A 57671-nucleotide genomic window follows, 5' to 3' on the forward strand; every position below is an offset into this window, starting at 1 on the left:
ATCTGACAAGCACGATTCACATATATTCTTAAGATACTAATTTTACTAGTGGAGGGAATATAGATGCTGCAACACTTCGGACAACAAATACGCGATCTACGAAAACGTAGAGGAATTGGGTTAAATGAATTTGCCAAAGAGCTTCAAGTTTCATCAGGCTATTTAAGTAATTTAGAGACAGGAAAATCAGAAACCATAAAGTTCAATGTTTTAGAAAAAATCCAGGATGAATTACAGGTTTTACCACTTGAAACGTCTTCCTCCTATTCAGTTAGATTACAAAGAATTGAACAACAGATTGCTGAATTAGAAAAAGAAGATCCACTCTATACAGAGTTCTTAATTCAAAACCTAGAGCACAGTATAGAGTGGTATAAAAACCAGAAAAAATAATATTGTACAACTAGTATATGTAAGTTTGTACCATTTATTCATTTTAGTGAAACGTTATTTATTAAAATGAATAAATGGTTTTATTTTTGTCTACACTGTTCCTACAAACTAACATGGAGGGACATTATGAAACGCTTATCACTAAACGATTTATTAAAAAAACTGGATACTGATTCTCCTTTATCCATCAAAGCAAAGCTGCTTCGATATAAACAAGAAGGATTACTCTTTTTCCAAGGATCAATCTGCAATAAAGAGTGGGACAAGCCTTTTGAACTTTATTATGCGGAAACTGCTGGCAAGATTCGTTATCGAAATGCTTTTCCTATCACCACTTCTGATTATTGGAAAATAATCACACATCAAAATCCTATACAACTAATGGCTGATTACTATCACGAGTATTTCAATACTAATAAAATATCAAAGAGATGGAGTGGTCCTATATACATGTATCGAGGAAGACAATATATTTGGTTATATGTCAAAGTTTAATAAGAAATGTTAATTGACAGTTTACAGTGTGTATTCCGATTAGTCTTCAACTAATTCCTCGCCCATTTCAAATCGAACGTCCGTTGGCAATGTTTCTTTTCCAGAGGGTTGCTGTGTATCCTTAGAAGATTGATCCATTTGAGGTTGCTCTCCCTCTTGACTTAACACAGAAATGCCATCAATTCCTTCCTTGATACTTTCTTTTTCTTCCATAGATTGTTGTGGCTCTCTAGAAGATTGATTTGTTTGAGAATTCCCTTCTATATTTACTATGGAAGCATCACCTGTATCTGTTGGTTTCACATCTGAAGTTTGAGTAGAAATAATTGGTTGTGTGCTGGGATTTGAAGTCTTACTAAAGGAAGATTTAAACGTTGTAATAAGTTGTGGGACGGTTCTTTTCAATAAATATTTGAATTGTTGATTTTTCTCTTTCGTTTCTGGACAATTAAACTTATTTGATTCTTTATGATAAATATTTGATTTTAATTTCCCATTTTCTTCAAAATAAACATGATAAATTTTTTCTCTAATATTCATAGGATTGTCCATTTCATTTAACGCTTCAATTTCCAAACTCTTAAGCATTTCCTCGAATTCAAGAATACTCATTTGATCATACTTACCATTATTTTTTCTTTTATCATTCCTTTTCCTACCATCCTCACCTTCTACATTTCCTCTTTTCAATGGAAACTGTGACGATAGGGCAACCGCTATTTTATCAACAGCAGTAGCATCCAGTGGTAGTCCTTTTTGAGAGATGCTTTTAATAAAATCTTTAATATCACATATAGCCTCTTTTAAGTCATCAACAGATGAATTATCAGTAGTCACAGTTTGAACATTTTCCTTCTCACTAACAATCTTCAATGATGGCAATAAGTTTTTGAGAAGTTCGGTGACTTTTCCTTGATGTAATTCAGATTTAAACTTTAAATATTCTTCAGCACTACTATTAACGGATAAATTATTTAGATATTGATCATATACATGCATAACCTCAACTATCCCTGGCTTCTCATTATCTATAAAATCATATAAATCGACTTCTTTAATCCGCCAACCATCTTTTCTTGTATCTCTTTCTCCGATCAACCTTCCATTACGAATAAACCGTGATACCATCTGGATTTCTTCTGTTATATAATGTTTTCTCAAGATTTTTAATGCCTCGTGAGCATTCAAGATTCTATCCATTAAAGCCACCAGCCTTTGTATTATTAGATTGTACAAGCTGCTATAAAAACAAGCTCTTTCTTCTTACCAAAATATCTTTATAAGATTAATATTGCTTATCATAAATTAGTTATATATTTTTACTTGATTATCCTTATGCGTGCATTATTACTTAGATAATATAGAAGCCACTGATTCTGGTATCTTTACAGCAGTAATAATACATTTTCTTTATTACTCCTTTATTTTTATCCCTAAAATGAGACAAGCTCCTTTATCTTTTCAATAGTATCATTACATGAGTAATATTCTTCTCTTCATATTATCTATATATTTTTACTTGTTTATCTTTATGCAAGCAATATTACTAAGATAATATAAAAGCCACTGATTCTGATATCTTTACAACAGTAATAATACGTTTTCTTTATTACTCCTTTATTTTTATCCCTAAAATGGGACAAGCTCTTTTACCTTTACACTAGTATCATTACATGAGTAATATTCTTCTCTTCATATTATCTATATATTTTTACATGATTATCTTTATGCAAGTATTATTACTAAGGTAATATAAAAGCCACTGATTCTAGTATCTTTACAGCAGTAATAATACGTTTTCTTTATTACTAAACTATTTTTCTCCCGATAATGTTACTCCTTTATTGTTAAAGTAATAAAGAACCGAGTAATTTTGTTGTCAAAAAAACAAGAACCGAGAATTAATTTATCATGATTTGTAAACACCTATATAAAATTGTCGAAAAACGTATAAACCCTTACTGCTTGTACATCCCTACTATATGCACCTCGGTAAAAGAAAATCAAGGGATCCCTTGATTCTCTTTTACCGAGAATTGGGACAACCCTCTTCTAAATACCGATAAAACAATAAAAAGAAAAATTAAATTAAGAAAACAAACAAAGAAAACAATCATTTTATTAACCTACTCAAAGAAAATTCATTCGATATAAATACACTAGCCTAAGAGAGAAATAGAAAACCACAAATAAAAAAGCAGACCTTAAAAGATCTGCCTTTACTTTACATAACTTTTCACATGTAAATAATTAGGTGGTAATCCATGAACTTTTAACGAGATGGTTCTTGTTGCTGCTAACGAGCACTCTTTAACAGTGAAAAGTACCAGGCTACGTAGAACTGGATGAGTTAACCTTGCCCAATTATGTGAGAGAAAAAAGCTCTTTAACATGTCTTTTAATATCTGATTATCTTCCTCAACTTCTTTTAGTTTTTTTAGGTCATCAGATAAGCGTTTTATCTCAGTTCGATAAGCTTTAATCTTATTAAGGCTATCTGACTTTGAGATATAGTAAGCTAGTGCTTCAAAGTTCTCCGACTCTTGAATAAATAATTCACTTGAATTTACTTCTTGCTCAAACCCCTTCAATAATGACAAGTTATTCTCTTCCATCTCCTGCTTAATCTTTAAACGTTTGAGCTCTCCTTGTTTTAGAGCCATTTCCTTACCCAATTTCTCCGTTACTTCTTGCATGATTAAATCATCTGGGTGCTTCAATCCATATAAAAGCTCAAAAAACTGAAAATGAAGTTCGTCAGCCAATATTTTCTCTCTACAATTTGGGCAAATATAATAACAGTAACCATAACATTTACCTTTACTTTTATTAACATTTGTACGCTGATCTTTACCTATTAAAAAAGTGGTATTATCACAGTAACAGGTAATCAAACCATTAAAGTAAAAAGACGTATTCATATGTCTAGGTGGTTTATCTTTTAATTGCTGATGCTTTTGCCAACAATACCACCATTCCTCTATCGAAATAATCGGGTCTATATCTAACGGAAAAGGATAGGAAATCCATTCATTTACTGGACGAAAAGAACGTTTTTTCCCTTCATAAATATATCGATTATAAAAGAGATATCCAGTATATATAGGGTTTAAAATAATACTTCTGACTTTTGTAGATGTCCATTTACCTTCAGTATCTTTTTTCTTTAAATGATTAGCTATCGAAGTAGTAGTTTCACCTTTTCTGTACAAATAAAAGATATCTCGAATGTTTTCAAATTCTCCATCTTTTGCTTTAAAAGCAATTACTTTTTCTTTTCTACCTTCTGATAATCTCCTTGATAGTAAATCATATCCATAAGGGGGATGACCTCCTATATAAAGCTCTTGAGCAACCAGACTATTTAAGGTTGCCTTAGTACGTGTAGATATGTTGTCAGATTCCATCTTTGTTAAAGCATCTTCCACTATATTACGAATGATGTCCTCTTTATCATATAACTCATTTTGCGAAGCAATAATAACAGGGATACCCAACTGATCGAATAATGACCTTAATTCAAAATGTTCTTCCGTTTGGCGGGATAAACGGTCTCTGTCAGATACAATGATTGCGTCGATTTCCTTACTTTCCACAGACGTTAATAATTCCATTAATTTTTGACGTTTTTTATACGGCTTTGAATAAGCTGACGTTTCTTCTGTGTACATCTCTTTCATTACTTCTTTGTTATACTTGTTTAATAACGCTTCAACCGCTCCAACTTGTTGACTCTCTGTGTTTTGTTCTTTTGTCGATACTCTTCCATAAAATGCAATATTATTAGCATTCTTAATGACTTCTTCTACTGTTCTCCGCTTCTTTTCACTCATTCAGTACTCCTTCCTTCATCGTATAAATTCTTATCTGTACATCTTTTTTTTTATAATGAACACTTTTTACTAAAGACAATAAGTTTTCTTTTTGAAAAATACTTAAGTCTCCTTCTAATAAAAAAGATAGTACTTCATCTTTTGACAGCTCATTAATAAACTCTTGCAAATAAAAATACTTCCTTTGCATATCATCCAATGTCTGCAAAAGAGTTTTATAGTTTCCCATTAAGTACGATAAACGTATTCTACTCTCATCCGTTTTGTTGATGATACGTAATTGTAATTGTTCTTTCATTACTTCTTTTTTTGCTATTAATGCTTTTTCAACATTCTTAATATGCTTCGCAATAGGGGTAAGTGTTTTAATTTCGAGCTGTTCCTTTACCTTATTCCAGTCTTCATTAGCCTTTTTATATAGATGTTTCAATAGTTTTGTGAATACTACATCATGAACTGTTTTCATTCTAGGGCTATTTTTACACTCTTTCTGGGGACATCGATACATCTTTTCTTTCGTTTCTAATAGGCTGTTACAATAACCACAATAAATTTTATTTCTAAAGAGGGGAAAAACCACATCTGTGGATTCATCATCTAAGTCTTCAATTCCCATGTCCATCTTCTCTTGGGAGGATAATGGAAGGTTAGGAATTCCTTTCAAAATCTCATTTACTCGATTCCATTTCCAAATATCATCCTGCTCAAACATAGATAAATATGAGCAATCGTATTCCGCCTCTATGGGTTTACCATTCAAAAACTGAACCATCTTCCCCTTATAAAGAGGTTGCTTTAAAATTTTCCAAATCACCACATTTTGCAAATCCTGCAACTCCGAGTCCCTTCTCAATTCATTACATATTGCAGCTGGGCTATGATTCAATATCCAATCTGGACTCAATGCCAAAAAATCATTGAACAATAACAAAATGATTCTTTGTTTCTTAGAATCAATTTCAAGATTTTTAGTATCTGATTTGTCTTCAGGTTTAAATCGTATATAACCAAATGGAGGCGTACCTGCTACCCATTTCCCCTGTTTAGCAAGAGGTATCATTGAGTTTTGGATTCTTCTTACAATGTTCTCTGCTTCATAATGAGAAACTCCAGCTAAAATGGATTCGATGAACTCACCTGCTACTCCCTCAAAAAGAGGTGCTTCATTTTCAGCAGTAAAATGAATTTCTACTTTATATTCTTTAATCTCACGAAGAATTGTAAGATATTGTTCTACATTTCTAGCTAACCGATCACGCTTAAAAACCAGGATTCGACCAATACGCCCTAATTTAATATCCTGCAATAACCGTTGTAATTCAGGACGTTCCTGTAATGTTGTTTTCCTAGCAGAACGATTCCCTTCGTTATAAATATCATCAATAACCCATCCATTCTGTTGAGCATATTCCAAACAGGTAACCTTTTGAGTATTTATTGAATGAGGTTGTTTACCTTTATCCAATGATTGACGCATATAAATAACATTCTTCTTCACGAATTCCATGTTCCTCCTTTTTCAATCTGTTCTTTAATTTGATAAAAAAGAATATCCGCAACAACTTTTGACCAGTCTTTTTCAAAACCTGGCTGATAACTAATTTCTAAATTACTTATTCTTAATTGATCATCAGTGTCTTTTCGTTTCCTTCCCATGTTGTAATCCTCCATTCACCATTTCATAATCCTATTATTACCAACTGAATAAATATTATTCATTTTGGTGAACATATCATTTATAAAAATGAATTTTATTCTTCATTTTTAACAACAGTTACAGAAGGTTCCCATTTACACTCAACCTCTATTCCAGGAGTAGCTGTTTTCAAGTAATGCATAATCACTTCTTGGGTGTAAATGTCAACATAAATATGTACACTTTCGCTTGGATAAGGATGTACAGAATTACTCGTTCTCTTTTGCTAAATGATCCTTTAATCGGTATGAATCACCTATCATAGGCACAACTGTCGCATGATGTAAAATGCGGTCTAATATGGCATTGGCCAGTTTAGGTTCCTGAAATATTTCATCCCACGCTTTGAAATTCACATTGGTTGTTAAGATGGTACTTCTTTTTTCATATCTTCGATCAATCAGCTGGAAAAACAACTTAGCGTCTTCGTGATCAATCGGTAAATAACCGATTTCATCGATGATTAACAGTCTGTATTTGCTGTAATGCTTCAAACGGCTCTCTAACCGATTTTCTAATCGAGCTTTCCTCAAATTTTGAATCAAGTCATGGCACTTAATAAAATAGGTACTCGTCCGTTTCTTTGCTGCCGCAATCCCTATTGCTGTGGCCAAATGGGTTTTACCGACACCACTTGGTCCTAAAAACACAATATTTTCATTCTCCTCGATAAAACGCAATGTAAGGAAGTCTAGAATCTGCTGTTGGTTAATCGATGTTTGAAAGGTAAAATCGAAATCTTTCACCTCCTTAAAATGAGGGAAAGCTGCGACCTTCACCATCGATTGCGTCATGTTTTTCTCCCGTATGTCTATTTCATACGCAGTCAACTTGATTAATGTGTCGATAAATGACATCTGATGCTTTACGCTGAAGTCTACGATTTCATTTAAATGTAAGCTCATTTGCTTTAACTTTAGATAGTCAAGATTCCATAATAATTGTTGATAGTTTGTAGTTGGATTCATTATTTATACACTTCTCCAATCGTTGCTAAATTCCGTTTTGCTAAATCGTCGATTTCAGGATAATGAGGGGTGGAAACAAGTAAGCTTGCCTTATAATGTTCCTCTTGATAATTAAGTTTAGCGTTACTAATTGGATGTTGGGCGATCAGTTTCATGTTATAATAAATCCACAAGTAGTCATCATACACCTGTAAGCCTACTTTTTTTCCTTGATATTCTGGTGGTACAGAGTATTGATTCGATTTGTAGGAAATCATGTTTGATGCATTGACTTTTACATGTGTATGTTTGATGCGATAGGAATCTCTTACTTTGTCAGTTGGTAGCTGGAGTAAGTGGTTCCTTTCTTTTTTGAATTCCATAATCGGTATTTTCCCCGTTCCTTGATGGATCTGGTGATTCATTCTATTCCCTAAATCCTGTATGAATAGATGAAGTTCCTCCATTGTCAGTTGACCTTGGTACGCATGAATTTCATCAAGGAGTTTCATTGTGGATTCAATTTTCCCCTTGGTTCTCGGTCGTCCTGCAATACATGGTTTGACTTTAAAATCAAAGTCCCTCGCAAACTGATCAAATTTCGCATTCACTTTCCCAGGTTGATAATCAGTCCTCGCTTCATCCATTACCGTTTTCATATTATCCGTAAGGATTTCAGCTGGAACTCCGCCAATTGCTTCAAAAGTATCTGTTAAAAAAGAAAGTAAGGTACTCTGTGACTTAGAAAGACTTAATTGAAATGTTCGGAATCTGGAATTTGATAAAATGAAAGCCGCCACATTGACTTCTATCTTTTCTCCCTCTTTGGTTTCGAATAAAATGTTTTCCTTCCAATCTAATTGGGCCTGCTTACCTGGTGGCGTTTCAAATCGGACTGTCCCTTTGGGTGAAGAAATACGTTTATCCTCTTCAAAGTAGGCATTAAATTCAGGTGTACGAGCTATATACGCACGGAAGGTTGAAGCTCCACATTCCAATCCATGATTGTCTTTTAGGTACTGCCAAAGCATACGACGGTAATAAAATACCTGTTTTGAATCTTCTGATAACAATGCGGCTATTATTTCATAATAAGGATCAATCTTTGAGGGCTTTTCCCTTTTTCTTTTTGGGATAAAGCCATTTAGATATTTATCAATTGTCCGCCGATCCACACCCAATTCCTTTGCTAGCTTACTTTTATTGATTTTCATTTTCATATGCTCCATAATCTGTTTGAATTTCGGTAAGTCTGAAAGACTTTTAATCTCAAAATCGATATCAATATTCATTGTTATGTACATACTAATCCCCCCAAGATTAGTATGTAGATTCATATCAAATTTGTACATATTTATTCGAGCAATACTGTACATATTTAAATTAGCATTTCTACTTGGGACACTTTTCTTTTCCATCGAATTAAAGATTCGAGTAATTCTTCATAATCTTGTACAGGTAAATCTTTAATTGATTGCACTTCGTTACCTTTATAAGAAAACTTAAATAAGCCTTGATCACTATTCATGGACAATCCCCCTTTTTACACTGTATGAGCAAAAGAGATTGGGACAACCCTTGAAATTCATATTCAGATTCAGTCATTCATACATTTAAAGTAGGAATGGGACGGAGGTAACAAAATGCTTGGATCATCAAATGATTTTGATTACCGAGATATAGCCATTTATTGTCGTGTTTCTACGGATGAACAAGCACGGGAAGGCCTCTCACTCGATGAACAACAACATCGTATGAGGGCCTATTGTGAAGCAATGGATTGGAAACACCACATTCAATATTTTATTGATGATGGATATTCAGCTAAGGATATTGAACGCCCTCATTTATCAGAATTACTAGAGGAAATCAAAAAAAATAACATATCTAAAGTCATTGTTACAAAGCTAGATCGCTTGAGTAGAAATCTCTACAACTTACTAGAACTAATCAAAATTTTCAAAGAACATAATGTGTCCTTCATCTCAATAAGTGAAAGCTTTGATACTAATACTCCCTCAGGACGTCTTACACTTCAAGTATTAGGAGCAGTATCTGAGTTTGAGCGAGAACGAATCCGTGAACGTGTTATAGACAATATGTTTCATGCAGCTAATAAAGGACAATGGTTAACTTCTGCTCCCTATGGGTATGACTTAAAGGATAAACAGCTTCATATTAACCCAATAACATCTAAAGTTGTGAAACGCATATATACAATGTATTTAGAAGAAAATAAAGGCTTTTTAGCCATTGCGAAGATATTAAATGAAGAAGGCATTCCTTCATCAACAGGCAAGGAATGGTGGAATAGAACAATAAAATTGATATTAATGAATCCAGCTTATAAAGGGACAACCATATGGAATAGAAGAGAAGGCAACAATAAAAAACGTCCTGAAAAGGATATGGAGGATTGGATTATTCAAGAAAATACACATGAAGCTATTATTGATTCATCAATGTGGAATACAGTTCAAAAGAAAATAGAACAAAGAACACTCCCTTCTCGTGCACAATCAAGTCCTCATCTGCTAAGTGGATTATTAAAATGTCCAAAATGTGGTTCGGGAATGAGTGTCAGTACTTCTGGTTCCAGAACAAACCCATATAAAGCTTATCGTTGTTCAGCTTATAAAAATAAAGGTAGCTGTAATGGAAAGCAATATCGAGTTGAGGAAATGCATACTTTATTCAAGGAAGGTTTAAAGGATTTATTGGATCATTTACCAATGGAGGAGTTGGCTATTAGAGCTGTTAGTATAACTTCTCATAATCAGGCTTCTAATCGACAGAAGATTCATAATGCTAAGAAGAGATATGAAAGGAAAGTAGAGGCTTATACGGTTGGGCTTATTTCAATAGATAATTTGAAGAAAGAGAAAGAACAATTAGATGCTATTACTAAATCTTTAGATATCAAAAATACACATATTAATGATATTAACAAAATTGAAAAAGAAATTAAAAATCTACTTAGTTCATTGCTAATTGCTCTAGATACATTACCTCCTGAAAAGATAAAAGCTTATCTATCGAGTATATTCGAAAAGATAAGCTTAACAGAAAGAAAAAAGATTATTTTTTTCTTCAAAGATGTGTTCTAATAACATAAAGGCTTATCAAACTATAACCACAGTTTGTAAGCCCTTATAAGCTTAACTATGATAATTAATTTCTACTTTGTTTTCTCAAATTTTCCACTGCATCAATAATGCTATAACCCTCTTTAGCTTCAGTCCATCTATCCCAAAAGTCTATTGTTGCACTTTTTGGAGGAGTGTTTGGTTTATTTAATACAATTCTGGTTGGAAGCAATGTAGAATCTCCTACAACAACAGCTTCACCAATTTCTAAACCCGATAATACACTAAGCAATCCTTCAAGAGTATCTGGCAACAGCGATTTAACTACGGATTTATCTTTATCATTCGTTAGCCTCAAAGAAATTATGTTATTACATTGACTTAAAATCGTCGTACTAACGTCTGACGGCCTTTGGCTGACAATGAATAAACCTACTCCATATTTTCTACCTTCTTTAGCAATTCTTTCAAAAGTTTGCACTGATTTTTTTTGAATCACATTGATACTCTCTGAAGAACTTGGGAGATAGAGATGTGCCTCATCACAAATTAATAAAACAGGATGGCGTAAATCGTTATTTTCTCCTGCATCCGCCCAAAATTGAATTTGATATATTAATCTAGCTACTAAACTAATAATAATCGGCAGCACATCAGAAGGCACTTCTGAGAAATCAATTACTTTTATACCTGATTTTCGATAATTTTCAATCGCTCCATGACCTAGTAAACTTTCAGCTATCTGATGTAATGATTCGTAAGAAGAGTATTCTTGTGGATACTGAAATAAAAAACCATAACGTCTATCTTCTACCTTAGACTTAAGTCTAATAATTAAACGTGTAAGTTTATCATATAACGGACCTTGTTTATATTTTGGATTTCCTTTAGTATCGGTACCTGTCTCGATTTTATAATTATTTTTTTCTTCTAACTTTTCAATCAACTCCCCAACTGTAAATGGTATTGGACTATCAATAGTAAAACGCTCAAGTACATCACTTTTGTTATCCTTTATTAAGGACTCCTTCTTCAACTCAGTTAAAGCCTCTAAAATAGCGGCAAGTTGGTTCGGTGCAGTTTGCTCTGAATGATCGATAATTAATGATTGTAATTCTTCAAAAGTTAATAACCAAAAAGGTAAGAATAATGTATTTTCGCTACCATTAATTAAATCTCCAGGACCTGCCACTCTATATTGTTCCATGTTTGGCAACTCGTTATATTCCCCATGTAAATCAAACAAAAGTATATTAGCCTTCTCTAGTCTTTGAGCTTGCTCTAATAAACTAGCGACAGTCCATGACTTTCCAGAACCTGTACTCCCTAACAAGGCAGCATGTCTTTGAAAAAGTTTATTTGCATCCAAAAATGCCTTAGCTTTTTTATCTAAGGCGTAATGACCAATTTCTAACGGATTATGTAATTGTTTTAGTCCTGAGTTTGCAATAATGCTCATGAATTTCTCAAGGTTTTTTTGATCTAACGAAAAAACTTCTCTATTAATATCTGGAAGACTTAGAATAGCACGAGTGAAATAGTTTTTTTTCAAACCATACTTTTCTAAAAATGTACCAACTAATGTAATTTTAACCGAATTATTTTCAAAATCTTCTTGAGTTATCTCTTCAATATCTTCCGTTTCAATAAAGCTACTAACTACTGCATCTCTCCATACCCTATTAATCATTCCTATTAGCCATTCATTAGAATCCTGTCCTTGTACAGCCACTAGGTGACCAACCTTCGCTAATAGCAACTTCTTTGAGGAAGATACATTTATTACGATTTGATTTGTATCAACTCCTCTGACTTCACCTATACTTTTTTCTTCATTAAAATCAAAAAAGCTCATCATCATTCCCCTTTTATATTATTCTATTCACAAAGTGATTTAAATCCCAAATGGGTTCATCCCAAATACCTTCTTGACCATTATAGTACCATCTAGTATTTAATTCGGACTCTCTTTCTAAGGCGATGACTTGATTACAAGACCTAATAATAGATTTAGCATTTGCAGTCAAAGATCTAGTTAAAATTAAACACTCTAATCCATCTTTTAGGCGTTCAGCCAGTACTGTTTGTAAATGGCTATCATTAAATCCATACCCTAATACAATGACTGATTCAGCACGATTGATAGCATCATTAGCTGTTTCTCGATGAGTATTCATTACAAAGTCTGTCAAACTAGCTTCAAATTTTGTGCTACCTGGAGTAATAATTACTCGCTCAGATTCAATATGTATTTTATTTGATTGGAAAAATACATCTCCACTTTTTTGCCATTTTAATGACCCATGTGGTTTTAATAACCTGACTTTAGGTATAGCTCTATATTCTAAATTTTGCTTACCTTTTATTGTTGTTAAAGCTCTACGGTAGAAATTATCCTTAAGATATTCATTCTTAAAATATTTTATATTTGATCCTTTAAACCCTGTACAACATTCAACTTGTATTAAATCACATGCATATTCAACTAGATGATCATAGTTAGTGGTAACTATATCGAGCACTGGCTTTGATGGTGGTAAACTAAGTATTAAGTGGTTAATCAGTTTTGCAAAAGGATAATCACTTATCTTCATTTTGTAAACCTTTTCACAAAATTCTTCATCGTAAGAATCTATAAATTTAGCAGTTTCATTAATAATATGTTTTAACAAACTACCACTGACTTTTTTCTTTAATAGACCCGCTTCAAAGCCTAACTGTTGAATATACTTATAACACGCTTTCCATTCTGAAAGTTCTGTTGTATTTAAAGTGTTAGTAAATGTATCATTTAATTGCTTTAACAAACCATCCATTCCTGGTATCCCCATCGAAACAGAAAGTCCTGAGCCTACTAGTAAAGATGGTCGCTTTCTAATAAACTCTTGAAGTAATATTAGACCATTTTCATATTCCAAAATACTCATCTCTTTTCTACATTTATCCATATCCTTCTTTTAATTATACTTTAAAAATTGTTGGGAGTAATCAAGAACTGAATCTTATTATGATGAAAAAGGGAGAATTATTATTAAAACTATAAATACTAGCTCATAACGACAATGTACGTGATGAAACAACAGGCTGTCTATCAGCTCCAAAAAGATTAATCAGACAGCCATGAATGTAACTTTTACTAAATTGTAATCTCAGCTCAATCTATATCACAAACCAAGCAAGATTGAATATATGAACATTTAAAAACTTCACAATAGTATACTTGGATTAAACTTATACACAATCCTACTCATACAATATTAGTGGCTTCGCTATATATCTTAAACGCAAATTTTTTTACCTTTTTCTCTAAATAATCAAGTTCCTCATACCATATACCTTTTTTGATCATTTCATCCCTCAAATACTCATAATTAGGATTAGAGATTATTATTGTTGCAACTGTTGCACTATACGCTGCCTTCGGTTGACCATTTTCTAAAATATTTTTAAATTTATTTCTCAACTCAATTTTTTCTTCAATACTATATTTTTGTGGACTATATTTCATCAACATATTTTTAAATTCTTCTATCTCATCAATCAATGCTTGGATAATCAAAAACCTTGTAACTGCATGACCTCTTCCCGCTTTGTAATCATTTAATCCAATAAGTTTTTCAGTTAATTTTCCTTTATCATCAATACCTATAATTCTGAATTTTTCAGTACAAAATTCTAGATGAAGATTTGGAGTATCAATTGATGGATTAACTAATGGATATAATTTTGTGTCATGATTACTTTTAGCTATATTACATCTATTACAAGAGGGTAATAAATTATCCCAGTTAACAACTTCATCTTCATACAATGATTTAGGATGATAATGTTCCACTTGCATGTATTTTCCTTCTACTCCTATGTAACATTCACAATAAGCACACTTATTATTAGACATTTCATACAATGCTTCTGTAATATAAGGTACCTTCCATACACTTTTCTTTTTGTCAGCTTTAAATCTCTCTGTTAATTCTATAATAGTTTCATCTGTTAGTTGCGAGGGTTTAGGTGGTCTAGTTAGTGGTATCATACTTTGGCTCCCCCCATATACTAACTTCTCCCGATTGAATACTTAATATTTTTAAAAGAGGATTATTAGGATGTATCATTTTTTGTAAAATTGTATATGTTTCCTTCATTCCCTGAACATTATCTTTATCTCTATAATTTTCAAATTTCTCTAGATGATATCTTAATTTTTTCGATATCGTACTTTCAAGCCCCATTACATCTGTTAATATTTCCTCAATAGTCCAACCAAGATATCCGTACTCTGAATTAATAGGATTTTTTCTAACATATGGATTTCTTATATATTCGTCCTGCTCTAGGGGAATAATCTCATCTGCTCCAGCTTCTTGTATTATATGAGGACTATGAGTAGTTGCTATAATTTGTGCCCTAGGTAATAACCACTTTATTATCCTTAAAAGTTTTCTTTGCCACTCAGGATGTAAATGTAAATCTATTTCATCAATTAAAAGAACTCCATTAAAATCTTGAATAAATTCAATTTTCTTATTTTCCACATTCTTAATTATTCCTAAAAGCATCATGAGTGAAGATAAATATCCTGAAGAAAGACTTTGTAAAGGTATCTCTCCTAGTGGGGTATTAACCATAATTTCGATTTGACTATTTAATTTATTATTTAAAGAGTTTTTATATCGTAATTTCAAATCATCTTTTAAAACAATTCTACTAAATGATACTTCAGGATCTATATGATAAAAACATTTCTTAATAAGATCATGATTATAGTATTTCTCTTCAGAAATACTATTATAATAATAATTTTTATAAAACCATTCCTTTAAACTTCTTAATTGAATTCCCTGATTTGAAACAGTACTTCTATTATTAACATCAAAGTATATCAACTCATTTGAATTAAGATATTTAGTCCTTCTATTAGGATGATAATATTCCATCATTTCATCGGCGTAAATTTCAAATAGTTTAAAATCTGTACTGTAATTATTATCCACAACTACTTCCCACATACCTACCCTACTACCGACACTGACATTTATCCCCCTTATATTTCTTTTTGAAAACGATTCTCTTAAACACTTAATGATAGTTGTTTTCCCAATGCCGTTTGGCCCAGTAATAATATTAAGGCCTGGATTAAAGTTTAATACTAATTCTTTAATTCCATTTATACTTTCTATTTTTAAATGTTCTATCCTTAACATAGTAGCCCCCTAAAATAGAATATTGTTTTATAGAGATTAAGACACTAAAAAGAAATAGACTAAGAATAGTTTCTTCTTAGTCTATAATTCAATTAATCTATAAAAATATTTTAAATTTTATTACAAAAATCATATAACCATGTGAATTCTATCATATTTTGTATGGTAATCAAAGATTTTATTTTCCAAGATTATACTGGAGTTTAATGTGACTAACGTCTTCATTAATTTAAATTTGAAATAGATACAAATCTTCATGTTTAACCAGTTTCTTCATTATTCTTTATCCTTATTCCATAAGGACTATCATGCATAAAGACAATTACTACTATTCTTAGATTGTCATAGTTTTAAGGAGTTTCATCTTATCCAGTGACGAGATTAATTATAATAACATATAATAAAAGTTATTTTCGACCAGTGCTTATTACGCTTACATCACCATCTTCTGAAATTACAATTATCAGACCTTCGATATTTTGGCTTATTAAGTAGTTTTTATATCTTAACGCAGAATTATAGCGAGCTCCTCTACCTGAGTTCCCCTCTAGGGAGACCACTCCATCTAAAATAGTTCCAAATGCATGACACTTCCCATTTGTATCTAGGATTATAGCTCCGTCTATTTTTGTTAAACCCCAAAATGACTGTTTTGAAATATTATTAGGTCTCATTAAAGTACTAGAAATTTTTAATCTGTCAGCCTCTTGCACTGCAAATTTTTCCTTTAATATAACCAACATTGTTCCATGTTTTTGTGTTGTTGCTGTTTTAACTAAACTATATAACAATTTAGCATTGACATCCTTATTTCCAAAGATTTTTTTTAGGTCTTTTGAAAAATTAATCATGTCAGAACCCATATGTTTCATCGATACTTTTACCAACATATTTTCGAAAAAAAATAAAGGCTTACCTATACCAGGATAATAAACTTCCCATTTTAATAATCCCTTAAATTTTATAAATAGTTTAAAATCAATATTCATTGTATCCGTTTGTCTAATTGTGAAACCATAGGCTCCAAGATTGGCATCAACCAATAATATTAAGTCACCTTTTTTTTCTCCTGTTATCTCCAATAACTTCCTAAACCCTTTATGATTACTAAAAGGTATAGGATTTTTCAACCATATATCAGCATCTCTCTCATAACCTATTAACATGCAACCATTACACATTGCGCTTTCATAGTATGTTGAAGATATAATATGTAAATCATTTGTTATATTATAAATCACAGACCCGTACTTTTCGTAATTTTTGTATGCATTGTACCCACCATATTGGCGGTCTTCATTCAGTTCATTCGCAATAAAACTAGAAGCAGCTATTCTTCCTATCTCATCATAATTTTCTTTTTCCCAATTTGATTGCCAAATATCAACGAATTTATCCAAGAATTTAAACTGAGGAATATCATATATAGCTGTCGGTTTAATATTAAACTCAACTATCAGTAGAGTTTTAATAGACCCAGAATTAGAGTCGTAAATAGGAATGCTGTTACCAAACTCACTAACCCAATAATACTTATCCTCATTTGTTTTTAATGTAGAAATAATTTTCTCTCTAATTAAACTAAAATTTCTTGGTAAAGAAAACATTTCTGGGTATTTAAAAAGATACCTATCTAAGCTCATGTTTGTTCTTTCGCTACATCGATAATTATATATTATTTCTTTTTCATAATTTATTTCCACAAGGTGTATATTAATAAGTTTTTTATAAAGATATTGACTTTCATCCAATTTTTTTATTTCTTTAGTCACATTATTCTTTATTATGTCAAATTTTTCAAAGTAAAAATTTGTACTACTAAAATCCCGTATCTGATCCTTACAATTAATGTAATCCCAATCAGACGACATTCTAAATATGTTCTGTGGTTCTAATTCATCCGCTAATTTCATCTATATCTCCTTATAAATTCACTAAAAATAAAATTTTACCCAGCCTTTTCAAGTTTATGTAACATAAAATAACTTTAAAAATCTATGTATTTGATATATTATAATGTGATTTTGCAAATCTTAGAAGAAGGAAAAAATATTTAGAAATCTTTAAAAATACAAAACAATAGCTTTTAACGAACTTCATATACCAGCTGAGGAAGCTAATATATAAAGAATTAAATAAACATAAGAAATATCCAAAATTCTAATTGTCCTTAGAAAAATCATCCCCAGCCCTCGTTCATGATTTTCGTTTCCAGCTGAGGCCAAAAATAAAGCATTTCTTCTCTCATCATGGTTAGAATATCGCGCTGCCAGTCATCTAATTCACGGCTATATTGCTGGATGAATAAGAGCAGGTCTTTTTGTGGCTGAGCCGGAAATTTTTTGTATTTCTTCTTGACCGGCTCTTTTTTCGCTTGGGCCGGGTCTAAATCCCAAAGGTCATCATAGGGGGACTTTGTTTTGACTGTTTCCTCTTCCTCTTCTTCCTCCAGGTCGAGTATGGTCGCCGGCTTCAATAAAGAAGGATCTATATGCTCCTCAATGGCTAAGACGGCATCTAAAAAATGCTCGACTTCTTTTTTGCCATAGTGGATTTCATATTGCCTAATCCGGTCCGCTGTGGCAGACATGCTTTCGACCATATCCCGTTTCGTGTTTTGGAAACGGATATTATTTTTAAAGAAATCGCAATGTGCAAGGACGTGGGCGACAATTAATTTATTCTGGATTAATGAGTTACTGTCCAATAAAAAGGCGTAGCAAGGGTCGGAATTGATCACCAGTTCATAAATTTTGCTTAATCCAAAATCATATTGAAGTTTCATTTTATGGAATTGTTTACCGAAGCTCCAATGGGAATAGCGTGTTGGCATGCCATATGCACCGATTGTATAGATGATTTCACTTGGGCAGATTTCATAGCGCATTGGATACGAATCTAACCCGAATCCCTTGGCAATCTCTGTTATCTCCGCAATAGCTCTTTCTAGCTCTTTATGGTCATCAGCTTTCACAGGGTTCCCTCCTTTTCCTTCTTATCTCATAGTATGAAATAGGGCGTAGAAAATGACGTAATCCCTTGCAATAAATCGTGTGCCGATGTCACGGTATCGGAGTGGAAACGACTAAAAAACCCCCATTGATCCAATGGGGGCATAACTTGTATTAAGGTTGAAGCTGTTCCGCTTTTTCTATCAAGGAGCTGAGCTTATCCTGTTCGATGAAGGTCTGTTCCCTGTTCTCCAGATTATGCAAGAAAGAAAGGATTCCTTTTTTGATACCCTGGCGGAAAGCCTTAGCCGGCACGATATTCATACTATTGACAGGCAGATTCGTCGATTTCGTTACCCTCTCTCCGTCGTACCAATAAAGAGTGTCCAACGAACTGTGTTTTATGCCGATTAAAACATGCTCTCCCTGTGGAATGATCACAAGTTCCTTATCCATGATTCCCTTACCGATTTCCAATACTTTCGTGCCGATAAATGTATAATTTAAAACCAAATTAGAAACAAATGGAAGGATCGGAACGGTAAAGCCCTCTTTTGTCAGAATGGTATTTCCCATCTCCTCAGTCCGCTCTGATAAATGGTAGCGGCTGAAGAAAGATGCTCCATTCAACATAAAGTCTACCTCGCCCCATAAAACCATGCCCTCATTCCCAGACGCTTGCTCAGGTTCCATTTGTTGCTGGTTATAATCCACATGAAATACAATCGTAAAATCCATTTTGACACCTCGACATTGTCCCGGCATTCAAGCCAAGGAACATTCTAATATGTACAATTAAGCGGCCCTCACTTTTTAAGCCTTTTCATAAACTCTTACCAGAAGTGCTATTTATCTATGATTATACCACATCAGGTATATAAGCGATGAATAATTAAATATGCTATAGTTGTGAATAATACCATTTAATAGAAAGGATGGATGCTTCTTGAGAATATCCTCCATCACATTATCTCATAAAAAGAAAGAGACGTCTTCATACCCCTTTACTATTCCTCTTATTCGATCACTTTCATCTCTTGCGTTTAGCAGCCCGGTGACGTTTTTTGCAGGTGAAAACGGCTCGGGCAAATCTACCATACTGGAAGCATTGGCTGTCGCTGTCCAATCGACCACTATAGGCAGCCAGTCTGCTGCTGCCGATCCAACTTTATTCCATGTCCGCCCATTGGCTGAGCGATTAAACATTACATGGGAAGATCGAAAACAACGGGGATTTTTCTTAAGATCTGAAGACTTCTTTAATTTTGTGAAAGAACAGAATAAACTTCGGGCAGAATTGCTTGCCAATATCGCTGAAGTTGAGGAAACTTATCAATCCAGGTCCATTTTGGCCAAAAATTTGGCCCTCTCCCCTTATGCGAATTCACTTTCTCAAATGGAGGCAAGGTATGGAAAGGACCTGGATGCCCAATCTCACGGCGAAAGTTTTTTGAATGTTTTGTCATCAAGGGTTGTTCCTAATGGTTTATATCTTCTTGATGAGCCCGAGGCTGCTTTATCACCCATGAGGCAATTGACATTGATCGCCATGATAAAAGACGCTGTAATGGAAGGCTCACAATTTATAATGGCCACCCACTCACCTATTTTACTTGCGTACTCTGGAGCTACTATTTACGAGTTTGAAGGGTCAGCCATCCATCCAAAAAAATATGATGATTTAGAGCATGTGACATTTACCAAGTCATTCCTTGCAAATCCGGAACAGTTTTTGCGCCATTTATAAAAGCGAGCAACGTTATCTTGTCTATAAAGGGGAGCCTGGATCATATATCGGGAAATATAGCTATTTTACTGGAAAAAAGTACAAATAATGCATACACTATAGTTAACGAAAACGAAAGGAGTGATGTTTTATGAAAACACCACACGTATTAATTGCACAAAAAGAGGAGAGTATCTTTCAATAGAACAGGATATTCCTCCTCTACCTATTTAATCATTTGATGATATTCAGGAGGAAATACATGAACGAAAACACATTAGAACAAATCGGCTTTAATGACTTCTATAAACAGGAAGCAGCTTCTTACGCACAGTTTTATCCAGCGCGGATTTCATCGCAGCATAAAGATGTATATAAAGCAATCACGCAGAATGGCGAAATCCAAGCTAGGGTGTCCGGTAAATTTGCCTATGCCACTTCTAGTCCTGCGGATTTCCCTGCTGTAGGTGATTGGGTATTGATAGACAGAGAAGCAGCCGGCCAGGGCGACGCGGTTATTCATCATATACTTCCGCGCAAAAGCGTCTTTGAGCGCAAGTCTGCAGGACGATCAAATGATATCCAAATTGTTGCAGCCAATATTGATTTTCTTTTTATTTGTATGTCTGTGAATAACGATTTCAATATCCGCCGGCTTGAGAGATATCTTTCCATTGCCTGGGATAGCGGCTCTATGCCTGTTATTGTGTTGACAAAGGCCGATTTATGCGAAGATATCGGCGACCGTTTGGCAAAAGTATATGAAGCGGCAATCGGTGTAGATGTCGTTACCGTTTCTGTTGAGGAAGAAAACAGCTATTTAGCAGTTAAGAATAGGGTGGGCTTCGGCAAGTCAGCCGCCTTTATCGGGTCTTCAGGTGTCGGGAAATCCACGTTGATCAATGCCCTTATGGGTGAGGAAGTCCTTGCTGTCAACGGCATTCGTGAAGAGGATGATAAAGGCCGGCACACGACTACACACCGCCAATTACTCATCATGCCTGATGGCGGAGCTGTAATTGACACACCCGGCATGAGAGAGCTTCAACTGGAAAGCGGAGATGTCTCCCAGTCCTTTTCCGATATCGAAGAGTATGCTGCCCATTGCCGCTTTTCCGATTGTTCACATTTAAAAGAACCTGGATGCGCTGTTAAAGAAGCTATTGAAAGCGGAACACTTCCCTCTGAGAGGTTCCAGAACTATCTAAAGCTTAAAAGGGAACTCGCCTATCAGGAATTAAAAGCCAAGAAACGTGAACAGGCAAAAGCCATCAATATGTTCGGCAGCGTCAATGCCATGAAAAAAGTATCACACCAATTAAAGCAAGGCAATAAAAGATCTTGATGGACAAAAAGAAGTACTGGCGACTGATTTCATAAAAAATATTATTATCTAAGAGTTTGAATTTTTATATGAATATGTACATGGCCATATAGAAAATGCACCTCCGATTGTTAGATGTGTCTAACGATCGGAGGTGCATTTCATAAGCGGGCGTTTTTTCTTGCATATGTATTCTTTAATCTCTTCTTATTTCTCTGTCACAACAAAACGGAAGCTTTGCCACCGTGCAAACGTATACTGATTTAGTTCAGCTTCAATGATCATGTATCCATTATTCAAATGGGAGGTTAAATCTTTCAGGATTAAAGGATAGGTGGCTTTGATTTTAGCATTCAACGCATCTTTGCTTCTTCGAGTAAGCGTATGAGGACCCTCAAATTCAAGTTTTTCATGGATATCTATTGAATTTCCGTTTTTTAAGTGGATGGATAGGAGCATTCCCTTGCAATATTGGCAACATTCCAAAAAACCATGCCAATTGAAAGGAAGTTTATCATCCATTTCGATTTTGTATTGTTTCTTCATCCTTGTTACCCCTTATAACAAAAATATAAATGGTTCCCGGCTATTCTTTGCCCAGACTTGCGTTAAGTATCTTTATTTTACATGAATGGTCTATACTTTCAAGAGAAAAATGCCTGCTGGCAAAGGTTGGGGAACAGTATATATAAACCCTTTGCTTAGTTATATTTTTTTTTGAACTTTTCTATTTTGGCATTTTCACCGATTACCAAAAAACGGTCACCACTTCGGAAATCAACATCCGCAAAATGGGATAGGATCGGTTTCTCATCACGTATGATCAGCGATACAACCAAATCGTATTTCCTTGAAAAATCCATTTGGCTTAAATTTTTTCCATAAAGTGCAGCCGGTACATTCATCTCTACGATCGACACATCCTCTGTAATCTCGTAATATTCAATGATTCCTGACATTAACTCTTGGCGTGCCGCTTTCTTCCCAGCTTCTTCTTCCGGATAGATGACCCTGTCAGCCCCTATACTGTATAGAATTTCCCCGACTTCCTTCGACACGGATTTAGCCACGACCCGTTTGGCATTCCGTTCCTTGACCTTCTTTGTAATCAATATGGCAGAGAAAGCATCCGTCCCTATTGCTATAAAGACCGCATCAAATTCTTCCACATTGAGCTCATCCAGCACATCATTGTCACGAAAGTCGCCGATGATGCAGTGTGTTGCATATTGGTCTATTTCATCCAGCCTTTTTTCACTCGTATCGCATACAACGACCTCAGCATGCTGGCTATATAATTCCTTGACGATCCCTCTTCCAAAGCGGCCAGCTCCAATCACTAAAAATTGCTTCATTGCCTGCATCCTCCCTTATATTAACCAACTGCCAAGTCTTCTTTTAAATATTTCATTTTCGATTTTTCAACTCTGAATACAAAATAAATCAATGTAAAAATGCCAATCCGCCCTATAACCATCAGGCACATAAGAACAATCTTGGAGTAAATGGTCAGCTGTGCTGTAATCCCCATGGATAAGCCGGTATTGGTTAACGCCGATACAACCTCAAACACAATTTGTTCAATCGGTTTTGTTTCAAATATGGACAAAGCGACCGTAGAAGAAAAAATCAAGATCAAAAAACTGATTAGAATCAAAAATGACTTATTGATCGTCTCCTGTGATATCGTTTTTTTATAAATTACTGTGTGCTCCTGTGATCTGGCAACTGAAATCATTTTGGCTATCAGGACAGCAAAGGTTGTCAGACGGATCCCACCACCTGTACTGGATGAAGCACCGCCAATGAACATAAGGAACGTCATGATTAATATGGTAGTAATAGTTAAGCCAGAAATATCCAATGTGGCTAAACCCGCATTACGTGTGGTTGCCGATAGAAAAATGGCGTTTGACAGCTTATCCGTTAAATTCAAACCATTAAATGCTTTTCCGTATTCGATTGCCAGATAGACTACTGTCCCAACCGCCCATAGTATCAGGTGCATCCTTATATTTATTTTGGTGAATAAACTTTTGCGTTTTCTAGTGGAAAAGATATATTCCATAATAGTTGGATAGCCAAGGCTTCCGAGAAAGATCGTAGCACTTGTTGTATACAGCATAATAGGGCTATGTTTAAATGCCGGAAAGCCTCCATCGAACAAATCAAATCCTGCGTTAGTAAAACTGGCGATTGCATGAAATATGGTCACAAAAAGGGCATCCCCTGCAGAATCAAATTGGGGGCGTATTTGCCCGTACATAATAAGGGAGGCCATTGCCTCTATCGCAAGTGCAATTAACAGCACAGAAATGCTCAACGATTGTATCGTCTTCAGATTGCTTTGGTTTTGGTCACGGGATATCAAGATCAAGCTGGTCATCGATAATCGTTTCCCCATCATCACGAAAAGATAACTGATCAGGACAAGGATTCCAATGCCTCCCAACTGCATTTCCAGCATCATCAACGCCTGCCCCCAGCGTGTCATTTCCACTGAAATGTTGACCGTTGTCAAACCTGTTACCGACAACGAACTAGTCGAAACAAATAATGCATCGATTAAGGATAAATGCCCAGTATTGCTTACTGGAAGCATATATAAGCCCGCAAAAAGAAAAATGCCTGTTATGTAAATAAGAAAAATAGAACGAAAGGATCGAATGGTAGATTTCGAAAGGATCATGTTGCACCTCCACTATTAGACTATTCTATTTTATCGTGCAACTCAACGAAATCCTTCCTCTCAAAAAGAAAAAAGCCTAGAGGCTCTTTTCATCTTGCCGGCATACAGCGGAGTGTTCTTCTTCCTGATAGACCGCCACTGGTACCTCAACCGTTACAAGGAATTCTCTTTTCATATAATAGAAGGATTTTAGCGGATAGTATCCAAGCAATCCGCCTAATGTATATAAAAGGATATGATCGACGTCAAATACCCCGACTTGGAATATCCATTGGGAGGCTTCGACCAGCACTCCAAAGAAAATCAAAGCAGGCAATATGTACTGAAATTGGCCGAAACGTCTATCGATTAACGGCAAAAGAATGCCAAGTGGGGAAAACAGGACAATAAATTCCGTTATACTTTTCAGCTTGAATAATAAAGGGATTTCGGATAAATAAAAATCATTCATCAAGGTTGTAAATGGGCGAAAATTAGCTTCTTCCCATCCTTTAAGCATGTGGCTGCCTGAGGCAGACTGAATTTTAGTGAAAGCTTCAGCGATTGAGTAATATTTGAACAAAAAATCCTTGCCGATTAATAACAGATATCCACCCAAAAGGATGCATGCACTTATTTGAATCCATCTCTTCTTGCCCATTTAATCACTCCTTCGCTTATGGAATGCTTTTTCTTCAGCAGGCTCCACATGTAAAGTCTACTAGCTAAATGTAAAGATTGTTGTAAATAACTATGAAGGATTTCTTAAGAAATGCGTAATCCGCATGGTACTTTATTCCCCCACCCCTTCACTTGCAAACGTCTGAAAAAACATCGAAACAAAAAAGGCAACCGGACTCTATCCAGTTGCCTTCCCTTTATTTTCCTTGGCCAGTAATTTCTTTTATGTATCGATCCATCAACGGATAAATATATGAATCCAGCTGGTTAAATGTAAATCCTTTTGACTCAGCATATGAATTCGATAGGATATAATTCGTATATGTATGATAGGCCCCTTCAGAACCCTCCACACCCACTCGAACAGGAACATCTATTTTTTCTCCATAATAGGAAATGATGTTCTGTATACTAATTGTCCCGTCGCTGCACGCATTGATCGGTCCTGTTATATCATGTTGCCCGCACCAGCACAAAAAGCGTGCCGCTTCGTCTGAAGAAATAAAGCACATATCCCCTTCCGGATTTGCCAGTTCAGTTTGGCTGGCAACTTGTTTTCCGTAAGACAAAAGCCGTTCCGTATAATCCTCTTCCCCCAAAACGACTGGAAATCGGACAGCCGTGTATGGAACAGGCGCATGCTGGGCGTAGTATGCCTCCGCCCTTCTTTTTCCTTCACCGTAATCCAATGCTTCTGAAAATGGTTCCAACCGGTATTCTTCAGGTACAAATAAAGCTTCATCCAGTAGCCTGCCCGGTCCATAAACAGCCATTGAAGAAGTAAATACGATTTTTTCCACGGTCTTCGGAATGGCTCGGCAAAGATATTCAGCTTCCTCGTCATTGTAGCAAATATTATCAAATACTAGATCAAAATCCTTATTCTTCAGAGCCAATTTCAGGCTTTCCGGATCGCGGCGGTCCACAACCAGGCGATCCACACGGCTTCCAAAAAGATCCTTTGCCTGCCCTCTCGTCGCAATTGCCACATGGCAACCGAAGTCAATAAGCCGCTCGACAAGTGCTTTCCCGAAAAAACGCGAACCCCCTAAAACCAAAACATTCTTCATACGTATTCCCCCTTTTTATTCTAATCTTAATACTCAGCGAATGGCTTTTTCAAGGAAAAATACGGAAGAATACATGACCCTTCTGACAATCACATACAATTAGAAGAAAAAACAAATTGGAGGAATACTATGCAAATTCATGTTGTCCGTCCAGGCCAGACTATATATAGCATTGCACAGGCTTACAATACAACACCCCAAGAAATTATTTCGGCCAATGAACTAACAAAGCCGAATGAATTAGTTGTCGGCCAAGCATTGGTCATTCCCATCGTCGGCCGCTTCTATTATGTACAACCGGGAGACAGCCTTTGGACGATAGGAAGGAAATTCGGTTTTACACCGCAGGAATTGGCAAACGTCAATAATATCCCCTTGAATGGAAGCCTGACGATCGGCCAAAGGCTTTATATTCCGCCGCAAAAAAAACGAAAAGCCGAATTTATGGCCTATATAGAACCACGGGGTACATCTGTTTCACCTGCATTGGAAAGATCGGCCAGAGAAGCCGCTCCTTATTTGACGTATCTCGCTCCTTTTAGTTTCATTGCCCAAAGGGATGGCAGCCTGAAAGAGCCGCCATTGAATGATTTTGCTGCCATCGCCAGAAATCAAAATACCGGATTGACAATGGTGATCTCCAATCAGGAAAATGGAGAATTCAACAGTGATCTGGGAAGAATCCTTTTGAATGATATGATGGTCCAGAACACACTTCTTGCGAATATTGAGTCTACCGCCCAAAAATACAAGTTTGATGATATTCATTTTGACTTTGAATTTCTTCGGCCGGAGGATAAGGATGCCTACACAGCATTTCTTAAGAAAGCCAAAAGCCGTTTTTCAAAGTTTGGCTGGCTTGTTTCCATTGCATTAGCCCCAAAAACTTCAGCCAACCAAAAAGGAAAATGGTTTGAGGCATTCGATTATAAGGCACAAGGAGAAGCAGTCGATTTCGTCCTTATTATGACCTATGAATGGGGGTATAGCGGCGGTCCTGCCCAAGCTGTCTCGCCAATCGGGCCCGTGAGGAATGTATTGAATTACGCAATAAGTGAAATACCGTCCCGTAAAGTCATGATGGGCCAAAACTTATATGGTTATGACTGGACCCTTCCCTTCGTGCCCGGATCCACGGCTAAAGCGGTCAGCCCCAAGGCAGCGACAGAATTGGCCCAGACATTCCAAGTCCCCATTCAGTATGACCAGGTCGCCCAAGCTCCTTTCTTCAAATACAAGGACGAATCAGGCAGGGACCACGAAGTTTGGTTTGAAGATGCACGTTCTATTCAAGCGAAATTCGATTTATTGAAGGAATTGAATTTACGTGGAATGGGCTATTGGAAGTTAGGTTTATCTTTCCCGCAAAATTGGCTTTTATTGAATGACAATTTCATTCCCGTTAAGAAAGAATAAAGAGGTTGAACAGGCCTGGGAACAATTTTTCCCTTTCCCGCCAATGAGTTAGCCCATCTATTATGTATAAAGCCCTCCGTCATCGTTTTTGTTTTCGTTGGTAAAATGTACTCGGAGCAAAGGAGACTTCACCAACTTTTTCATAGCTTGCATTTCGCTTTTTTCGCACATGATAAATGTATCACCTCAAAAAGGAGGCTGATGCAATGAATAAACTGGACTACGACAGGGCCTTATATTATACGCATCGCTCGGAGTGGGATAATTTACTGATATTGATGGTTCGGACAGACGATCACTTTTTATCAAAAAAAATTGAGCATTTCCTTCATGCATATAATTTCGAACACGATTACACAACCATCCAACGCCATCTCTACACTCTACTTAGATATTTGGAGCATGCGACATGCATGGTGATGCAGCATGAAGCACTTCATGAATCTTATTCTTAGTTTTACGCTATTGGAAAAATATATTCGACCGAACATGGTGGTATAAATAGGAAGCACGACAATTTGAGGGTAAACTTTTTGTAAACGGAACAGGGAAAGAGCTGAGCATTCAGCTCTTTTTTTCTTATGCACAAAACTAATAATGGACGTGCATAATCTCTACATACTATAATTTCTATAGCATACTAATTTAGAGAGGGGAGACAAGCTTGAGCCAAAAGAAAAAAGAGAATGTCCTGTTCTTGGCATGGGCGGCAGCTGTCATTGCTACTTTGGGAAGCCTGTATTTATCAGAAATCCTTCATTTCGAACCGTGCAAACTATGCTGGTTCCAACGAATCGCCATGTATCCGTTAACGATTATCCTCGGTATTGCTTATGTAAAGAAGCATTGGCAAATCAGCCTATACACAATGGTTTTATCAGCCGCCGGCGGTCTTGTTTCATTGTACCATTACTCAATCCAGATGATTCCTCTCTTGAAAGAAAACACCCCCGCTTGCGGAAGAGTATCATGTACAGAAGATTACTTTAGCCTATTTGGATTCATCACCATTCCTTTCATGGCATTAACAGCATTCATCATCATATTTGTCTGCAGTCTAATTGTTTGGAAACACTCAAAGGAGGAAATGCATTGAAGAAAATCATACTTTTTTTAGTAGGAATTATCGTTTTATTCGCTGCCATCTTTTTAGTCACTAACATGGCTAAAGATAAAGAAACAGCCAAAAATGCGTCCAAGTCTGAAAACAGCGACCTTTACCAAGGGAAAACCTTAAAAAATGAAACGGCTGCCCAGTTGGATGACCCCAATTACCAAAACATCATCCTTCCTGATGAGTTAGAAAAAAAATTGGCATCCAACGACTTGACGTTCGTCTATTTTTTCAGCCCGATTTGCTCGCATTGCGTAAATGCAACGCCTAAGTTGATGAAGGCGGCAAAAAAGGAAAAGGTACATATCAACCAATTCAATCTATATGAGTTCGAAGACGGCTGGGATACGTACAATATCGAAAGCACGCCTACACTTTCCGTGTTTAAAGACGGCAAAGAGTTGGACCGCTTGGTTGGCGATACCGACGAAAAAACATTTACCGCTTTCCTGAAGCAATACAAAGAATAGTAAAAAGCTCCGCCGGATTATCCTTATCCAGCGGAGCCTTTTTCTTTTAAGCAAGTATTTGGTTCATCGGCAAAGAAAGCAGCGGCAAGATACCCTGTGCTGAATCTTCTTTGCTGTAGAATTGCTCTATTTTGAATGGGAAAAAAAGCCCAAACTCATTGACAATTGAAGCATTGCGTTCAAAAAGAGCATTCAACTTATGCAACTCTTCTTTACTGCTCACATTCACTTGATTAATGACTTGAGAAATAATATGCAGCGATGTCATTAGTTGATATGCTTCTTTTAATGTATCATTATATAAGTTGGTATGTTCACTGAATTGCAGAAGGCCCATATCCGTATAGGAAGAAAGCTCTTCAGCTGTAAAAAATCTTGGAAGAATGAATGTCCGCAATGTGTCCAACAAGCATTCAATTTCCTCCCGCTGTTCAACCGTAGAAGCAAATGCAATCTTCATAATATACCCCACCTTATCCCGACTTTGTTCTATTTAAAATTTTCTGACTTACCCCACAATTAGAATACCACATATAACACTATCAATGGCTTGGTAATTACAACCACAACGGGGTATTTTTAGATGGAACTACGGACGGAATGCAAGAAAGAAGGAATGATGAAAAATGATTCAAAGCCGAAAAAAAGGCGATTATTTAGAAATGACTGTTCCCGATTCATGGAAGGGACTTTCTATAGAAGCGTTACTGCGACAGAAATGGCAGGCGCCCAAAAAAATGGTCCATGAATGGCGGATGGAAAAAGCGATCCTCCTGAACGGGGAAGCCATGCCATGGTCGACAGAAATGAACCCGAATGATAAATTGATGCTGCCTGTTTTCAAGGGCCACGACTCCGATGTCATTCCAACTTATATGGACCTGATGGTTTTATATGAGGATGAACATCTTCTCATCCTGAATAAACCTGCCGGAATCGAAACGCACCCTTCCCATCCGCGGCAGACTGATTCATTGTTGAACGGTGTTGCGTATTTAATGGAAATCCAGGGCGAGCAAGGAGAGTTCAGGCACATCCACCGCCTCGACCAAGATACGACAGGGGCCATCCTGTTTTCAAAGCATGCGCTTGCTGGAGCTCTTTTGCAAAGAATGCTTGATGCCCGTGAAATTAAGCGGACGTATAAGGCATTAGTACACGGTGAATGCCCAAAAAATGGAACAATATCGGCCAATATCGGAAAAGACCGCCATCATGCGACTCGGCGGAGAGTTTCACCGACAGGACAGGCGGCTGTAACCCATTACCGGACCCTTCAATATGATAGGCAAAAAAAATGGTCATTGATTGAATGTACATTGGATACAGGGAGGACACACCAAATCCGTGTCCATCTTAGTTCCATAGGCCATCCACTGGCAGGCGACCGCCTATATGGCGGGACACCCATTTTTCCACGTCAAGCGCTCCATGCAGCCAAATTGGAGTTCGTCCACCCTCTCACTGAAGAAGCATTAGTGATTGAAGCGCCCTATATAGACGAACCGGCCATCTTTCCGCACAGCTAAACTAGCCAAAGACACAAAAAAGGCGCCATAATCGGCGCCTTTTCTTAGTCTTTCGTTATGCTCTTCTCATTCCTTTGAAAATCAAGCTCAAGATGAATACAAAAATGATAGCTCCAATTAATGCTGGGATAATAGCGAATCCTCCCATAACAGGACCCCAGTCTCCTAAAACCAATGAACCTAACCAAGCGCCTACAAAACCTGCGATAATGTTACCAATGATGCCAAAAGGAACATCCTTACCTAAAATCAAACCCGCGATCCAACCGATAATACCTCCAATAATTAAAGACCATAAGAAACCCATTTTAAATTCCTCCTAAAGATTATTTTTATTGTATATAGTGCTTTTCATTTTTTAAAATTGATGGCCATCAACCTCTGTGCTTATAAAATACCACCTACGTCAAAGTTCAAACATATATTTTGTCTAAATAATGAAATTTACTCATTATTATTGACAGATATGAGAATACCGTTTATTCATTTTCTAGCTAATATCTATTGTAAACAACACTCAAACCCGCTTATTGATTATTGCCGGCTTAAACTCTGCATTCATAATATTGGCTGCTTCCGTACAAAATATAAGTTATCGTTATTCCGATATTATTCAGGAAAAATAAAGGGAAAATAAAATACATGTTTAAATAGGAATAATTAGGCATATGTACCTACAACCCATCCAAACCAATGTAAATTAATCAAATGTTTCTATATTAAGTTTTTGTAAATTTTATTGTATATATCTTTCTAATCCGACAATTTATGAGTAAACTTATGAAGTTCAAGAAAACTTGAATGCTCTTTTTATTAAATAGGGGAAGAATCTTCTTGGAACGCGGGGGTATATACATGGTCTTTAAACCAAAGAAAGATAAGTTTACAACATTGCTGACAAATATTGCGGAGAATCTTAAGGAAGGGGCAGATTACTTTGCGCAATATAAGCTAAACAACATCAGTGATTTAAAAGTATTCACGGAAACGATGAAGGACTATGAACATAAAGGCGATGACTTTGTCCATGAAGTCATTAAAGAATTAAACCAAGCATTCATCACACCGATTGAACGTGAAGATATTCTTCATTTGGCCATGAGCATGGACGATGTATTGGATGGTCTGGAGCATTGCGCGGCTTTATTTGAAATGTACTCCATTGTGAATGCTGACGAATATATGCTAAAACTGGTCGAACATATTAAGCACAGTGCTTATGAAATCGAAAAGGCTGTCCAGCTGCTGTCTTCTAAGAAATTAATGGATATTCGCGATCATGCGATCAAAATTAAAGATTATGAATCAGCTTGTGACGGTATTCACCGCCAAAGCATCAAGCATCTTTTTGCAACGGAAAAGGATCCTATCCGCATCATTCAGTTCAAAGAGATTTATGAAAGCTTTGAGGAAATCGCCGATTTCTGCCAGGCGGTTGCCAACACACTTGAAACAATCATCATGAAAAATGCGTGAGGAGTATGCGTAAATGGATACAGTTTTACTAGTTACAGTTCTTATTGTCATAGGCGCACTAGCATTTGATTTTATAAATGGTTTCCACGATACGGCCAATGCCATCGCAACGGCCGTATCCACAAAAGCTTTGACTCCAAGACGCGCCATCATTCTGGCTGCCGTTATGAACTTCGTCGGTGCAATGACTTTCACAGGAGTGGCGAAAACCATTACGAAAGACATTGTAGACCCGTTCACATTGGATAACGGCTCTCTCGTTATTCTGGCAGCTTTAATAGCGGCTATTACTTGGAACCTGGTCACATGGTATTTTGGAATCCCGAGTTCGTCATCACATGCCATTATCGGCAGTATTGCCGGTGCTGCGATTGCGTCTTCCGGGCTTCACTCCATTAATTACAATGGATTCACTAAGATTTTTGAAGCCTTGATTTTTTCTCCTTTACTGGCTTTTGGGCTCGGCTTCATCGTCTATAGTATTTTTAAGGTTGTCTTCAAGAATAACAACCTGCCTAAAACGAATAAACGATTCAGATATTTACAAATTGCGACAGCTGCCATCCAATCGTATACACACGGTACGAATGATGCACAAAAAGCGATGGGGATCATTACAATGGCCCTTATCGCAAACGGATATGTCACTTCTTCCGATATTCCTTTTTGGGTACAAGTAGCCTGTGCGACAGCGATGGGTCTCGGAACTAGTATCGGCGGCTGGAAAATTATCAAAACAGTTGGCGGCAAAATCATGAAGATACGCCCTGTAAACGGAGTCGCAGCTGACTTGACCGGTGCCGCTATCATATTTGGTGCCACCTTCATCCACCTGCCTGTTTCAACAACCCATGTTATTTCATCCTCTATTCTCGGTGTAGGGTCCGCTCACCGCATTAAAGGAGTTAAATGGGGTACAGCACAACGGATGCTTGTCACTTGGGTAATTACATTGCCCATTTCCGCAGCACTTGCAGCTGCCATTTATTTCATCTTAAATGTATTCTTTTAATGATGAGTTGTTTTGGTTGTCGCTTTCTCAGTACGATTGACGGAAACCACTGAAGCAGCTCGGCAATAGAATGAGATGCCAGCAGGCAAAAGAGTTCGAAAGACAATCTCTTTTGCCTGTTTTGTATTTCTTATAAAAAAGAGAAATACATCAAAGGAGATAACATCTATTATATGACTAATATGTTATCTCGTTAGTTGAATTAAGGTGTGATAGAGGATCGTTGAGGGTTGCACGTTCGATAATCACATTAATTACCTTCTGCTAAGCAATAAGGTGTTTCGTAACCCTGGCAACCAATGATAGAGTATTTGTTTCCTTCAACTAAAATTTTCTCGCATCCAAATGTGATAATTTCTCCACTACCATACTCATCTCTAGTGGTATCCTCAGTAATTTCAAGCTGTTCTCCGTTGTATATTAAATCAGTTAGTATTGGGTCTCCTTCCTTTGTGTAAGCAACCACACGAATACTATCCTTTTTCCCTGTTTCTGTATTCTTGATAAATTCTTTTAACCTAATTTCGTTTTTAATACCATCATTATTTCTATTCACGATATCAGTATCAGAAGGAACAAATTTTTCTGAATCAGTCTCGGCACAACCAACTATAAGCAACAACATTATGCTGACAGTTTTAAATCCTAGATATCTTATCATACACTCCCCCCTTTATTTATATGAAAAACGCATTTTCAACTACTTTATTTGTTTTCTTATTGGGCTAAACTGCGTATAGTTTTATAACAAAAAAGACCGCTTTTTAGCAGCCTTAATCTTCAATTCTAGCACCTGGTCGTATTGTGAGGGATACAGTACTACCCCAAGATAGATTTACTATTATTCCTGATCTACCAATATTAAAAGGATTGTTTGCTGTTTACTATTTGTGACTTATTTCAGTAACGGGCTGGGTAGAAAAGAAGAATAAATCGAATGGTACATGAACCTTAAAAGGATTATCTTTATATTTCATGTTAAGTTGAGGTTAGTAGTGGTTTTACGGATATTCCTTCCTTAAGTCTCATGATACGCATTTTACAACACTTGGACATTTTTGAAAAAGGAGATTTGAATGGAGCGTTGACCGAAAGCTTTAATTAGAAAAAGTCTGATTACTATCCTTTCGATTTGCAATAGGACCTGGACCTGTTTCCTTCATAGGTACTACTACTAAATAAGAAACAAAATAAGCGATAGCACAACCAATAAATGTCACATTAAAGCTAGTTGTTTCTACCAATTTTCCTCCAACAAATGGAGAAACAAAGGCTGTAATAAAGCCGAAAAGATTGATTAAAGCGAATGCTGCACCTACTTTAGCAGGTGTCGTATCCTTTAATTCCATAGGGATTGTGTAAAGGGCAGCCATATATGATGACGTACCAAAGCCAATAATAGCAACACCAAGTAAGGATACCCATGTTACAGGAACAAGTACTAAGATCATTCCTATTACTTTAGCTAATTGTGAAATCGTTAAAAATGGTTTATTACGGCCTGTAGAACTTAACCAAAATCCGCAAATGATTCCTCCTATAATACCGGCAATAGGGAATATCATCGAAACTAAATTAGCATGATCAAGAGACATGCCTAAGTCTTTATAATAGTATGTAGGAAGATAGGTAGAAACGATTGAAAAGACCCACATATCTAACCCATACAGTATACACAAGCTTTTAATTTCAGCACTTTTAAATACTTTTCTAAATAAATGATGCTCATTTGTCTCTACTGCATTGCTCTCCACATTAGTAATAGCGCTTCCAAACTTCCACCATACAATGATTAAGATAAAAAAAATAATGCCAAAGATACCGAGCGCAGAATGCCATGAATTGTTAAATGCTTTATACAAAGGAACGATTGAACCAAATACAGCCAATAGACCAAAGAGTGGCATGGCACCGTATATGGCATTCATAATCGGCCTTGTTTTTTCAGAAAAGACAGCCATAATGTAAGTACCAACAGTCGGCATCATCAAGCCGATTCCTAAGCCTATTAACGTACGGCTAATAAAATAGATAGCGATGTTTGTAATAAAGAAATGCAACAAAGAACCGATAGCTAGGATGAATAAAGAAACAATAATGACATGTTTGCCACCTAGTTTTTGAATCAATACGCCATAACCTAATCCAAATATCCCCATATATAAATAGATGATTGATACAGACATTCCCCCGACAGAAAGCGACATAGATAGATCATCCATAATGGTTGATAAAATGGGGATGTTTCCGAACGCTGCTACCGAACACACAAGTGTAGAGCAGATTAGCAATAGAGCCATTACCCATTCTTTTCGAGCCGATTTAGAGTGAGTTTTCATTATAATCCTCCTAAACACCAATTAATCTTAGCTATTTAATTCTTATAAAATAAACGACCTAATGAAAGATTTCCCCTCTTGGTGTTTGGAATAGATTCTAAAATTTTGGGAACACAATAAAATCAGAATATATCATTTTCATCTGTACCTAATATTCCGGCTTAAAATAAGACTTATTCCAATCTCCCGAATCGTCATAAACTGTGTTAGATATATATTTGAATACACTCTTTTTCAATACATATTGTTAACACCCCGCTTTATCTATTTCCCCTGGTATAATTTAATATCCGTTTAATATTCAACAGGAATGGCGAGAAGTCCTTCTTCAGCTAAACTGCCACATTTTCATAAAAAAAAGCGAATCCTCATAATGAAGAATCGCCCCGTTTAGTTTACTGATTTGTTATTGTACGTCTAATTGAAATTTTTTCTATATAATTGCGTTAATCCTTCTCGAGTTCATACATCTGTTCTATAGGTTAAATAACCATAAAGTGGTTTAACACACTATTCAATAGTCAAACCAGATTATTGAATAGTGTGTTAAAGAAGGAAACTATTTATTAATAGGGATGTAAGTTTATGCTTTTTATGCAATAATGATTTTGTAGAAATGCAAAAGTACAATTCATACATAGTGAAGGTAGGGATATTAATGGCAACAGGAACGCATACTGTAGTAGTTCCAGTAGATGTACAAGCAGTTTGGGATTATGTCAGTGATCTTGAAAAATGGGCAACGGCAGTACCGGCCTATAAAGAACATGAAATCATAAATGATACGCAATCCATTTGGACATTTGAAGGTAATTTGAAAGGTATTAAAAAAACAATACAAGCGCAGGTAGATATTACCGAGTGGAATGAACCTTCAAACATTAAGTTTGAACTAAAAGGATTATCAGATAATTTTACAGGAAGCGGTCACTTTACTGCAGAAGATGTCAATGGCGAAACAAAGATGACTTGCACAGTGGAAGTCCATGCAGGCGGCTTATCCGGTGCGGTGTTAACACCCCTTATTAAATGGGCTGTTCCAAAAGTGGCATCTCGTTTAACAGAATCGATTGCGCGTAAAATTGTAGTATTCTCATAATAAAATAGCAACAAATAAAAATCTCAAACCGATCCTTATACCTAAAGGCAAGTTTGAGATTTTTAATGTTCCTTAGATTTTTTTATAAATAAAGCCTGTATAGAAAAGAAAATTCTATCGCGTGGTATGCTGACCTGTCTATCATTTTTCATCCCGCAACCTTATTTATAGCTTGGAAGCCTTATAAGTATGGTAGCTTTTAGCAGCCTTAAATGGATTCCTAGACATAGTTTGTGATTAATGGTTTGAAATGGTTTAAAATGTAAGGTAAGCATAAACAAAGGGGAATGGAATATGGAGAACCAGCACTCGATTTTCAAGGGAGTACACGGAGACCTGACTGAATTCGTCGACCGGATCAGCATGGTGCTGAATTGCCCTGTGACATTGGAAGACGCACATCACCAACTACTTGCCTATAGCGTACACAACAAGGATAGCGATCCTATACGTATTTCAACCATCATAAGCAGGCGAGTTCCCGAAAAAGTAATCAACGGTCTTTGGAAGCAAGGCATCATGCCTTCTTTAATAAAAGAAAGCACCCCTATCATTGTGCCTCCCATACATGAGCTCGGCCTAGGAAGCAGAGCTGCCGTATCTGTCAGAAAGAACCAGGAGGTATTAGGGTTTATATGGGCATTGGAAACAGATAAAGCCTTCACTCCTGAAGATCTTTCCTTCCTGCAATTTGCCGCAAAGGAAGCCAAGAATCAATTGCTGCAGCTGCAAAGCAAGAAGAAACGGCATATGGAGAGCAAACAAGAGTTTCTGTGGCAATTATTGACCGGGCATTTCGATTCCGAGGATGAAATTGCTTCAGTTTGTGAACAGCAGGCCATCTCATTGCCAGCTCATTTTTCCATTGTCGTATTTACTTTTCCTATGGATATAGGGCAGGAAGCAGAACGGAGCATTGCCTATTCGTTGGGCACCATCCAAAATATTAAAACCGTCCTTTACACAATCGATCAACGTAATCTGATTATCCTGGCAGGCCCTTGTGCCGCTAGTGGGGACTTTGATGTAGCACTTACCTCTTTCATCACTTCTTTTACTGTAAAGATGAACTCCCGCTTTGGCGTTACTCTTTTAAATGGTGCATGCGGGCAAATATACGAAAGCTATATTCACGCAAGAGGCAGCTATCAGGAAGCGCTGTATACAAGAGCCATACAGATTGCCTTCCCGGAAAGGAAAGAACAACTAACAAACTATGCTTCATTGGGGGTATACCAATATTTGTCCGCAATGAGCGAGCAGCGCTCCAGGAATAATAGGTCTATACGATTGGACCGGCTAGCTGAATATGACCAAAAAAACAATAGCGCTTTAGTGCAGACACTGGAGCTGTACTTAAACCATGATGGGGACTCCCATCAAATTGCCAATGAACTTCATTTGCATGTGAACACAATCCATTACAGACTAAAAAGAATTAGTGAGATTGCATATATAGATTTGAAAGACCCGATCGAAAAAATGTCGATCCACATTGAGTTCCTGCTGAAGCAATACGAATGCTCACTTTCTCAATCCAAGCAAGGATATTCAATCCCAAATATCAAACAAAGTTTGATACGAAAGAAGCCATAAATACCTATCTACGTGGTTGGAGCCTACAAATTGGCCTCAACCATATTAAAAAGGCATGGGCTCAGAATGAAACTGGCCCATGCCTTTTTGACTGCCTTCTATTACAGCATTTGATTGTGATGCAAATTCGCCAAAATACCGCCTTTTTCAACCAATGCCTCATATTTTCCCTTTTCTTCAATGCCGTTCTTCGTCACAACATACACTTCGTCAGCATTTCGAATGGTCGCTAATCGGTGGGCAATGATAATCGTTGTCCGATTTTCAGAAAGCTCTTCCAGTGATTGTTGAATGATTTTTTCTGTTTCTGTATCGAGGGCAGACGTCGCTTCATCCAAAATGAGGATCGGTGGATTTTTCAGAAACATTCGTGCAATAGCCAATCGTTGTTTCTGCCCGCCCGATAATTTTACGCCGCGTTCCCCAATTTCCGTTTCAAATCCCTCAGGCAATCCCTCAATTAACTCAAGTAGATGCGCTTTACGTACAGCTTCCAGGATTTCTTCCATCGACGCATCCAGTTTGCCGTACGCAATGTTTTCACGTATTGTGCCGGTAAATAAGAAAACATCCTGCTGTACAATGCCGATATTTTCCCGCAGTGAACGCTGTGTCATATCGCGGATATCAAGGCCATCAATAGTAATAGAACCGCCTGTCACATCATAAAAGCGTGGAATGAGCGAGCACAGCGTCGTTTTTCCAGCTCCCGACGGGCCAACTAGAGCCGCTGTTTGTCCCGCTTTTATAGTTAAATTGATATGTTGCAAGGTTGGGAGCTCGCCATCATAACTGAAATCGACTTCTCGGAATGTGATATTTCCTTCCAATTGCTTTACTTCTATAGCATCCGGTTTATCCATCACATCCGGATCCTCATTCAGCATCTCCTGGAAACGTTTAAAGCCTGCCATGCCCTTTGGATACATTTCCAATAAGGCGCTAATTTTATCAATTGGTTTAATCAACACATTTGTAAATAACACGAAGCTAACGAGTTCACCATATGTCAACTTTCCAGTGAAACTGAACCACGCCCCGACAATTAAGACGATGAGCGTCATAAGGCGAGTTAAAAAATAGATGCTGGAGTGTGTAGAAGCCATCACGCGATAAGCAAATAGCTTAGCATCTTTAAAGATATTGTTTTGCTTTTCGAAACGGTCCATTTCATGATTTTCGTTCGTAAATGATTTAACGACGCGAATCCCGGAAATGCTGTCCTCCACACGTCCATTAACATCGGCGATTTTACTGTACATTGTGGTCCAGCCTTTTTTCATCAGCTTATTGCTTAATGTGATAACGACAATTAAAATGGGCACCATCACCAGTACAATAAGCGCAAGGTGGCTATTAATATTGAACATAAGCATAAAAGCACCTAGAAACGTCATAATGGCAATAAAGAAATCCTCCGGGCCGTGGTGGGCAAACTCACCGATATCGAATAAGTCGTTTGTGATGCGGCTCATGATATTCCCTGTTTTCATATGGTCAAAGAAGCGGAACGACTGCTTCTGCATATGATTGAACAGTTCCTGGCGCATATCTGTTTCAATAAAGATACCAAGTTTATGCCCCAGGTAATTAACAATATAATTCAATACAGTGCTCAAAACATACACGAGGAATAAAAGAAAGCCGATTTTGGTAATTTCTCCCCATTCCCCCGTCGGCAACAATTTGTCAATAAACCATTGTACCGCTACAGGAAAAGCCAGCTCTAAACTGGCAACAACAATGGCACTGAAAAAATCGACGTAGAATAGGCGTTTATGCGGTTTATAGTATGAAAAGAATTGTTTTAGCATAGCAGACCTTCCTGCCTATAATAAGTCGTATGATAAACATACAGGCTTATTTGTTTTTGGATCCGTCACAATCTGGGCATCGATGTGGAAAATTTCAGCAAGCACCTCTTTTTTCATGATGTCTTCCACCGGCCCTTGCTTGATCAGCTTGCCGTCTCTAAGCGCAATCAAGCTATGTGAAAAGAGGGCTGCATGGTTTAAGTCGTGCAATACCATAATAACAGTTCTGCCTTGTTCTTCATTCAGCTTTTTCAAAAGCTTCAAAACTTCCAATTGATGGGCCATGTCCAAATAGGTTGTCGGTTCATCCAGGAAGATAATATCGGTTTTTTGCGCTAACGCCATGGCAATCCACACACGCTGGCGCTGTCCGCCTGAAAGAGTGTCAACCTCGCGATATTTATAATCAAGGGTATTGGTCACTTCCAAGGCCCAGTCAATAATGTCATAATCTTCATTCGTTAATCTTGCAAAACCCGATTGATGCGGATACCGTCCATAGGATACCAGTTCGCCGACCGTTAGGCCTGCAGGGTTTTCTGCAATTTGCGGTAAAATGGCCAGACGTTTAGCGAGTTCTTTTGTTTTATATTTCGCTATGGCTTCCCCATGCAGATAGATGGCGCCCTTGGAATATGGGATAATGCGAGTCATTGCTTTCAGAAGAGTAGACTTTCCACATCCATTTGGTCCGATGATAGTCGTAATTTCTCCATCCTTAAAGTCCAACGTAACACCCTGGATTATTTTGGATTGTTCATATCCAACTTCCACATTTTGTACGGAAATGTCGTTTTTCATAATTACTCCTTCTATCTATAAAGAAAAAAAGCCACATAGTGTGGCTATTTCCCATTATTTTGCTAAAGTATCGGCAATGTCATCAACGATTTTCGTATTGGCGATTGCTCCTGTATAAAGCCAAGCAGAATCAGCAGGTAATTTGTGCAGATTGCCCGCTTTAACAGCCGGAATAGTATTCCAAAGTTTTTCGCTCAATGCTTTTTTACTTGCGTCATCACCGCTGTCGATAATAAACAAATGGTCTGCATCAAGTGTCACTAATTTTTCAAGTGAAATTTCGTTCCAGTTGCTTGTTGCTTTTGCAGAGATTTCTTTGACTACAGATGGTACTTTCAAGCCTAAATCTTTATACATTACATCGCCGCTTGATAGGTTTTGGGAAACGATAAAGAATTTACCGCCTGTTACCCAAACAGCAGCAGCTGACGTATCGCCTGCTTTATCTTGGATTTTTTGTTTTGCTTCTTTTACTTTTGCATCATACTTGTCCAACACTTGTTGGGCTTTCTCTTTCTTATCGAAAACTTCGCCTACACGCAACAATTCATCGCGCCAGTCATTGTTTACCTCTTTACCGATTACATATGTTGGCGCAATTTTATTATACTGTGCATATTTGTCGCCTTCAACCATTGAAGCAGAGTCCATGATAATTAAATCAGGCTTTAGGCTTTGAACTGCTTCGAATGGCAAATCATATGAAATCGTCGGAACGTCCTTCAAGGAATCTTGCAAATAATCTTGGATGCTGGCACCATCATTGACACTCCATTGAGCAACAGGTGTAATGCCTAAAGCAACAAGATTATCCTCCAGATAAGATGCAATCACGCGTTTTGGATGCACAGGAACTTCCACTTTGTGGCCCATTGCATCTGTTACTGTTCTCGTTTCAGAAGATTGTGTGGCTTTTTGTTCAGTTTTATTATTATTTTTCGATGAAGAATCCGCGTCTCCATTTCCACATCCTGCAAGCATTAATGCCAAGACGCTCGCAGTCGCGAAGCCCCATTTTTTGGTTTTTGAATTCATCTTTGAATCCTCCTACGCTGTACGTTATAATTTCTATGTGATATAATTTTTTTGCTTGATATTGATAATCTTTCTCAATTAAGAATAAGATGAAATATTCGTTATGTCAATACACTTTTCAGGAGTTTTATATGAACGGAAAAAAAAAGTTAGCCTACTATGCCGATCGTTACCGGACGGCATTCAGTTTATTTATGGTCCTTTTGCTGATTCTGCTTATTGGCTTGGCCATTTTGATTTCGATTCGATTCGGCGCAAGTGATTTAACATACAAAGATGTCTGGGATGGTCTTTTCCATTATGATGAAACAAATAGCGAGCATGTTATTTTACACGAATTACGATTGCCTCGAGCAATAGCCGGTCTGCTTGTCGGCAGTGCTTTAGCTGTTTCGGGGGCGATTATGCAGGGTGTTACACGAAATGCGCTTGCCTCTCCTTCTATATTAGGTGTTACATCTGGTGCAGCATTTATGCTATCCATAGCCTATGCTGTGTTTCATACACCGAATTTCCCTACGCTTGTGCTCTTTTCATTTATTGGAGCTGGTGCGGGAGCTGCGCTCGTATTTTCTTTGACAGCTATGGGCAAAGGCGGCATTACGCCCATTAAGCTGGCTTTGGCTGGGTCGGCCATTACAGCTCTGCTAAGCGCATTATCAACCGCCATTGGATTAAAATTCGATATTTCAAAGGACTTAAGCTATTGGTACGCTGGCGGCCTTTCTTCTATACAACCGATGCATGTAAAGGTGGCTGTTCCCTTTATTATTGCCGGATTACTGCTGGCCATGTCTTTATCTAAATCCATTTCTGTTATGAGCTTAGGGGAAGAAGTAGCTAAAGGGCTGGGGCAGCGGACAGGACTTATTCGTGTGCTCTGTACGATTGTAGTCCTCCTTTTAACAGGGGCGGCAGTGTCGATTGCCGGTACAATCGGCTTTATAGGCCTAGTTGTACCACATATCGTCCGTGCAATTGTCGGTGTGGATTACCGGTGGATCATACCTGTTTCTGCCATAACGGGAGGTTGTTTATTACTATTTGCCGATATTATCGGCCGGGTGATCATGAGTCCGTTTGAAACGCCAGTCGGTGCTATTACAGCGATTATTGGCGTGCCCTTTTTCTTATACTTAGCTCGTAAAGATGGAAGAGGTTTATAATGCAAAATTCATTACGAAAACATTCAAATCGTTTCTACATATATATAACGGTATGTCTAATCCTCCTTTTTTTAGGGGCTTTCATTAGTGTCAATACGGGATATATCGATATTTCATTTGTAAACTTTATTAAAACATTATTCGGAAATGGTTCACCTGACGATGCACTGACGATCTTTAGTTTCCGCCTTCCCCGTATTTGTATGGCGATTCTCGTCGGGATAGGCATCGCTGTCTCAGGAGCCATATTGCAAAGCATTTCAAGCAATCCGCTAGCCGACCCTGGCATTCTGGGGATTAACTCGGGTGCAGGGTTTGCCATTGTGCTGTATACATTCTTTATTCAGGGAGTTGTATTCTCAAACTCCTGGGTTTCTATCTTTTTAATGCCATTTATCGCATTGGCAGGAGCACTGCTCGCAGCTTTTGTTATCTATGCATTAGCCTATAAAAAGGGAAAAGTCGCACCGACCCGTATGCTGTTGGTGGGTATCGGCATAAACGCAGCCTTTAGTTCAGGCATTACTATTTTCCAACTTCGAATGGAGCCTACCGATTTCACTCGTACACTGGTTTGGCTGTCAGGATCAATCTGGGGCAGCACATGGACGTTCGTATTGGCATTGCTTCCTTGGATTCTGATATTAATTCCTATTGCTTTCTACAAAGCGCGCTCACTTGATATTTTATCATTGAACGAAATGACGGCTATCGGTGTCGGCATCGATCTGACTAAGGAACGGAAAAAATTGTTGGTATTGGCTGTCCTACTGGCAGGCGCTTGTGTATCAGTCGGCGGAGGCATTACGTTTTTGGGGCTTATCGCTCCACATATCGCCAAAAAATTAGTCGGCAGCTCTCATTTCCGCGTCCTTCCTTTGAGTGCATTGATCGGCGCTTTACTTATTTTAATTTCCGATACAATAAGCCGTATAGTCATTGCACCGGCAGAATTGCCAGTCGGTATTATTTTGTCCATTATAGGGGCTCCCTATTTCATTTATCTACTGTTAAAAACACGTGGGTAGTTTGCTTTTTTATTATTCTTTTCATAAGGGCTATCGTATGGAAAAAATCCAAACGATAGCCCTTTCTACTTCTGAACGGAAGTGCGAATCTTTCGGCTTATTATAAAAAACAAGTACAACTTTTGACTCTTTTGTGAATTTACACAAATGTAAGCTCTTACATTTTTCCGAAATCACAAACCGTTGCCTTTAAATGACGTTTATACTTTTTAAAAAGACAAACGATGGAGGTTTTGACAATGCGTATATGTGTACCAAAAGAAATCAAGAATAATGAAAATCGTGTGGCTCTTACGCCTGCCGGTGTAATCGCCCTTAAAAAAGATGGCCATGACGTTTTTATCGAAAAAGGAGCAGGTGAAGGAAGCAGCTTTACAGATGACACGTATATGGCAGCAGGAGCTTCAATTATCGAGGAGACTGCAGTGCTTTGGGAAAAAGCAGAAATGATTATGAAGGTCAAAGAACCGATCCAAAGCGAATATCAATATTTCCGTAAAGGATTGATTCTTTTTACGTATTTGCATTTGGCAGCAGATCCTGAATTGACAAAGGAATTGAAAGAAAAGGGTGTTCTAGCGATTGCATACGAAACCGTATCCGTCAATCGGACATTGCCGCTATTAACTCCAATGAGCGAAGTGGCCGGAAGGATGTCCGCACAAATCGGGGCACAATTCCTTGAGAAATCCCAAGGCGGAAAAGGCATTCTCCTCGGTGGCGTACCTGGTGTGAAACGGGGTAAAGTGACGATTATCGGCGGAGGCGGAGTCGGCACTAATGCTGCTAAAATTGCCATTGGATTGGGCGCCGATGTAACGATTATCGATTTAAGCCCTGATCGTTTACGCCAGCTTGATGATATTTTCGGCAATTCCATTACTACATTAATTTCCAATCCGTATAATATTGCACACGCCGTAGCTGAGTCAGACTTAGTCATTGGCGCTGTACTAATCCCGGGTGCAAAAGCACCGAAATTAGTAACCGAAGAGATGGTTAAATCTATGTCGCCTGGCTCTGTCGTAGTTGATGTGGCGATTGACCAAGGCGGAATTTTTGAAACCGTCGACCATATTACTACACATGATCATCCAACCTATGTTAAACACGGGGTCGTTCATTACGCAGTAGCTAATATGCCGGGCGCTGTTCCTCAAACATCCACCATCGCCTTAACCAATGTAACGGTTCCTTATGCCTTGCAGATTGCCAATAAAGGTGCTGTTAAGGCGATTAAGGAAAACGAATCACTAGCTAAGGGAGTCAATGTAGCAAATGGCCAAATTACATTTGAAGCGGTAGCCAAAGATCTGGGATATGAATACGTCCCGGTTGATCAGGCCATCCAGGAACTCGGCAACGGAACTCCTCAGCACCATTAAGATAATTTTTTAAACGAGCCGCAGGGACGCTATGATCAACCCTAGCCCCTAGCGGCTTTTTTGCGGTTTCATTTACCTTCCTCTACATCAATTGGATGACTATCTTTCCATCTTTCCGCGCATTCTATTAGGAGGCAACCCTCTATCTAAATGAATAGATTTTGCATAACACGATATTGATTTACATAATTCCCAATAAAACCAAAAAAGCTAAATAATACTTATTTTATCAATAATCAAACGGGTTTAACTGTTCTAAAAAATCAGTACCATTACTTTATGTAATTAAAGTGCTAATATTTCCTTTGGTATTATTATTCAATTGACTGAATAAATTTATTGTCTTAAAATAAGAACATCTCAGCAGTTTATTTTAGTATAACTTTAACGCAGTAAAACATTAAGTTTAGGAGGTAACTTATGGGTACATCTAAGAATTTACAAAAAAACACAAGTAAACACCCACCAGGTTTATACTTGCTGTTCTTCACAGAAATGTGGGAACGTTTCAGTTACTATGGAATGAGAGGTATTCTTGTTCTTTATTTAACGAAAGAAATTATCAGCGGCGGTTTAGGAATGAACTCAGCCGTTGCAATGAGCATATACGGTTTTTATACAGGGGCCGTTTATATCACTCCTTTAATTGGAGGATGGCTGTCTGATATGTACTTGGGCAAGCGGTTAGCGATCACCATCGGTGGTGTAACCATGGCAATCGGTAACTTCGTGATGTTCCTTGGTGATGCACAATGGTCCATGTATACAGGCCTTCTACTATTGATTATCGGTAATGGTTTCTTCAAACCGAACATTTCTTCACTTGTTGGAGATTTATATGAAGAAAAAGATCCAAAGCGCGATGCAGCATTCACTATTTTCTACATGGGTATTAACCTTGGTGCGTTCTTCGCTCCATTGATTATCGCAATGGTAACAGATAAAATTATGGGCGGCATGCAAGGAGATGTCTTTGTATACGGCTATAAATACGGATTCTTAATTTCATCAATCGGTATGGTTATCGGTCAAATTCTATTTAATTTACTTGGCAACAAATATTTAGGCGATCTTGGCAAGAAGCCAAATGGCCGTCAGGTAAACGAAAATGGTACAGCTAAAAACCAACCACTGACAAAGGTTGAAAAGCAACGTACTGCAGCTATTCTTATTCTTGCATGTTTCGTTGTATTCTTCTGGGCAGGATTCGAGCAAGCAGGCAGCTCACTGACACTATACACAGATAAATTTGTTGACCGTACACTTTTCGGATTTGAAATCCCTACTCCTTGGTTCCAATCTGTTAACCCATTATTCATCATCTTACTAGCGCCGCTAGTATCTATTCTTTGGGTAAAACTTGGAAATTCCAAACGTGGCGATTTTAGTTCACCAACTAAAATGGCTATCGGTATGATCCTTCTTGGGTTTGGATATATGATTCTTCTTGTTGCAGTAATGGGAACAGGAAGCAATGAAGCAACACTTGTATCAAAAGCGCATATCATTTTCATCGTATTGACGTACCTATTCCATACACTAGGTGAACTATTCCTTTCACCGGTTGGATTATCCACGGTAAGCCGTATTGCTCCAGTCAAGCTCGCTTCTTTATTGATGGGTGTTTGGTTGGCAAGCTCTGGTGTGGCAAATATTCTAGCAGGACAGCTTGCTTCAGTCACACAATCTTTAGGCTACTTTGAAGTATTCGCTGTTATTGGAGCCATGGCAATTGTCTTGGGATTGATCCTTCTTGCCTTCTCTAAAAAGATTACCAAAATGATGCACGTCGATTAATCATATTACTCACAAGGAGCCGGATATCCGGCTCCTTGTTTTGTTTCCCATAAACAGGTCTATTTCCCTAATAAAACATGCCTAACTATGAAAATATTGTATAATATAGATAATGTTTACACCCGCCTGTTTTGATCCATTCAACAGTACTCGGAATATCCAACGAAGGAGATGATGAAAATGAAACGTAAAGATTCCATACTACAGGCTATTCATCAGCACTTTAGCTATAATCAATCATTCACCACCCATGAATTGGCGGAAACCCTTCAGATGAACCGTGCGAATGTCAGTAATGATTTGAATCAATTGGTGAAAGAAAACCGGTTGGATAAAACAGCCACACGGCCTGTACGCTTTTCACTGAAGCATGTCCCTGCTCCTGTAACCGTTTCACAGGAAAACACTGATGATAAGCAGCCGTTTCTGGATCTATATTATTCTGAAAATATAAGTCTCCGGCCTGCCATCGATCAGGCTAAATCCGCTATCCTTTATCCCCCTCTTGGCATGCATACTCTTTTGCTGGGAGAAACCGGTGTCGGCAAATCGCTTTTCGCCAAGATTATGCATGCCTACGCCATCCAATCAGGACGACTCAGGGAAAAGGCACCTTTAATCGTCTTTAACTGCGCCGATTATGCCAATAACCCCCAGCTGCTTCTCGGGCAATTATTCGGTGTAAAAAAAGGGGCTTATACAGGAGCAGCGGAACAAATCGGATTATTGGAAAAAGCAGACAATGGCATTCTTTTCTTGGATGAAGTGCACCGCCTGACCCCGGAAGGGCAGGAAATGCTGTTCACCTTTATCGACCACGGTTTCTTCAGGAGACTGGGTGATGCGGAAGTCGAGCGCAGATCGAATGTATTGATCATTTGCGCTACGACTGAAGATCCAAATTCTGCCCTCCTGCACACCTTTAACCGCCGGATCCCGATGGTCATTACGCTGCCTCCTTTAAAGGACAGAACAACAGAAGAAAGATTTTTTTTAATCCAGCGTTTTTTTTCCGAAGAAAGCAAACGGATTGGCCGGAATATACAAGTGAGCAGCAATTCCATGAGATGTTTTCTCTTTTACCATTGCCCCAACAATATCGGCCAGCTGAAGGCGGATATCCAGCTTGCTTGCGCTAAAGCATATGCCGACTATATTACTGGAAAAAAAGCAGATATCCAGATTTTCTCAACTGATCTGAATTGGTATATCCGCGAAGGCTTATTTATTGAGAAAAAGACCAAGCACCATATCCACCTTTATGATGAAGCCTACACCTTTAGCTATACAGAAGGCCTGATGGTGCACGTTCATACCTCATCCGCTACCATCTATGATCAAATAGACCAAAAATACACTGAATTGAAGAGCAGAGGAATCGATAATACCGAACTGGCCGTATTAATGGAAAATGATATCCATAACTATTTCACCAATTACTTGCAAAGCATCAATAAGAAAATGTCCAAAGAAAATTTATTGAAGATTATCAACCATGATATTATTGCGATAAGCGAAAAAATTATTCTCCTTGCCGAAACAACATTGAAAAAAACCATTGATGAAAAGATCATGTCTGGCCTATGCCTCCATATCCAAACACTTCTGCAGAGGATTCAAGCCAATAAATCAATCTACCATCCAAATATCAATGGAATAAGGAACACCCATAAACGTGAATTCAATCTGGCATTGGAATGCATTAAAATGATAGAGGATGAGTTTAACGTCAATATTCCTTTTGACGAAGTCGCCTTTTTTACGATGTTTTTTATAATCGAGGATAAAAACAGGGTGACTGATTTAACCAAGGTCATTGTGCTTGCACACGGAAACGGCATAGCCAAGGAAATGGCCTCTGTCACTAATCACCTATTAAACAGCAACAGCGTCACCGGGATCGACATGCCGCTTCATGAGGGGCCAAAGGATTTTCTCGACAGGGTCAGGGAATTTGTCCGGTCGATTGACCCGCCAGCAGGTATTTTACTATTGATTGATATGGGATCGCTCGCCTTTATCGGAGAAATGATTGAAAAGGAATTCAAGATTCCGGTCAGAGTGATTTCTATGGCAAGTACTCCCCATGTATTGGAAGCCTCCCGGAAAGCACAGATTGGCTACGGATTAGAGGAGCTTTACAATGATGTCAAAAATCTGACATCCTTTTATATGCAGACAAAAAAAGAGCAGAACTCTGAAAAGCCATTGCTTAAATCCGTTATCCTGACCGCTTGCCTGACAGGGGAAGGAAGCGCTATTGCAATAAAATCCATGCTTGAAAGCTATTTACACTACGATAAAGAAATGGTCGACATTATCCCTATTTCTATTTACGACCGCCATGAATTGCAATCTATGCTATCTAAAATAGCAAGGGAAAGGAACATCCTGTGCATTGTCTGCAATTTTGACATCGAAGTGCCTTTTCTCACTTTCCATCTCAAAGATGTTCTCTCGATGACTGCGACAAAGGCCATACAGGAATTAATCACAATTGAAGAAGCCTATATCCGCATGGCAGACACATTAGGTGAAACGCTTCGGATTGCTGATGGGAGCCATCTTGTCAATAGTATCCGTATTGCTCTGCAAGACCTGCAAAATGATACGGATAAATTTGTTAATCTCGAAAGCCTTATGGGCATTGTCCTCCATATCAGTTGTATGGTCGACCGCCTGCAGCAAAAGCATCCGCTTACCAATTTCGCCAATAAAGAAGAGCATATCTCGATGAACTATCGGTTATATATCAAAACAAAGCAGTGCCTTTCTTCACTGGAAGCGCATTATAATATCAGCATTCCTGATGACGAAATATGTTATATTATGGATATTTTCTTGAAAAATGATGAAATCGTTCCTCTTAAAGAAGCATAAAAAAAGAAACGGGCCAGGCATATACTCGGCTCGTTTCCTATGATTCATAAATAACGGTACCTGTCAGTCGGCTGTCATATCCATTCATCTGTTTCAATTGTTTTTTAAATTCATTTGATTGAATAATCTTTTTGACTAGTTCAAGAGAGTCCGTTTGTTCTTTTTTCTTAAGGACGACTATGTCATACCTTTCTTTTACCAGAGGTATAAAATCAACATTGACCATTTTCGAGACACTCTCGATTCCTACCGCTGCATCTGCCTGCCCATTTGCAACTGCCGAAGCTACCGCAAAATGGCTCGTGAGCTCGTCCTCATATCCATTGACTGAATCAGCTGCTATTCCCTGTTTTTTTAATTGCTCGTCGAACAATATCCTGGCTCCGGATCCTTTTTCACGATTGGCCCATTTGATCTCCTTATTGCCTAAATCAGCCCACGTTTCGATTCTCTTGGGATTTCCCTTCTGCACGTAAATGCCTGCATTCCTGCACATCAAATTAATGAGAGCGAATGGATGGCTGACAAGAATCCGTTTCACATAAGGCAAATTGTATTCACCTGTTTCACCGTCATATAAATGCAAGCTTACAATGTCGCATTCCCCATTATACATAGCAATCAAGCTATTTAAGCTGCCATTATAGACACGAAGCGGTGTTTTACCTTTTTCTTTTTCAATGCTCTTACTTAAAATATCAAGCACAATGTCCTGGCCGCTGATGACAATCTGCCCATTCGCCTGCCGTGTGGCAGTAGCCTTCTGCTCGACTATCTGGCGATTGGTCTTATTTCCTGATTTATAACGTTCCAAATCATCATAATCAACTCGCATTTGCCGGCCAACTCTGTATGCCGGCAAAGCTTCTTTTTTTATCAGGTCATACACAGTTAACTTGGAGACCTTCAATAATTGGGCAACCTCTTCTATTGTATAAGAAGCATGTTGATAGTCCATTCTTCCATCTCTCCTTCCTATCAAATACATACCAGTCCATTATTTATGAAAAAGGTCTATATACTTTTCAGTATAAAATAAACCGAGCTAGTTTTGAACAATTAACAACAAATGCAGTATGGCTTGAATTATATCTTGTTATAACTAATTATATCTTGTTATAATCAATGGCGAAATCAATCGTTGGAGGGAACATAATGAATGTCAAGAAAATAGCCTTACTCTCTTCTATACTTTTATTGCTCTTTTCCTTATCTGCATGTTCGGGCACCAATAATAAAGATAGTTCAACCAGCAAATCAAAAAATAAAAAAGTGGCATTAACCGTTTCAGCTGCAGCAAGCTTGAACGATGCTCTATCAGAGATAAAAACGAAGTTTGAAAAAGCACATCCACACATAACATTAAAAACGAACTTTGGTGGTTCTGGTGCGCTTCAACAACAAATATCACAAGGAGCCCCTGTCGATCTTTTTATCTCCGCTGCCGAAGATAAATTCAACACACTCGTCAAAAATGGTTTCATTCATAAATCTGACAGTGTCAACCTTGTCCAAAACGAGTTAGTATTGGTTGTTCCCAAAAAATCCACATTGTCTATTAACAGCTTCGAAGATTTAGCAACGGCACCAATCGAAAAAATGGCAATCGGCACACCTGAATCGGTTCCTGCCGGATTATACGGCAAAGAAACATTGGAAACACTAAATCTATGGGACACATTGAAAAGCAAATTAGTATACGGGAAAGATGTGCGGCAAGTTTTATCATACGTTGAAACCGGCAATGTTGATGCAGGGATCGTCTATAAAACGGACGCCCTCGTTTCAGATAATTGCACAATTGCAGCTACAGCAAATGCATCAACGCATGCGCCTATTATATATCCTGCCGGCATCATCAAGGATTCTAAGCACCCAAAGCAAACTCAAGAGTTCTTTGATTACCTTCAATCCGATGCATCCAAAAAAGTGCTTGAGAAATATGGCTTTAAGACGAATTGAGGAAAGTAAATGATGGATGAATTTTTAGCGCCCATTAAGCTGTCCCTAGAAATCAGCATCGTATCAGGGATTGCCGTAATCATCATGGGAACATTGATTGGACATGTATTGGCAGTGAAATCGTTTAAAGGCAAATCCATTGTGGAAACCTTTCTGATGCTTCCTTTAGTTTTACCTCCATCGGTGGTTGGATTCATTCTGATTGTTGTATTTGGCAAACAAAGCTTTTTGGGAAAGGCAATTGAATGGCTCTTCAACCAACCGATCATCTTTACGTGGTGGGCAGCCGTTATTTCAGCAATGGTTGTTGCTTTTCCATTAATGTATCAATCAGCCAAAACAGGTTTTCACGGAGTCGATCATGATATTGAAGATGCTGCACGGGTAGATGGGGCAGGCAAATGGAAAGTATTATTCCTCATTTCGATTCCTTTGGCTTCACGTTCATTAGTGACAGGTGCGGTATTAAGCTTTGCTAGGGCATTAGGAGAATTCGGAGCTACCCTAATGTTTGCCGGAAACATCCCTGGAGTGACACAAACAGTGCCAACCGCCATCTATGTAGCCATCGATTCAGGCAATATGACAATGGCTTGGCTCTGGGTTATATCCATAATTCTTATATCTTTCTTGATGCTATTCGCTGTTCAAGTAAGACAACCATAATGATCTACAGTCAAAATTCCTTACTGCCAATCAGTAGAGCGGTAAGGAATTTTGAGTGTGCATCCATCTTTTAAAAGCAAACAACCAGATATAATGGTGAAATGCATCTATCCATATATGTAAAAAAGCCTAAGGAGTACACCTGTTATGGCATACTCCTTAGACTTTCAACACTTTACCCATTTCATAGACGTTTTGTTCTCTTCTTATCTTTTTTACGGTTATCTGTATAGATCGCATAAAAAATAGGATACTTATTTTCATACAACTCATGGACAAAAATTCCTCTTAAACTTACAGGAAAATAGTTCCCATCCTTATATTTCATGCGAATAGATAATTCAAACGGGGTTTTACATTCTAAAGCATCGCCAAACACCTTTAACGCCTGTTTTACATCATCCGGATGAACCTGGTTTAACTCATTAAAATCTGCAGACGACAAAACATTTGCAGGCGTTCCGGTAAGAAGAGCCCGCTTAGCGTTAAAAAACAGCATTTTAAATGTTCCGTCCACACAGGCAATCTTGGCAATCCCATCAGTCGATGTATCCAATAGGGCTTGTAAGTCCCTCTGGTTCACTCTAAAGGAAGCATTGTCAGCATCAGACCAATCCTCCCCAAAAATACTAAATGTATTTTTCCCATGATTTTTCGAAAAGAACAATGCCTGATCTGATTTTTCATAGAGTGCCGAATAAACAGTTCCATGCTGCGGAAAGAGAGCTACACCGACACTGGACGTTATGGGGTATGTTTGTTTTTCACTATATTGCTTTCTGCCTAGTTTGGAGCATAGCCGTTCCAATTTCCGTTTAAGGTCAGCCAGGCTATTGTAAGGCATAACGGCTACAAATTCATCTCCTCCAATGCGTCCAACTATGTCTGTTTCCTGAAATTGTGTCTTTAGTTCAGCAGCAAATTCTTGAATGACCAAATCGCCATATGAATGGCCTAACTGATCATTAATCCCCTTAAAATTATCTATATCCACTAATATAAATGCATACTCCCCCTTCTTATCCGCTTTTTTTTCTAGAAGTTCCGTAATTAAATCTTCAGTGCTGAGCTTATTATATAGGCCGGTAAGCGGATCTTTATACGATTTTTCTATCAATTTTATTTCATTCTTTTTCTCCGTATCGATGTTTTTTCGATACGATATCATGCGTACTGATTTATCTGAGTTCCAATAAAATATTCTTGCATTCACTCTCATCCATCTATATCCATCATCGGCATCGCCAATTAGAAAATCATATGTTAAATTTGTAATTCCATTATTGTAAGCTTCAAGAACATTGGATGGCAAAAATCTATCTAAGTATCCTTTCACATACTCTTCTTTTATTTGATGGCCAGCAATTAGTTTTAAAGCTTCATCGGCAGGAGTATCTCTGCTGAGGCCGATACTTTCAAAATAATCTTTTGTGCTTTCTCCGCCTGCTCGGTTATGGGTAATATCAAATTCATAGATACTCTCATAAAGGCCTTCGGTAGTTTGATGGAGCAATTTTTGATATTCCACTTCTTGTGATATAGTAAGCTTCACAATTTGATTCTTGTATTTTTTAATCAGCTTAGTAATGATAACTAGAACTGCCACAGTAATTAGAATAATGATAAGTACTCCTCTAAATAATTGGGATTGAAACCGTTTCTCTAGAGCAGACGTATCTTTTTCCACAACAAGACGCCATTTCAAATCTGGTATATACCGAGACACAATATAATCATTCTTCTTGCCGGATGAATACCAATAGGCCTGTTTTTGACTGTGATTATCCAGCAATCCATTCTTCAGCTTAGAAAATGGAGGTTCCTGTAGGATATTTTTATTTTTTGCATATTTTTCTTGGGAAGAAACTTGGACGGCACCATCATCATTGATCAAGAAAGCTCCGACATCAAATTTTTTATTATACTCCTTTAATATATCATGGAGATAATTTACCTTTAGTCCAATACCTACAATGCCCAACGTGGAACCATCCCTATCTTTAATTAGACAGTTTACAAAGACAGTAATTACATCATCGCTCGCCTCGTCATTATCTATATTCAATGAAAATTCCTCATTTTTATCCAAAAATGAATAATACCAGTCATTTTCCGGGTTTCCTTTGGCTAGCACCCTATCCAGTCCATTAAAATGATAATATCTATTTGACTTGGCAGATACTAAAAAAACAGAATCATATGTATATTTTTCTTTGTAAGCATTCAAATAGTCTCTTAACCTGGTAATATATTCCTTATCGTTGCCTTGCTGGTCTTCATAAGACAGGAAATTTTTTAAGAGGCTGTCATTTGCCATCGTGAGCGAAACATGGACCGGCTTCGAAAGGATGGTTTCCAATTGATTATAGATTCCATCTGCTGCAAGGGTGGAGACATGCTCAATATCTTTTTCATATATGCCGAAATTTGATTTATAGCTAATGATGGAGGTAATAATAAAGCCGATAGTGATGATGAAACAAACGATAATATTTGTATGCATTAATGTATCCTTTTTCATCGCACAATCCCACTTTCCGGCATCTATATTTCTCTTTCAAAGACAGTTAGCATTAGTTTAGTAAAATAGTAACTTTTTGCCATACCACAACCGATTTCCTTACCGCCGCCACTTATCCTTCACTTTCAACATCCAGTAAAAACGGAAATTCAACCAGCATTTCTGCCTTTCATAAACAACTTCTTTAGTATAAATACCTATGTAAAATAAAATTTATTCATTATTCTTATCTTTGTATATATTATATTACAAAAATTTAATATCAACTATACTCTACGGTATTTATAGAAAAAAGAACAGCTTCGCTGTTCTTTTTCACATTACAGAATAGTATAAAGAGGATGTAACATGGCGTCATTCTTAATACCCATACACTTTAGCGACTGGTGAAAAGTGCTCTCTTCCAAAGAAATAATCGGATTTTTTCAATTTGTTTTAAAAAACCTCTCTGTTTTTTCACTTTCTATTGAGATGATATGCTTATAGTAAGTATTCGTAAATGGAGTTGAATAAAAATGACGGCATTTATAAAATCTTTATCCTTTTCTATAATTGCGATTATCATAAATTCATATCTAATTATTCTAGCCATAAAACTGCTTCTTAAGCTTTAAAACCATGAAGACCATTATATGTCATTTATGCGCTTAGTAACGTAAAGGAGCCTTCCATGAGACAGAAATATCTTTTATTCAGTTTTGCCAGCTGTTTATGTTTAGCGGTATGTTTGGCATTTATCCATAAGGATATTACACAGAAGAGGCTCGAATCCTTGGTTAAAGAACAACTTGCAAGCAGCATTTACAAAAAGTATTTTTCACTTGAAACAATCGATTTTGGTAAAGAGATCATTACGATCCACACTAAACCGACCCGTTCATTTCTAAAATTGAAGTTAATAGATACATATGTATTGCTTGATACAAGCCAAAAAGGATTAGGTTACCAGTTGAAACAAACCAACAACCCCCTTTTTTTAAAAGACATACGATTTTCTATCGATACAGATAAGGGCGATTACCTATTCAAGGATACATTCCCTAACCGGGACATCCTTTATATACGTAATGGCTTTTTAACATATAATGACCTGACTTTCACGTTGAAAAACTTGAATAATTCTCCTGAATTTATCGATACATACATTACTCCCCTGATGGATGAAAAAGCTTCAAATGGAACTCGTGAATTCGATATAATGCAATTCATGGATAAGAATTATAAAGTGATGACCAACAATTACACCTATATCCGTGTATCGGATGAACAGTTAATGATGGATTGGGCAAGTGAAGAGTTCAACATATCCAAAAAGGAAATCAAAAAAATTTATTTAAAATGGAACTTTACAGCGTTATTGGAGCACTTTTAAATCCTCTCCAGGCAATTGAAGAGGCACCATTACAAAAGTAGCAGCAATTCGCCGCGCAAAAGCGGAAAACTGCTGCTATTGCTGGAGGGTTCCAAAACGTGGATATGCTAAGTCTAATAGGGGGAGACTGCAGCTCGATCTTCAGAAGGAAAAAGTTATATATTTATTTCATCGTTGATTGATAGTAGACAGGATTGCGGCAGTTTCGCCTCCATTAGTACCTCGACCTCTTTCATCCTTGGGAAGGTATAAGAAGAGTTTTTGTACAGGAATTCATCCAAATATCCTGGATGGCACATGATTTCAACTCTCTGCCCATCTACAACCCTGCCAGGCAGGGAGCTAAAAAAATCTGTACTTACTCCCTCTCCATAAAAATCGAATAATGAAATATCCGAGTTCATTGCAACCCCCTTTATTCCTTCCCCTATCCTTCTGACAGGCACATCGTACATATTGGCCAAATTACGGACAACCCCTTGCAGCTCAGGAATCATATGTACATGATGGTGGCTATCGAGATGAGATAAAGCTCTGCCATAGGTCAGAAATTTTTCAATTTGGGCTGTCCATTCTTTCTCCACTTCTCGAGGATCAAGGTCAAAACGTTCCTTTAGATCATTCACCTTTTTGAAAGCGCCCTTCTCCGTAATCAATGTTCCGACTCCCTCAGAAAGCAAAGGCGAACCAGCTGTCAGCACTAAATGTACCCCTAACGATAAATTCTTATGGTGCACTGCCAGTCCAAATGCATGTTCCACCTCTCCCATATTCATCATTACAGTGGCCGAATTCAAAATTCCGTATTGATGGGCATCGATTATACCGTAGTTGACACCCCTGGATAATCCAAAATCATCTCCATTAATGATTACCTTTATCATCTCTTAACCTCCTTTTCTGCCATTCAACGAAACACGCAGACAACCTCTAAAAAAAAGAGGGAAGGCTATGCTTCCCCATCAAATATTTATAAAAACCATTTATGCAAATTGAGGCAAGTATTCCTTATGCGCCTCCAACATTTCATCCAGGATCTGTTTAGCGACAACATCGGACGGCACTAACGGATTGATCGCCATAGCAAGCAAGGCTGTATTGTAATCTCCGGTCACTGCCGCT

51 protein-coding genes and 1 pseudogene (1 of these 52 cut by a window edge) are annotated in these 57671 nt (G+C 37.5%); 22 read left to right on the top strand and 30 right to left on the bottom strand.

Features of this window, described 5'->3' with window-relative positions; all coding sequences use genetic code 11:
* Positions 1-63: 63 nt before the first annotated feature.
* Both ABC357_RS15995 and ABC357_RS16000 read left to right on the top strand, forming a co-directional pair.
* The gene (locus ABC357_RS15995; protein WP_412888463.1) at positions 64-393 is read left to right on the top strand and encodes a helix-turn-helix domain-containing protein; all 330 of its coding nucleotides are present in this window, start codon (positions 64-66) and stop codon (positions 391-393) included.
* 126 nt (positions 394-519) lie between these two features.
* Entirely contained in the window at positions 520-888 is a 369-nt protein-coding gene (locus ABC357_RS16000; protein ID WP_412888464.1) for a hypothetical protein, read from the top strand.
* 39 nt (positions 889-927) lie between these two features.
* On the opposite strand, the gene ABC357_RS16005 is transcribed toward ABC357_RS16000, so the two are convergent.
* From ABC357_RS16005 to ABC357_RS16035, 7 genes are all read right to left on the bottom strand, one after another.
* Positions 928-2088: a hypothetical protein gene (locus tag ABC357_RS16005; protein ID WP_412888465.1), complete on the bottom strand. Its 1161-nt coding sequence runs from the start codon at positions 2086-2088 to the stop codon at positions 928-930.
* Between the two features lie 1019 nt (positions 2089-3107).
* Positions 3108-4721 (bottom strand): recombinase family protein, encoded by a 1614-nt coding sequence (locus tag ABC357_RS16010; RefSeq protein WP_412888466.1) that lies wholly within the window; start codon positions 4719-4721, stop codon positions 3108-3110.
* The gene (locus ABC357_RS16015; RefSeq protein ID WP_412888467.1) at positions 4714-6219 is read right to left on the bottom strand and encodes a recombinase family protein; all 1506 of its coding nucleotides are present in this window, start codon (positions 6217-6219) and stop codon (positions 4714-4716) included. Before ABC357_RS16015 ends, ABC357_RS16010 begins: the two co-directional genes overlap by 8 nt.
* Positions 6216-6377 (bottom strand): hypothetical protein, encoded by a 162-nt coding sequence (locus tag ABC357_RS16020; RefSeq protein WP_412888468.1) that lies wholly within the window; start codon positions 6375-6377, stop codon positions 6216-6218. The genes ABC357_RS16015 and ABC357_RS16020 overlap by 4 nt, the downstream gene beginning before the upstream one ends.
* 249 nt (positions 6378-6626) lie before the next feature.
* Positions 6627-7385, bottom strand: coding sequence for an IS21-like element helper ATPase IstB (gene istB, locus ABC357_RS16025; protein ID WP_412885551.1), 759 nt, complete (start codon positions 7383-7385; stop codon positions 6627-6629).
* Positions 7385-8668, bottom strand: a complete 1284-nt coding sequence (istA, locus tag ABC357_RS16030; protein ID WP_412885845.1) for an IS21 family transposase — start codon at positions 8666-8668, stop codon at positions 7385-7387. Before istA ends, istB begins: the two co-directional genes overlap by 1 nt.
* Positions 8669-8742: 74 nt before the next feature.
* The gene (locus ABC357_RS16035) at positions 8743-8892 is read right to left on the bottom strand and encodes a hypothetical protein (RefSeq protein WP_412888469.1); all 150 of its coding nucleotides are present in this window, start codon (positions 8890-8892) and stop codon (positions 8743-8745) included.
* A gap of 115 nt (positions 8893-9007) precedes the next feature.
* On the opposite strand from ABC357_RS16035, the gene ABC357_RS16040 reads away from it, so the two are divergent.
* Positions 9008-10471: a recombinase family protein gene (locus tag ABC357_RS16040; RefSeq protein WP_412888470.1), complete on the top strand. Its 1464-nt coding sequence runs from the start codon at positions 9008-9010 to the stop codon at positions 10469-10471.
* A gap of 64 nt (positions 10472-10535) precedes the next feature.
* On the opposite strand, the gene ABC357_RS16045 is transcribed toward ABC357_RS16040, so the two are convergent.
* The 7 genes and pseudogenes from ABC357_RS16045 to ABC357_RS16075 all read right to left on the bottom strand — a co-directional run bounded on the left by ABC357_RS16045 (position 10536) and on the right by ABC357_RS16075 (position 19340).
* Complete coding sequence (locus ABC357_RS16045; protein WP_412888471.1) at positions 10536-12305, bottom strand: ATP-binding protein; 1770 nt, start codon at positions 12303-12305, stop codon at positions 10536-10538.
* 13 nt (positions 12306-12318) lie between these two features.
* Positions 12319-13368, bottom strand: coding sequence for an SIR2 family protein (locus ABC357_RS16050; RefSeq protein WP_412888472.1), 1050 nt, complete (start codon positions 13366-13368; stop codon positions 12319-12321).
* Positions 13369-13697: 329 nt separating this feature from the next.
* Positions 13698-14483 carry an HNH endonuclease family protein gene (locus tag ABC357_RS16055; RefSeq protein ID WP_412888473.1) on the bottom strand — a complete coding sequence of 262 codons (786 nt, stop codon included), beginning with the start codon at positions 14481-14483 and terminating at the stop codon, positions 13698-13700.
* Complete coding sequence (locus tag ABC357_RS16060) at positions 14467-15651, bottom strand: AAA family ATPase (RefSeq protein WP_412888474.1); 1185 nt, start codon at positions 15649-15651, stop codon at positions 14467-14469. Before ABC357_RS16060 ends, ABC357_RS16055 begins: the two co-directional genes overlap by 17 nt.
* 407 nt (positions 15652-16058) lie before the next feature.
* Positions 16059-17564 carry a DNA integrity scanning protein DisA nucleotide-binding domain protein gene (locus ABC357_RS16065; RefSeq protein ID WP_412888475.1) on the bottom strand — a complete coding sequence of 502 codons (1506 nt, stop codon included), beginning with the start codon at positions 17562-17564 and terminating at the stop codon, positions 16059-16061.
* A 272-nt stretch (positions 17565-17836) separates the two neighbouring features.
* Positions 17837-18625: pseudogene (locus ABC357_RS16070) on the bottom strand (SpoVR family protein); the annotation flags it as partial.
* 151 nt (positions 18626-18776) lie between these two features.
* Positions 18777-19340 (bottom strand): hypothetical protein, encoded by a 564-nt coding sequence (locus ABC357_RS16075; RefSeq protein ID WP_412888476.1) that lies wholly within the window; start codon positions 19338-19340, stop codon positions 18777-18779.
* Between the two features lie 208 nt (positions 19341-19548).
* Between ABC357_RS16075 and ABC357_RS16080 the strand changes: the two genes are divergently transcribed.
* Positions 19549-20349 carry an AAA family ATPase gene (locus ABC357_RS16080; RefSeq protein WP_412888477.1) on the top strand — a complete coding sequence of 267 codons (801 nt, stop codon included), beginning with the start codon at positions 19549-19551 and terminating at the stop codon, positions 20347-20349.
* A gap of 241 nt (positions 20350-20590) precedes the next feature.
* Positions 20591-21673 carry a ribosome small subunit-dependent GTPase A gene (gene rsgA / locus ABC357_RS16085; RefSeq protein ID WP_412888478.1) on the top strand — a complete coding sequence of 361 codons (1083 nt, stop codon included), beginning with the start codon at positions 20591-20593 and terminating at the stop codon, positions 21671-21673.
* A gap of 186 nt (positions 21674-21859) precedes the next feature.
* Here rsgA and ABC357_RS16090 read toward each other — a convergent pair whose 3' ends face one another.
* The 5 genes from ABC357_RS16090 to ABC357_RS16110 all read right to left on the bottom strand — a co-directional run bounded on the left by ABC357_RS16090 (position 21860) and on the right by ABC357_RS16110 (position 26071).
* Positions 21860-22198 carry a hypothetical protein gene (locus ABC357_RS16090; RefSeq protein WP_412888479.1) on the bottom strand — a complete coding sequence of 113 codons (339 nt, stop codon included), beginning with the start codon at positions 22196-22198 and terminating at the stop codon, positions 21860-21862.
* A gap of 155 nt (positions 22199-22353) precedes the next feature.
* A complete protein-coding gene (locus ABC357_RS16095; protein WP_412888480.1) occupies positions 22354-23007 on the bottom strand; it encodes a potassium channel family protein in 654 nt (217 codons plus the stop codon).
* 20 nt (positions 23008-23027) lie between these two features.
* Positions 23028-24341 carry a TrkH family potassium uptake protein gene (locus tag ABC357_RS16100; RefSeq protein WP_412888481.1) on the bottom strand — a complete coding sequence of 438 codons (1314 nt, stop codon included), beginning with the start codon at positions 24339-24341 and terminating at the stop codon, positions 23028-23030.
* Between the two features lie 76 nt (positions 24342-24417).
* The gene (locus tag ABC357_RS16105) at positions 24418-24981 is read right to left on the bottom strand and encodes a VanZ family protein (protein ID WP_412888482.1); all 564 of its coding nucleotides are present in this window, start codon (positions 24979-24981) and stop codon (positions 24418-24420) included.
* A gap of 217 nt (positions 24982-25198) precedes the next feature.
* A complete protein-coding gene (locus ABC357_RS16110) occupies positions 25199-26071 on the bottom strand; it encodes an NAD-dependent epimerase/dehydratase family protein (RefSeq protein ID WP_412888483.1) in 873 nt (290 codons plus the stop codon).
* A gap of 129 nt (positions 26072-26200) precedes the next feature.
* On the opposite strand from ABC357_RS16110, the gene ABC357_RS16115 reads away from it, so the two are divergent.
* The 4 genes from ABC357_RS16115 to ABC357_RS16130 all read left to right on the top strand — a co-directional run bounded on the left by ABC357_RS16115 (position 26201) and on the right by ABC357_RS16130 (position 29071).
* Positions 26201-27487 carry a glycoside hydrolase family 18 protein gene (locus ABC357_RS16115; protein WP_412888484.1) on the top strand — a complete coding sequence of 429 codons (1287 nt, stop codon included), beginning with the start codon at positions 26201-26203 and terminating at the stop codon, positions 27485-27487.
* Between the two features lie 206 nt (positions 27488-27693).
* Positions 27694-27942, top strand: a complete 249-nt coding sequence (locus ABC357_RS16120; protein ID WP_412888485.1) for a YhdB family protein — start codon at positions 27694-27696, stop codon at positions 27940-27942.
* Between the two features lie 209 nt (positions 27943-28151).
* On the top strand, positions 28152-28583 hold the full coding sequence (locus tag ABC357_RS16125; protein WP_412888486.1) for a disulfide oxidoreductase: 432 nt from the start codon (positions 28152-28154) through the stop codon (positions 28581-28583).
* Positions 28580-29071 (top strand): thioredoxin family protein, encoded by a 492-nt coding sequence (locus tag ABC357_RS16130; protein WP_412888487.1) that lies wholly within the window; start codon positions 28580-28582, stop codon positions 29069-29071. Before ABC357_RS16125 ends, ABC357_RS16130 begins: the two co-directional genes overlap by 4 nt.
* A gap of 46 nt (positions 29072-29117) precedes the next feature.
* On the opposite strand, the gene ABC357_RS16135 is transcribed toward ABC357_RS16130, so the two are convergent.
* The gene (locus ABC357_RS16135) at positions 29118-29531 is read right to left on the bottom strand and encodes a DUF5365 family protein (RefSeq protein ID WP_412888488.1); all 414 of its coding nucleotides are present in this window, start codon (positions 29529-29531) and stop codon (positions 29118-29120) included.
* Positions 29532-29697: 166 nt separating this feature from the next.
* Between ABC357_RS16135 and ABC357_RS16140 the strand changes: the two genes are divergently transcribed.
* Positions 29698-30600 carry an RluA family pseudouridine synthase gene (locus ABC357_RS16140; RefSeq protein WP_412888489.1) on the top strand — a complete coding sequence of 301 codons (903 nt, stop codon included), beginning with the start codon at positions 29698-29700 and terminating at the stop codon, positions 30598-30600.
* 55 nt (positions 30601-30655) lie between these two features.
* On the opposite strand, the gene ABC357_RS16145 is transcribed toward ABC357_RS16140, so the two are convergent.
* Positions 30656-30907, bottom strand: a complete 252-nt coding sequence (locus ABC357_RS16145; protein WP_412888490.1) for a GlsB/YeaQ/YmgE family stress response membrane protein — start codon at positions 30905-30907, stop codon at positions 30656-30658.
* Between the two features lie 548 nt (positions 30908-31455).
* On the opposite strand from ABC357_RS16145, the gene ABC357_RS16150 reads away from it, so the two are divergent.
* Together ABC357_RS16150 and ABC357_RS16155 are read left to right on the top strand one after the other, a co-directional pair.
* On the top strand, positions 31456-32076 hold the full coding sequence (locus ABC357_RS16150) for a DUF47 domain-containing protein (protein ID WP_412888491.1): 621 nt from the start codon (positions 31456-31458) through the stop codon (positions 32074-32076).
* A gap of 13 nt (positions 32077-32089) precedes the next feature.
* Entirely contained in the window at positions 32090-33088 is a 999-nt protein-coding gene (locus tag ABC357_RS16155; RefSeq protein ID WP_412888492.1) for an inorganic phosphate transporter, read from the top strand.
* 250 nt (positions 33089-33338) lie between these two features.
* On the opposite strand, the gene ABC357_RS16160 is transcribed toward ABC357_RS16155, so the two are convergent.
* Both ABC357_RS16160 and ABC357_RS16165 read right to left on the bottom strand, forming a co-directional pair.
* Positions 33339-33749 carry a DUF4362 domain-containing protein gene (locus ABC357_RS16160; protein WP_412888493.1) on the bottom strand — a complete coding sequence of 137 codons (411 nt, stop codon included), beginning with the start codon at positions 33747-33749 and terminating at the stop codon, positions 33339-33341.
* Positions 33750-34185: 436 nt separating this feature from the next.
* A complete protein-coding gene (locus ABC357_RS16165; protein WP_412888494.1) occupies positions 34186-35427 on the bottom strand; it encodes an MFS transporter in 1242 nt (413 codons plus the stop codon).
* Between the two features lie 658 nt (positions 35428-36085).
* On the opposite strand from ABC357_RS16165, the gene ABC357_RS16170 reads away from it, so the two are divergent.
* Both ABC357_RS16170 and ABC357_RS16175 read left to right on the top strand, forming a co-directional pair.
* Entirely contained in the window at positions 36086-36526 is a 441-nt protein-coding gene (locus ABC357_RS16170; RefSeq protein WP_412888495.1) for an SRPBCC family protein, read from the top strand.
* Between the two features lie 294 nt (positions 36527-36820).
* Positions 36821-38122 carry a PucR family transcriptional regulator gene (locus ABC357_RS16175; RefSeq protein ID WP_412888496.1) on the top strand — a complete coding sequence of 434 codons (1302 nt, stop codon included), beginning with the start codon at positions 36821-36823 and terminating at the stop codon, positions 38120-38122.
* A 101-nt stretch (positions 38123-38223) separates the two neighbouring features.
* Here ABC357_RS16175 and ABC357_RS16180 read toward each other — a convergent pair whose 3' ends face one another.
* The 3 genes from ABC357_RS16180 to ABC357_RS16190 are packed head-to-tail and all read right to left on the bottom strand — an operon-like array spanning position 38224 to position 41772.
* Positions 38224-39936, bottom strand: a complete 1713-nt coding sequence (locus ABC357_RS16180) for an ABC transporter ATP-binding protein (RefSeq protein ID WP_412888497.1) — start codon at positions 39934-39936, stop codon at positions 38224-38226.
* A 15-nt stretch (positions 39937-39951) separates the two neighbouring features.
* Positions 39952-40737, bottom strand: a complete 786-nt coding sequence (locus ABC357_RS16185; RefSeq protein WP_412888498.1) for an ABC transporter ATP-binding protein — start codon at positions 40735-40737, stop codon at positions 39952-39954.
* Positions 40738-40791: 54 nt separating this feature from the next.
* Positions 40792-41772: an ABC transporter substrate-binding protein gene (locus ABC357_RS16190; protein ID WP_412888499.1), complete on the bottom strand. Its 981-nt coding sequence runs from the start codon at positions 41770-41772 to the stop codon at positions 40792-40794.
* Between the two features lie 131 nt (positions 41773-41903).
* On the opposite strand from ABC357_RS16190, the gene ABC357_RS16195 reads away from it, so the two are divergent.
* The 5 genes from ABC357_RS16195 to ABC357_RS16215 all read left to right on the top strand — a co-directional run bounded on the left by ABC357_RS16195 (position 41904) and on the right by ABC357_RS16215 (position 50028).
* Entirely contained in the window at positions 41904-42938 is a 1035-nt protein-coding gene (locus tag ABC357_RS16195; RefSeq protein ID WP_412888500.1) for a FecCD family ABC transporter permease, read from the top strand.
* Complete coding sequence (locus tag ABC357_RS16200; protein WP_412888501.1) at positions 42938-43966, top strand: FecCD family ABC transporter permease; 1029 nt, start codon at positions 42938-42940, stop codon at positions 43964-43966. Before ABC357_RS16195 ends, ABC357_RS16200 begins: the two co-directional genes overlap by 1 nt.
* Before the next feature lie 239 nt (positions 43967-44205).
* Positions 44206-45351: an alanine dehydrogenase gene (gene ald, locus ABC357_RS16205; RefSeq protein WP_412888502.1), complete on the top strand. Its 1146-nt coding sequence runs from the start codon at positions 44206-44208 to the stop codon at positions 45349-45351.
* Between the two features lie 420 nt (positions 45352-45771).
* Positions 45772-47148: a peptide MFS transporter gene (locus ABC357_RS16210; RefSeq protein ID WP_412888503.1), complete on the top strand. Its 1377-nt coding sequence runs from the start codon at positions 45772-45774 to the stop codon at positions 47146-47148.
* 180 nt (positions 47149-47328) lie between these two features.
* Complete coding sequence (locus ABC357_RS16215) at positions 47329-50028, top strand: sigma-54-dependent transcriptional regulator (protein WP_412888504.1); 2700 nt, start codon at positions 47329-47331, stop codon at positions 50026-50028.
* 37 nt (positions 50029-50065) lie between these two features.
* Here the strand turns inward: ABC357_RS16215 and ABC357_RS16220 are convergent, their stop codons facing one another.
* Complete coding sequence (locus ABC357_RS16220) at positions 50066-50986, bottom strand: substrate-binding domain-containing protein (protein WP_412888505.1); 921 nt, start codon at positions 50984-50986, stop codon at positions 50066-50068.
* Between the two features lie 197 nt (positions 50987-51183).
* Between ABC357_RS16220 and modA the strand changes: the two genes are divergently transcribed.
* Together modA and modB are read left to right on the top strand one after the other, a co-directional pair.
* Entirely contained in the window at positions 51184-51990 is an 807-nt protein-coding gene (gene modA, locus ABC357_RS16225; RefSeq protein ID WP_412888506.1) for a molybdate ABC transporter substrate-binding protein, read from the top strand.
* Positions 51991-51999: 9 nt separating this feature from the next.
* Positions 52000-52656 carry a molybdate ABC transporter permease subunit gene (gene modB / locus ABC357_RS16230; protein WP_412888507.1) on the top strand — a complete coding sequence of 219 codons (657 nt, stop codon included), beginning with the start codon at positions 52000-52002 and terminating at the stop codon, positions 52654-52656.
* 184 nt (positions 52657-52840) lie between these two features.
* Here modB and ABC357_RS16235 read toward each other — a convergent pair whose 3' ends face one another.
* Positions 52841-55177 carry a diguanylate cyclase gene (locus ABC357_RS16235; RefSeq protein ID WP_412888508.1) on the bottom strand — a complete coding sequence of 779 codons (2337 nt, stop codon included), beginning with the start codon at positions 55175-55177 and terminating at the stop codon, positions 52841-52843.
* A gap of 670 nt (positions 55178-55847) precedes the next feature.
* On the opposite strand from ABC357_RS16235, the gene ABC357_RS16240 reads away from it, so the two are divergent.
* Positions 55848-56549: a hypothetical protein gene (locus ABC357_RS16240; protein ID WP_412888509.1), complete on the top strand. Its 702-nt coding sequence runs from the start codon at positions 55848-55850 to the stop codon at positions 56547-56549.
* 155 nt (positions 56550-56704) lie between these two features.
* On the opposite strand, the gene chbG is transcribed toward ABC357_RS16240, so the two are convergent.
* On the bottom strand, positions 56705-57433 hold the full coding sequence (gene chbG, locus ABC357_RS16245; protein WP_412888510.1) for a chitin disaccharide deacetylase: 729 nt from the start codon (positions 57431-57433) through the stop codon (positions 56705-56707).
* A 99-nt stretch (positions 57434-57532) separates the two neighbouring features.
* On the bottom strand, positions 57533-57671 hold the 3' end of the coding sequence (locus tag ABC357_RS16250; protein WP_412888511.1) for a 6-phospho-beta-glucosidase. Its footprint extends 1175 nt past the window's final position; 139 of the gene's 1314 nt are visible here — the last part of the coding sequence; its start codon lies off the right edge, out of view; the stop codon is at positions 57533-57535.

Source organism: Bacillus kalamii (assembly GCF_047238185.1).
GTDB lineage: Bacteria > Bacillota > Bacilli > Bacillales > DSM-1321 > Bacillus_AD.

Excerpts from the sequence above, each read along its gene's own strand:
- ABC357_RS16160 (WP_412888493.1), bottom strand. The coding sequence starts at position 33,749 with ATGATAAGATATCTAGGATTTAAAACTGTCAGCATAATGTTGTTGCTT.
- ABC357_RS16155 (WP_412888492.1), top strand. The coding sequence starts at position 32,090 with ATGGATACAGTTTTACTAGTTACAGTTCTTATTGTCATAGGCGCACTA.
- ABC357_RS16240 (WP_412888509.1), top strand. The coding sequence starts at position 55,848 with ATGAGACAGAAATATCTTTTATTCAGTTTTGCCAGCTGTTTATGTTTA.
- ABC357_RS16020 (WP_412888468.1), bottom strand. The coding sequence starts at position 6,377 with ATGGGAAGGAAACGAAAAGACACTGATGATCAATTAAGAATAAGTAAT.
- ald (WP_412888502.1), top strand. The coding sequence starts at position 44,206 with ATGCGTATATGTGTACCAAAAGAAATCAAGAATAATGAAAATCGTGTG.
- ABC357_RS16055 (WP_412888473.1), bottom strand. The coding sequence starts at position 14,483 with ATGATACCACTAACTAGACCACCTAAACCCTCGCAACTAACAGATGAA.
- ABC357_RS16170 (WP_412888495.1), top strand. The coding sequence starts at position 36,086 with ATGGCAACAGGAACGCATACTGTAGTAGTTCCAGTAGATGTACAAGCA.
- modB (WP_412888507.1), top strand. The coding sequence starts at position 52,000 with ATGATGGATGAATTTTTAGCGCCCATTAAGCTGTCCCTAGAAATCAGC.
- ABC357_RS16165 (WP_412888494.1), bottom strand. The coding sequence starts at position 35,427 with ATGAAAACTCACTCTAAATCGGCTCGAAAAGAATGGGTAATGGCTCTA.
- ABC357_RS16150 (WP_412888491.1), top strand. The coding sequence starts at position 31,456 with ATGGTCTTTAAACCAAAGAAAGATAAGTTTACAACATTGCTGACAAAT.
- ABC357_RS16105 (WP_412888482.1), bottom strand. The coding sequence starts at position 24,981 with ATGGGCAAGAAGAGATGGATTCAAATAAGTGCATGCATCCTTTTGGGT.
- ABC357_RS16045 (WP_412888471.1), bottom strand. The coding sequence starts at position 12,305 with ATGAGCTTTTTTGATTTTAATGAAGAAAAAAGTATAGGTGAAGTCAGA.
- ABC357_RS16035 (WP_412888469.1), bottom strand. The coding sequence starts at position 8,892 with ATGAATAGTGATCAAGGCTTATTTAAGTTTTCTTATAAAGGTAACGAA.
- chbG (WP_412888510.1), bottom strand. The coding sequence starts at position 57,433 with ATGATAAAGGTAATCATTAATGGAGATGATTTTGGATTATCCAGGGGT.
- ABC357_RS16065 (WP_412888475.1), bottom strand. The coding sequence starts at position 17,564 with ATGAAATTAGCGGATGAATTAGAACCACAGAACATATTTAGAATGTCG.
- ABC357_RS16005 (WP_412888465.1), bottom strand. The coding sequence starts at position 2,088 with ATGGATAGAATCTTGAATGCTCACGAGGCATTAAAAATCTTGAGAAAA.
- ABC357_RS16215 (WP_412888504.1), top strand. The coding sequence starts at position 47,329 with ATGAAACGTAAAGATTCCATACTACAGGCTATTCATCAGCACTTTAGC.
- ABC357_RS16140 (WP_412888489.1), top strand. The coding sequence starts at position 29,698 with ATGATTCAAAGCCGAAAAAAAGGCGATTATTTAGAAATGACTGTTCCC.
- modA (WP_412888506.1), top strand. The coding sequence starts at position 51,184 with ATGAATGTCAAGAAAATAGCCTTACTCTCTTCTATACTTTTATTGCTC.
- istB (WP_412885551.1), bottom strand. The coding sequence starts at position 7,385 with ATGAATCCAACTACAAACTATCAACAATTATTATGGAATCTTGACTAT.
- ABC357_RS16110 (WP_412888483.1), bottom strand. The coding sequence starts at position 26,071 with ATGAAGAATGTTTTGGTTTTAGGGGGTTCGCGTTTTTTCGGGAAAGCA.
- ABC357_RS16145 (WP_412888490.1), bottom strand. The coding sequence starts at position 30,907 with ATGGGTTTCTTATGGTCTTTAATTATTGGAGGTATTATCGGTTGGATC.
- ABC357_RS16040 (WP_412888470.1), top strand. The coding sequence starts at position 9,008 with ATGCTTGGATCATCAAATGATTTTGATTACCGAGATATAGCCATTTAT.
- ABC357_RS15995 (WP_412888463.1), top strand. The coding sequence starts at position 64 with ATGCTGCAACACTTCGGACAACAAATACGCGATCTACGAAAACGTAGA.
- ABC357_RS16060 (WP_412888474.1), bottom strand. The coding sequence starts at position 15,651 with ATGTTAAGGATAGAACATTTAAAAATAGAAAGTATAAATGGAATTAAA.
- ABC357_RS16090 (WP_412888479.1), bottom strand. The coding sequence starts at position 22,198 with ATGAAGAAACAATACAAAATCGAAATGGATGATAAACTTCCTTTCAAT.
- ABC357_RS16075 (WP_412888476.1), bottom strand. The coding sequence starts at position 19,340 with ATGGATTTTACGATTGTATTTCATGTGGATTATAACCAGCAACAAATG.
- ABC357_RS16195 (WP_412888500.1), top strand. The coding sequence starts at position 41,904 with ATGAACGGAAAAAAAAAGTTAGCCTACTATGCCGATCGTTACCGGACG.
- ABC357_RS16200 (WP_412888501.1), top strand. The coding sequence starts at position 42,938 with ATGCAAAATTCATTACGAAAACATTCAAATCGTTTCTACATATATATA.
- ABC357_RS16185 (WP_412888498.1), bottom strand. The coding sequence starts at position 40,737 with ATGAAAAACGACATTTCCGTACAAAATGTGGAAGTTGGATATGAACAA.
- istA (WP_412885845.1), bottom strand. The coding sequence starts at position 8,668 with ATGTACATAACAATGAATATTGATATCGATTTTGAGATTAAAAGTCTT.
- ABC357_RS16010 (WP_412888466.1), bottom strand. The coding sequence starts at position 4,721 with ATGAGTGAAAAGAAGCGGAGAACAGTAGAAGAAGTCATTAAGAATGCT.
- ABC357_RS16180 (WP_412888497.1), bottom strand. The coding sequence starts at position 39,936 with ATGCTAAAACAATTCTTTTCATACTATAAACCGCATAAACGCCTATTC.
- ABC357_RS16235 (WP_412888508.1), bottom strand. The coding sequence starts at position 55,177 with ATGAAAAAGGATACATTAATGCATACAAATATTATCGTTTGTTTCATC.
- ABC357_RS16220 (WP_412888505.1), bottom strand. The coding sequence starts at position 50,986 with ATGGACTATCAACATGCTTCTTATACAATAGAAGAGGTTGCCCAATTA.
- ABC357_RS16175 (WP_412888496.1), top strand. The coding sequence starts at position 36,821 with ATGGAGAACCAGCACTCGATTTTCAAGGGAGTACACGGAGACCTGACT.
- ABC357_RS16190 (WP_412888499.1), bottom strand. The coding sequence starts at position 41,772 with ATGAATTCAAAAACCAAAAAATGGGGCTTCGCGACTGCGAGCGTCTTG.
- ABC357_RS16135 (WP_412888488.1), bottom strand. The coding sequence starts at position 29,531 with ATGAAGATTGCATTTGCTTCTACGGTTGAACAGCGGGAGGAAATTGAA.
- rsgA (WP_412888478.1), top strand. The coding sequence starts at position 20,591 with ATGAACGAAAACACATTAGAACAAATCGGCTTTAATGACTTCTATAAA.
- ABC357_RS16115 (WP_412888484.1), top strand. The coding sequence starts at position 26,201 with ATGCAAATTCATGTTGTCCGTCCAGGCCAGACTATATATAGCATTGCA.
- ABC357_RS16000 (WP_412888464.1), top strand. The coding sequence starts at position 520 with ATGAAACGCTTATCACTAAACGATTTATTAAAAAAACTGGATACTGAT.
- ABC357_RS16095 (WP_412888480.1), bottom strand. The coding sequence starts at position 23,007 with ATGAAGCAATTTTTAGTGATTGGAGCTGGCCGCTTTGGAAGAGGGATC.
- ABC357_RS16210 (WP_412888503.1), top strand. The coding sequence starts at position 45,772 with ATGGGTACATCTAAGAATTTACAAAAAAACACAAGTAAACACCCACCA.
- ABC357_RS16120 (WP_412888485.1), top strand. The coding sequence starts at position 27,694 with ATGAATAAACTGGACTACGACAGGGCCTTATATTATACGCATCGCTCG.
- ABC357_RS16100 (WP_412888481.1), bottom strand. The coding sequence starts at position 24,341 with ATGATCCTTTCGAAATCTACCATTCGATCCTTTCGTTCTATTTTTCTT.